This window comes from Mesorhizobium sp. M1396 (assembly GCF_040317725.1).
In the GTDB taxonomy this organism is placed as follows: Bacteria; Pseudomonadota; Alphaproteobacteria; order Rhizobiales; family Rhizobiaceae; genus Mesorhizobium.
Genome location: NZ_JAMYLA010000007.1, coordinates 110,393 through 162,503, shown reverse-complemented (window position 1 = coordinate 162,503; position 52,111 = coordinate 110,393). Strand labels below are relative to the sequence as shown.

The window sequence follows — 52,111 nt, the reverse complement described above, 5'->3', positions numbered from 1 at the left end:
CACGAACAGGATGGAAACGAATCTCCATCCTGCTCGATAGGTCTTACCAGATCCTCATCCAGCCCAACTTAAGTGAACTGCATTACCCAACGCGGGGCCGTTTCGCATTCCCTCGCCGAACAGATCAGGTAAGCGGCGACAACTGGATTTCGACGCGGCGGTTCTGGGCACGGCCTTCGGCCGTCGCGTTGGATGCGACCGGACGCGTCTTGCCGAAGCCGGTGACCGCGAAGCGGCGCTGATCGACGCCCTGGCCAGACAGATAGTTGGCGACCGCCAGGGCGCGCCGCTGGGACAGGTCGAAATTGTGCTGATCCCCACCAGTCGAATCGGTGTGGCCGAACACATCGACCGTGGTCTGCTTGAACTTCTTCAGCACCAGAGCGACCGAGTTCAGCACCTGGTAGAAGCCGGGCTTCACAGCGTCCTGATCTGAGTTGAAGGTAATATCGGAGGGCATGTTGAGGATGATCTGGTCACCGCTACGGGTGACACTGACGCCGGTACCCTCGAGTTGCCGGCGCAGTTCGGCTTCGTTCTGGTCCATGGTGGCGCCGATGGCACCGCCGGCGAGCGCACCGATGCCCGCGCCGATCAGCGCGTTGCGGCGGTCATTGCCGCCGGCAAGCAGGCCAAGGCTGGCACCAGCCAAGGCGCCAAGGCCAGCGCCGGCAGCGGTGTTGGAAATCTTCTGGTCGCCTGTATACGGATCAGTGGTGGTGCAGGCACTCACGAGCACAGCCGTCGCCACGACGACGAGCACAGTCTTTTTCATAGGATGGTCCCTCTCCAAGTCACGCCTTGCGGTGGCGCCAAATCAGCCCTTGCGGCGACTTGTACCATGAATTGCGGCGAAAAGCGGAACGGCAAAAACGCCGCCCACGGCTTTTCCGGGGACCAATACCCCGGCGAAGGCGCCGCATCGCCGCACTGGGATCGCCTGAAGGCTACCAGAGATTCTTGCCATCGATGACCACCACTTCGACTTTGTCCAGATCGAAATCATCGAACAGCCGCGAATTGACGCTGATCTTGGGATTATCGAAATCCGGCTCGCCCTTCGACCAGTCCGGCGTTTCCGTGAAGGTGCCGCAGCCGCAGGTGGCGCAAAACCCATGCTTTACGGTCTTCGACCCCCATCGGTAGAAAGAAACGTTCTCCATAGGGCTGGTGAGCTTGAATTGCGATGGAATGTAGTATGCCCAGAGCGAGCCACGCTTCGAGCAGAACGAACAGGTGCATTGCGTCACGGTCCGCGGTGCCTGCGAAACCTCGAACGTCGTCGCCCTGCAATGACAGCTTGCCTTGATGGTCATCAACGAGTTCCTCTCCATTGCCCGCCACCTAAGCGGCAAAGGCAGCATAAAGAGGTGCTCCTGACAACTGCCTGCCATCATGCATCCACCGAACCGCGAATGCCCGGCCTGCGGGCATAGACAGGCTCCGGCAAGTCGCCAACCTGCCCCGTTACACGCGACCGCGGATGTCTTCGTCAATAAGAGCGCGGCGGCACGAACAGGCAGATTGTCTTGCCGGCGTCGAGACCGGCCTGATGCGCGCACCAGTGGAACTCACCGTCCGGGCTGTCCTTGACGCGCTTGTCGCTCATGGGAACAACCTCACCCGTGCCGGCGATGACATAACCCTCGGGTTTTTCCAACACTTCGCCAGTATGGGTCGTACGACAATCATAGTTGGCGCAGCATGCGAATGGGTAACTCCAGCCTAGTGGCTTTGCCGCTGTCGGTGTGGCGTCATGCGCAAAGGCGGGTGCCGTCAGCATTGCGATTGCGCCGATTGCGAACAGGGAAAACAAAAGTCGGCCAGCCGGTTGAACGGCATGGGCCGATCTGGATGTGGCAGCAGACATGGAAGCGTTCCTTTCAAACGAGCATCAAGCATTTCGCTTGCCCGTTCCCAGAACGTGTCTTCCCAGCGGCCAGATCGTCAGCTTGCAGATATGCCGCGCCCGGCCATAAATGCTTTTTGTCTCCCCTCAATGCCGTGATGGTGAGCGCAAATGTGAGTCGGCGCAAGAAATTGCTGCGTTCACGAGTACCGCGGCGCATGCCAACCAATCATCCGCTATCGACCGCTGAAATCAACTCCCGGCAAACAGGTATCGACTAAACGGGATTGGTGCGCTGTGGTTCCGGCCTATGGCCGATCGGCAATCACATGCTCTTGATATTGCGGCAGGCCGTCGGCGATGGTGAACCAGCCGGCCTTCGAGCCAACGAAGATGTGCGCGGTCGGTCGGATGGCCGGATCGTCGACAAGGGTACCCATGGCGACATGGACGAAAGCGCCCTCGCGGACGAGCGAATAGAGCAATGAACCGCACCGGCCGCAATGCGCGTCATGGCCGCTTTGGTCACCGAAGATCAGGAGCTTGTTGTGCCCCGCGGTGAGAGCAAACTTGTCACGTTCGATGCCGGCGAAAGGCTTGAAGGCCGAACCGGTGGTGCGGCGGCAGTTCGAACAATGGCAATTCGCGGCATAGATGAATTCGTCCGCGACTTCGTAGTGAACCGCGCCGCAAAAGCACTTTCCAGTGAGCTTGCGAGTCATTCTCTCCTCCGTCGCTAAGGTGCGAAGGGTATGTTCAGATTCAGGTCAGGCCGAGTCGAAAATGGTGGGTTCCGAGAACCGGAGCGGAGCGGACATTCGGGTCCGTGAGCACCGGAAGCGCAGGAAGCCGCCGTTTGCAGGCCGGCCTCACCTGAATATGAGCATAGCCTTAGTCCAGGTCCGCCACGGCTTCACCCGCACCACCTTCGATGCGCTGCGACAACGAGGCTTCCATGAAATCATCGAGGTCGCCATCCAGCACGCTCGACGGGTTGGTGCTCTCGACGCCGGTGCGAAGATCCTTCACCAGCTGATAGGGCTGCAGCACATAGGAGCGGATCTGGTGACCCCAGCCGATATCGCTCTTCGACGCTTCGGTGGCGTTTGCAACCGCCTCGCGCTTCTTCAGCTCTTCCTCGTAGAGGCGCGAGCGCAGCATTTCCCAGGCCTTGGCCTTGTTCTTGTGCTGCGAACGTTCGGCCTGGCAGGCGACAGCGATGCCGGTCGCAAGATGGGTGATACGAACAGCCGAATCGGTGGTGTTGACGTGCTGGCCGCCGGAGCCGGACGAGCGATAGGTATCGATGCGGACATCGGATTCGGAAACGTCGATCTCGATCGTGTCGTCGATGACCGGATAGACCCAGACGCTGGCGAAGGACGTATGGCGGCGCGCATTGCTGTCATAGGGCGAAATACGCACCAGGCGATGAACGCCCGATTCCGTCTTCATCCAGCCATAGGCATTGTGGCCCTTGATCATCAACGTGGCGGACTTGATGCCGGCCTCTTCACCGTCATGCACTTCCAGCACCTCGACCTTGAAGCGGCGCCGCTCGGCCCAGCGCGTGTACATGCGCAGCAGCATCGAGGCCCAATCCTGGCTTTCGGTGCCGCCGGCGCCGGCATGGATTTCGAGATAAGTGTCGTTGGCGTCGGCTTCACCCGACAGCAGCGTCTCGACCTGGCGGGCCTTCGCTTCGCCCTGCATCGAACGGAGCGCGGCTTCGGCTTCGGCGATCACGCCCTCGTCGCGCTCTTCCTCGCCGAGCTCGATCAGGCCGATATTGTCTTCCAGCGCCTGCGTCAGGCCTCTCACCGAGGCGATGCCCTCCTCGAGGCCCTGGCGTTCGCGCATCAGCTTCTGCGCTTCCAGCGGTTCGTTCCAGAGGCTGGCGTCCTCGGCGCGCACATTGAGGTATTCAAGCCGCTTTATGGCCTGATCCCAGTCAAAGATGCCTCCTCAGCAGGGTGATCGCCTGCCTGATCTCGTCGACAATGTTCTGCGTTTCCGCGCGCATGGCTGGCTGTTCTGTCCTGTTTGCTGAAATTGGTCGGCGATACATAGGGAGGCCGCCGCCGGCTGTAAAGCAAAATGGGCCGGCGCAAGGCCAGCCCATCCGCTCCTGAAAATCGTCAGTAGAGGCCGCCGCCGCCGGACTGGATGGCTTGATTGGCCTGCGGCGACAGCGCGCCACCCGTGGCATTGGAGCCATCGGCGCCCATGCCGATCACCCAATAGCTGTCGGCGGGACCGGTACCCGGCTTGAAGGCTTCGATGATGGTGCCGGGATCACCCGATGCGGCGCGCATGCCGGTCTTGCGATTGATGGCGACCAGACTCATGCCGTCCGGGACCTTGAAGTCGACATTGGGCGTGCCGTCCAGCGCCACCCGCATGAAGTCCTTGAAGATAGGTGCCGCGAGACCACCGCCGGTGGCGCCATGGCCAAGGCCGCGCGGCGTGTCGTAGCCCATGTAGAGACCGACGACGAGGTTAGGCGTGTAACCGATGAACCAGGCGTCCTTTTCGTCGTTGGTCGTTCCGGTCTTGCCAGCGATGTGGCGGCCGAGTTCGCCGATGGTGGCGCCGGTGCCGCGCTGCACGACGCCTTCCATCATCGAGGTGATCTGGTAGGCGGTCATCGGATCGAGCACCTGCTCGGAGTTGTCGACCAGTTCCGGCTCAGGCTGGTTCTGCCATTCGGTCGCGTTGCAGCCCTGGCAGCCACGTTCGTCCTGCTTGAACACCGTCTTGCCGTAGCGGTCCTGGATACGGTCGATGAGCGATGGTTTGATCGACTTGCCGCCATTGGCCATGATCGAATAGGCCGACACCATACGCATCACCGTCGTTTCACCGGAGCCCAGCGCCATCGGCAGATACGGCGCCAGATGGTCGTAGACGCCAAAGCGCTCGGCATATTCGACGACAAGCTTCATGCCCATGTCGTTGGCAAGCCGCACCGTCATCAGGTTGCGCGACTTCTCGATGCCGGAGCGCAGGGTCGCCGGACCAGCGACGGTGCCGTCGTAATTCTTCGGCGTCCAGGTCGTGTTGCCGCTCTGGATGGTGATCGGCCCATCCATGATCACCGAGGCCGGCGTATAGCCATTGTCGAGAGCCGCCGAATAGACGATCGGCTTGAACGAGGAGCCTGGCTGGCGCATGGCTTGCGTCGCGCGGTTGAATTCGGACTGCGCGTAGGAGAAGCCGCCGACCATGGCCAGCACACGGCCGGTATGCGGATCCATTGCGATCAGGCCGCCCTCCACCTCGGGAACCTGGCGCAGGCTGTAGGCGCCATCGGAGCCGTCGTTCTTCTGCACGAAGATGACGTCGCCCGGCTTCAACACCTCCGCCGGCGACTTGGCCTTGACGGTCTTGCCGTCGACCACATGGCGCATGGCAAAACCCATGTCTTCCTTGCTGACGGTGCCTTCGACGCGTTCCTTGGCGATCTCGCCCGACGCCTGGCGCGCGGGCTGCAGGCCGATCGACAGGCCGGTCGCGGAACTGTCGAGCACGACGGCGAGCGACCATTCGGGAACATCCTCCAGCCCCTTGACGCTGCCCAGCGGCACGCCCCAGTCTCCGGACACGTCGATTGACGTCACCGGCCCGCGATAACCGCGCAGGGTGTCGTATTTCATCAACCCGTTCTGCATCGACTTGCGGGCTATGAGCTGGATCTTCGGATCGAGTGTGGTGCGGACGGAAAGGCCGCCTTCGTAAAGCGCATTCTCGCCATAACGGGCGATGATCTGGCGGCGCACCTCTTCGGTGAAGTACTCGCCGGCGAACAGATAGCTGCCGTTGCGGCGCGGCGTCACGCCCAGCGGCTCGGCCTTGGCGTTGGCACCTTCCTCACGCGTGACGTAGCCGTTCTCGACCATCTGGTCGATGACCCAGTTGCGGCGCTCCAGCGCGCGATCGGCATGCTTGAAGGGGTGGTAGTTGTTCGGGCCCTTCGGCAGGGAAGCCAGATAGGCGGCCTCGGCCACGCTCAGCTCGTTGACCGACTTGTCGAAATAGGTCAGCGCGGCGCCGGCGACGCCATAGGCGCCGAAGCCGAAGAAGATTTCGTTGAGGTAGAGCTCGAGAATACGATCCTTGGGATAGGCCTGCTCGATGCGGAAGGCGAGGATCATCTCCTTGATCTTGCGCTCGTAGGTCTGGTCCGAGGACAACAGGAAGTTCTTCGCCACCTGCTGGGTGATCGTCGAGGCGCCGACCTGACGCCTGCCCGAGCCGAGATTCTGCAGGTTGACGATGATGGCGCGGCCGAGGCCGGTCACGTCGATGCCGGGGTGGTTGTAGAAGTTCTTGTCTTCCGCCGACAGGAAGGCCGCCTTGACGCGATCCGGTATGGCCTGGATCGGCAGATACAGGCGCCGTTCGCGGGCATATTCGGCCATCAGCGCGCCATCCGACGAATGGATGCGGGTGGTCACCGGGGGCTCGTATTTGGCCAGCACCTCGTAGTCGGGCAGATCCTTCGACAAATGGCCGATGTAGATGGCAACGCCCGCCGCGACCAGAAGGGCCAGCGTCGTGCCGATGCCGAAAAAATAGCCAATGAGACGAATCATACCCGCTCCAGTCCTTGGTTCGGGAATTTCCTAAACGAAGCCGCCTTTCGCGCAAGCTTTCGAGCCGGTCCCAATCCGTAATCGAAAACCCTTGTCGCCACCATGTGGACAAAATACGGCAATGCCGGATTTCGCGGCCGCGTGCCGGAAATAAAAGCACCGGGTGTTGTCGCCGAGCAACGCCGCCTCCGGTTGCAGGCGCCGCCGGGCATGTCAGCCTCCGGTTCCCGATCCGGCCCTGGCCGAAGCGAAAAGCGCGACGGCATTGGTTATGCTCTGGGCCGCCTTGCCGCGCCAGTCGGCGTTGAGCAGTTGCGCCTCGTCCTTGGCATTTGAGAGGTAACCGAGTTCGACCAGCACGGACGGCACATCGGGTGCTTTCAGCACCTTGAAGCCCGCCGAACGCTGCGGATTGTTGATAAGGCCGACGCTGGTCGACAACTGGCCGACCAGCGTGTGGGCGAAACTCATCGAGAAATTGTGCGTTTCGCGGCGGATCAGGTCGATCAGGATGTCGGTGACTTCCTTGCTGTCGTTCTTGATTTCCATGCCGGCGAACTGGTCGGAGAGGTTTTCCCGGTCGGCAAGCGCCTGCGCCTCGGGATCCGAAGCCTTGTCGGAAACGGTGTAGACGGTGGCGCCGCGAATGCCCTTGACGCTGATTGTGTCGGCATGGATGGAAATGAGCAGGTCGGCCTCGTGCTGTCGGGCAATGCGCACGCGGTCGTCCAGACGCAGGAATTCGTCCGTGTCGCGCGTCATGTACACATCGTAATTGCCGACGGCGGCGAGTTTGTCGCGCAGCTCCGTGGCGAAGGCCAGCGTGACGTTCTTCTCAATGGTGCCGTTCAATCCCTCGGCGCCGCCGTCGATGCCACCATGGCCTGGGTCGATGACGACGGTGAAGCGATGGCCCGGATTGGAGACCGGTCCGGTGCCGACCCGCTCTCCCTTGTCGGTCGAAACCGTCGATCCGGTGGTCAGCGCCTGATTGGCCAGTGCGGCATCGAACTCGCGTGCGGAGGCCGCCGATATGTCGATGGCAATGCGGTATCCGGTTCCGTCCTCATTCTTGAGCACATCGAGCTTGTCGACGGCGAAAGGGCCCTTGCCGGTGAGGATCAGCCGCGAAACGCCTTCGCCGAGCTCGCCCAGGCGCACGCCCTTGACCAGGCCGCGTGCCTTCAAATCCTTGGCGTCAATGGCGAATCTCGTATTCGCGAGGTCGAGGACGAGCCGGTTGGGACCGCGCAGCAGGAACCATTTGATATCGGGTTCGCGATCGAAATCCATGACGATGCGCATCTTGGTGGCGTCGCCCGCCATCTTGTAGCCTTTTGCCACGAGCGGAGCGTCGGCGGCTTGGGCAATCGAGGAAAAGGCGGAGGAGATCGTCAGCAGCAGCAAGAGACGGAAAAAGGCCAGGATCCGGCCGCCAACACGACATCCCTTGTCTGTGAAGTCCGCCGGTCCCATTTCTCTTCCAGTCGCTCCCGGTTTGGCGCCAGGCGCCCGGTCGTTTTTGTCGAAGTGCCGGTTAGGCCGCGAACTCGATTAACGATTGGTATCCAGAGAAGGTTAACCAAGCCTTTTCATACAAGGGTCGAAACCCATACTTACGTTACGGAACTGCTTTTTGCCGGCATCGGAAATCGGGGTTGCCTTCCACCCCGCCAAATCATAAAAGCGATGGTGGATCACTGCAATCCTGGAACCGCCCTCCTCCGCAGCTTCCTGCTACAGGGTCAGATGAAAAAGGCGGCTCCTTTCGCTTCACGCGAAAAGGGTCCAGGTGATCGCGACGAATTTCGCAGGTGTGCGCCCGTGGCGGGGGAATCGCCTGCGTGAGGAAAACGGCCGGGTTTGTTCCCGCGCCGGCTCTGTATGAGCAAACAAGCTGGTCCGGTTCGTCCGGGCTTTGGTTCAAAAGGTTCTGCTGGTGACGATGGCTTCAAGCGCAATCATGGAAAGGTCCGCAACAAACCGCGCCAATATGGCTGCGGGCGGCACCGCCATGGCGCTCAAGTGGCGGCCGGCGGACGTTAAGATATCCGGCACCCACACTCCAGACACGCAGCAGCAGGCATTGCCTCGCAAGCTGCGGCTGACGGCTGCCGGGGGGAAACGAAATAATGCCCAACAAAATGCTGATAGACGCCTCCCACCCGGAGGAAACACGCGTTGTCGTCGTTCGCGGTAACCGTATTGAAGAATTCGACTTTGAATCCCAGGACAAGAAACAGCTCAAAGGAAACATCTACCTAGCCCGTGTAACGCGCGTAGAGCCCTCGCTTCAGGCGGCCTTTGTCGAATATGGCGGAAACCGTCACGGTTTTCTGGCCTTCAGTGAAATTCACCCCGACTACTACCAGATTCCGGTCGCCGATCGTCAGGCACTGCTGCGCGCGGAAGCGCAGGAGGCCGAGGACGAGGAGAACGAGGACGGCGACGGCGATGATCGCCAGAGCCGCGATCGTGGACGGCGCGGCCGCCGGCGCGGCGGCAAGACCCGCGACCGCGGTGAGCACAAGCGCGATGCGGGCGAGGCAGGCGAAGGCTCCGGCGAGCCAGGCGAAGGCAGTGACAATGGCGACATCGTTGTCGAGGAAATTTCCCACACCTCCGAGATCATCGAACACGCTGCCGATACGTCCGAACATGGCGATACGCCTGAACATGCCGGCACGTCCGAGCATGACGAAGCTTCAGCCGAGCAGGACGAAACCGAAACCCGCGAGGGTGGCCCGACATCGATCGCGGCCGCGGTCGAAGGCGATGTGATTTCCGAACCCGTCTCGCAGGCCGAACAGGGCAGCGAAGCGACGTCCGGCGACAATGACCGTGGCATGCTGGAAGAAGTACAGTCCTCGCATCCGGATGATCACGAGGTCGAATCGGTCGGTGCCGAGGATGCGCTGGAAGAGGTGCGCAACCGCCGCAAGCCGGTGCGCCGCCAGTACAAGATCCAGGAAGTGATCAAGCGCCGGCAGATCCTGCTGGTGCAGGTCGTCAAGGAAGAACGCGGCAACAAGGGCGCGGCGCTGACCACCTATCTGTCGCTTGCCGGCCGCTATTCGGTGCTGATGCCGAACACGGCGCGCGGCGGCGGCATTTCGCGCAAGATCACCAGCGCGGTCGACCGCAAGCGCCTCAAGGAGGTCGTTGCCGATCTCGAAGTGCCGCAGGGCATGGGCGTCATCCTGCGCACCGCCGGCGAGAGCCGCACCAAGGCCGAGATCAAGCGCGATTACGAATACCTGATGCGGCTTTGGGAAAATGTCCGCAATCTCACCTTGCAGTCCACGGCCCCTGCCCTGGTCTACGAGGAAGGCAGCCTGATCAAGCGCTCGGTGCGCGACCTCTACAACAAGGATATCGACGAGATTCTGGTCTCCGGCGAGGAAGGCTACCGCGAAGCCAAGGACTTCATGCGCATGCTGATGCCGAGCCACGCCAAGGTGGTTCAGCCGTTCCGCGACACGACGCCGATCTTCGTGCGCAATGGCATCGAAGCGCAGCTCGACCGTATGCTGCAGCCGCAGGTGACGCTGAAAAGCGGCGGCTACATCATCATCAACCAGACCGAGGCGCTGGTTGCCATCGACGTCAATTCGGGCCGCTCCACCAAGGAGCACTCGATCGAGGACACCGCGCTCCACACCAATCTGGAAGCGGCCGAGGAAGTCGCCCGCCAGCTCAGGCTGCGCGATCTCGCCGGCCTGATCGTCATCGACTTCATCGACATGGAGGAGAACCGCAACAACCGCTCCGTCGAGAAGCGGCTGAAGGATCACCTCAAGAACGATCGTGCGCGCATCCAGGTCGGCCGTATCTCGCATTTCGGCCTGATGGAGATGTCACGCCAGCGCATCCGCGCCAGCGTGCTGGAATCGACCATGAAGCCCTGCCCGCATTGCGGCGGCACCGGCCATGTGCGGTCCGATTCCTCGGTCGCATTGTTGGTGGTGCGGGCAATCGAGGAATTCCTGCTCAAGGATTCGCGCAGCCACATCACGGTGCGGACGCCGGCGGCGACCGCGCTCTACGTGCTCAACCACAAGCGCGGCACGCTCGTGGAACTCGAAAGCCGGTTTGGGCTGACGATCACCATCGAGGCCGACGATTCCGTCGGCGCGCAGCATTATGCGATCTTCCGCGGCGCGTTGGCTGAAAAGCCGGAAGGCTTTGTCGAGGCACGCAGCTTCCCGGCCTATGTCGAACCGGAAGAGCCCGAGGAAGAGATTGTCGTCGTCGAGGAAGACGATGAGGCGCCGGTGCAGGCCGAACAGCCACGCCAGCAGCCGCAGCAACAACCCCGACCTGCTGCCGCCAGTGAGGAAGGCGAAGGCCGTGACCGCAAGCGTCGCAAGCGTCGGCGTCGTCGCGGCGGCAAGGATCGCGACCGCGAACATGGCGCGCCAACGGACGGTGCTTCCGTCTCGATGCCGGCCATTGAGTTCTCCGACTCGGCGAGCGATAGCGATGCGGAAGCCGACGATGACGCCCAAGTTGGCGTCGCCGAAACGTCCGAGACGGTTGAGGCTTCGGACGAAGGCCAGGGCAAGAAGCGCCGGCGCGGCAAGCGCGGCGGCAAACGCAATCGCCGTGAAGATGGCGAAGGCGAAGCCGAGGTGAGCGCCGGCGAAACAGCCGACGCGTCCGAAGGCGAAGTCTCCGCACCCGAGGTGATCGCCAGCGAGCCGGCAATTGTCGCACCAGCCGAAGAGCCGGCGGCGCTTGCTCCGGCCAATGACGACACGCCAAGCACCGAGAAGCCGAAGAAGCCGCGCCGTGCCGCCAAGCCGAAGAAGGCCGCGGCCGAGGTCGTCGCCGAGGAGCCGGCCGCCGAGACGGAAGCACCGGTCGAGACACCGGCCACTGCGTCCGACGAGGCAGCGGCTGTCGAGAAGGCACCGAAGGCCCGCCCGTCGCGGCGCAAGCCGGCGGCAGCGGAGGCGCCAGTCGCCCCGGTGGTGTCTTCGACCGTTGCGGAAGAGTCCGCAGCCAAGACCGAGGACAAGCCGAAGCGCGCCGGTTGGTGGCAGCGGAAAGGCTTTTTCTAAGCCTTTCAGTTACTTGAAGTGATTTTCTGACAAAATGAATCCCGCGCTGTTTCGAAAGGCGGCGCGGGATTTTTTGGCAGTGGGTCAGTTTGAAATTTGAAGGGATGCAATATGCATTTCACATATCGGCCTGGCCTCCCATATGCTGAACGGAAGCATGGAGGTTGCTATGGGAGATTGCCGATATCGTTGCGCTGATCGAAGCCAAGGAAGTCGAGCACCCGCTAAAGCCGGGTTCCCATAAGAAACGCGACGCCTAATCGTGACGTTGCTTCGTAGCGCTGATTGCGATCTGAAACAGAGAGGGGCGGGTTTCCCCGCCCCTGGTTCCTCGTTGGCCTATCTGTTCTTGCCCGGCAGGTCCGACGTGGTCGTCGTCGAGCAGTTATTGCAGTCGGTCTCGCCTTGCTTCACCTGACCATGTGGTCCTGAAGTCGTGGTGGTCGTTGTCGTCGTGCCACTGTTATCCGGGTTGGCGCTGTCATTTGTTTTTCCGCCATTTCCCTGTCCGGACGTGCTTGACGTATCGCTGTCAAATCCATTCTTCACGGCAGACGCGGGAGCGGACGCTGCGAGTGCGAGTGCCAAAGCCGCCGCGAACGTAAGGAGCGTTTTCATCTATTCCTCCACTGAGAAGCCTAAAAGCGACGCATCTTTTTTGAGAGGCCGCATCTTTTTTGAGAGGCAGGGGCACGTGAGAGGCAGAGGCACGGCCGATGCCGCAAAGAACCATGAGACGCTTCCAGCGAGGACGGGTCCATTCTCTATTCGATAGTATTATGGTTAATGGCCCGGAACTGATCGAACGATATATGTCGTTCGGGTTAGGCGCTGCCGCGCATGTCGTTGTCCCAAACCACTGCGCACTTTTGGGCGACATGCATCAAGGCGCGAAGATCGACCAGTTCATCATCCTGGCCAGCTTTTCCAGCGCGATCGACCCCAGCTTGGAATTGCCGTTGGCATTGAGGCCCGGCGACCAGACGGCGAGCGACGCCACGCCTGGCACGATACCCAATATGCCGCCGCCGACGCCGCTCTTGCCGGGGATGCCGACGCGGAAGGCGAAATCGCCGGAGCCGTCATAGTGGCCGCAGGTCAGCATCATGGCGCCGATGCGCCGCGCCCGCTCGGCCGACACCACGGAATGCCCGGTCGCCGGGTTCTTGCCGCCATTGGCAAGGAAGCGGCCGGCGAGCGCCAGCTGCCGGCAACTCATGGCGATGGCGCAGTGATGGAAATAGACGCCCAGCGCCAGCTCCGGCGCATGGTGGAGATTGCCGAAGGATTTCATGTAGTTGGCAAGCGCGAAGTTGCGGTAGCCGGTGGCCCGCTCGGACGCGGCTACCTCGCGGTCGATGACGATCGTTTCGTCATCGGCGAGGAACTGGACGAAGCGGAGGATTTCGCCGATCGCCTCGCGCGGCTCGTGGCCGGCAAGCAGGATGTCGGAAATGACGATGGCGCCGGCATTGATGAACGGATTGCGCGGAATGCCGTTCTCATGCTCGAGCTGCACGATCGAGTTGAACGGATTGCCCGAAGGTTCGCGCCCGACCCGCTGCCACAGCGCGTCGCCGACATTGCCGAGCGCCAATGTCAGGGTGAACACTTTCGAGATGCTCTGGATCGAAAAGGCCTGTTCGGCATCGCCCGCCATCAGCACGCGGCCGTCATTGGTGACGGCGGCGATGCCGAACTTCTTCGGATCGACCTTGCCCAGCTGCGGGATGTAGGTGGCGACGTCGCCGCGATCGGTGCGTTCGGCCATTTCAGCGGCGACTTCGGCCAATGCCTGGTCAAGTTTGGGGGCCTGCTCGAGCTCCGGCATGGCGCTACCTCAACCAGCGTTCGATGCGCGTCATCGCCTCGACCATGTCATCGTGGCTGCCGGCATAGGAAAACCGCATCATCCGGTGCCCCGCCTGGGTGTCGAAGTCGCGCCCGGGCGTTGCCGCGACATGCGCTTCAGCCAGCATCTTTCGCGCAAAGGCCATGCTGTCGTTGGCATGCCGGGTGACATCGCAAAAGGCGTAGAAGGCGCCGTCCATCGGTGCCGCCAGCGGAAAGCCGAGTTCCGGCAGGCGTTTCATCAGGAGCTCGCGGTTCCAGGCGTAACGGGCTTTCACCGCTTCCAGCTCCTCGGTCGCCTTGAACGCCTCGATCGCGGCGATCTGCGACAGTTCCGGTGGCGAGATGTAGAGGCTCTGGGCGACGCGCTCGACCGGCCGCACCAGCTCTTCGGGCAGCACCATCCAGCCGATGCGCCAGCCGGTCATGCAGTAGTATTTGGAGAAGGAATTGACCACCGTCACGCTGTCCCCATAAGCGAGCGCCGTGGTGTCCGGGGCCGCATAGGCCAGCCGGTGGTAGATCTCGTCGGAGATGACGGCGATGCCGAGTTCTTGTGCCGTCCTCACCAAGGCCGCGAGCTCATCGGCCGGTATGACCGCGCCGGCTGGATTGGCTGGACTGGCGAACAGAACGCCCTTCAGCGGTTTCTCGCGATGCGCCGTCTCCAGGTGGCCGGCATGCAGGTAGGCGGCGTCGCCGAGTTCGATCTCGACCACCTCGATGCCGAGCGCGGCCATGATGTTGCGATAGGCAGGATAGCCGGGTGCCGCGATGGCGACGCGGTCGCCTGGATCGAACATCGCCAGAAAAGCGAGGTTGAAAGCGGCCGACGATCCGGTGGTCACCGCGATCCGGTCGGGCTCGATATCGAGCCCATAGTGATCGGCGTAATGTTCGGCGATCGCCTTGCGCAAACCTGCCAGTCCCAGCGCGTCGGTGTAGCCGATGCGTCCGTCCTGCAAGGCCTTGGCGGCGGCCGCGCGAACCAGAACCGGCGCGGGATCGGAGGGCTGGCCGACGGCCATGGAAATGACCGGCACCCCTCCTGCCTTCAGCCGGTTTGCCTCGGCCAGAATGTCCATGGCATGGAAGGGCTCGACATTGCCACGGCGTGAGAGCGAAACGACCATTTTATCCCTATTCCCGACGATCAAGCGCCCCAAGCCGCTGACGCATACGCCGCACAAATGCCCGATTGATGTGAGGATCACAAGTTGAGGAAGTTTCCCGCGCCGACTTTTCATCTTTCGCCCGCTCGTCTACCAGTGGAGCCATCATGTTGAGCCGACCTAGATCGACGATTGCCCAGGCAGCGCGCGTTTTCGCGACGCTTTCCCTTGGCGTCGCGGTCGCAGTGGCAAGTTCGGTCAGCGCTTTCGCCCAGAACGTGCCGGTGGTGCGCGACGCCGAGATCGAGGCGCTGGTGCGCGATTATGCGCGGCCGATCTTCAGGGCGGCGGGCCTGGCGAATGACGGCATCGACATCGTGCTGGTCAACGACCAGAGCTTCAACGCCTTCGTCACCGGGCGCCGGCTGTTCATCAACACCGGCGCACTGATGACGGCCGAGACGCCGAACGAGATCATCGGCGTCATTGCCCATGAAGCCGGCCACATCGCCGGCGGCCACCAGCAGAAGCTGCGCGACCAGCTCGAACGCGCCAAGACGATGGCCATCATCGCGACATTGCTTGGCGCCGGCGCCATGGTTGCCGGCGCGACCACCAACAGCCGCGGCCTTGCCGGCGCCGGCATGGGCGTGGCGGCCGGCGGCGGCGAGATGGCACAGCGCAGCATCCTCGCTTATCAGCGCACCGAGGAGATGACGGCCGACCGCTCGGCGATCACCTATCTCAATGCCACCGGCCAGTCCGGCATGGGCATGCTCAAGACCTTCCGACGCTTCCAGACGGCGCTGTCGCTTTCGGGCGCCCAGGTCGATCCCTACCGGATCAGCCATCCGATGCCGCAGGACCGCATCGCCAATCTCGAAGTGCTGGTGAAACAGAGCCCCAATGTCGACAGACTGGACCCGCCCGCGCTGCAGCAGCGTCACGACATGATGCGAGTGAAGATCGCCGTCTATATGGATGGCCAAGCCGCCGCGTCGCGGCTGATGCGAAAGATGCAGGGAACGCTGGCCGCACGGTATGGCGATGCCCAGTCGACCTACCTGTTCGGCAACATCGCCGCCGCGCTCGCCAAGACCAATGCATTGATCAAGGCGCAGCCGAAGAACGCCTATTTCCAGGAACTGCGCGGCGATATCCTGATGAAGGCGAACAAGCCCAAGGATGCGGCCGAGGCCTACGCGAAGGCGGTCAGCCTCGATCCGGCGCGGTCCGGATTGCTGCCTGTCTCCCTTGGCCAGGCGCTGATGGCCGTCGGCACGCCCGACTCGCTGAAAAAGGCCGTGGTGCAGATCAACAATGGCCTCGAGCGCGACAAGGAAAATTCGGCCGGGTACCGCTATCTGGCGCAAGCCTATGGCGAGCTGGGTGATATACCGGGCGCCGAACTCGCCACCGCCGAAGGCCATTTCTATTCCGGTAACTACAAGGATGCGAAGATTTTCGCCATGCGGGCGCAGCAAGAGATGAAGCGCGGCGAGCCGCGCTGGCTTCGCGCCCAGGATATCATAAACTACAGGCCATCAACCAAGATCAAGTGAACCTTCCGGCCGCGCGCCACGACATAGCCAGACCGGAAACAGGTAGAAGGAACGGAACGATGAAAAAGGCACTGCTGCTGGGCACCACGGGGGTTGCGGTCGCGTTGGCCATGCTGGCTTTCGGATTCGTGGCCGGAAACCCGCAGATTGCCAAGGCCGGTACGACGCAGCCCGTCGAGACGGCAGCGGCCGACACCAAGATCGACCGCGGCGAGGTGGAAGGCATCATCCGCGACTATCTGCTCAAGAACCCGGAAGTCCTTCTGGAGGTCCAGGACGCGCTCGAGGCCAAGCAGAAGGAAGAGCAGCGCATCGCTCATCTCGGCGTGATCAAGAACGCCAAGGACCAGATATTCAACTCCGCCTTCGATGGCGTCGTCGGCAATCCGAACGGCAAGGTCACCATCGTTGAGTTCTACGATTACAATTGCGGCTTCTGCAAACGCGCAATCGAAGACATGAGGGCACTGACCAAGACCGATCCGGACCTGCGCTTCGTGCTCAAGGAATTCCCGATCCTCGGACCGGATTCGCAGAAGGCGAGCGTCGTCTCGATGGCCTTTCACCTGATGCACCCGGAAAAATACGGCGAATTCCACAATGCGCTGCTCGGCGGCCAGGGACGTGCCACCGAGGCGGCCGCCATCAAGGTCGCGCTGTCGCTCGGTGCCGACGAAGCAACGCTGCGCGAGAAAATGAAGGACCCAAAAATCACCGAGGCCTTTTCCAAGACCTACGATCTTGCCAACAAGCTGGCGATCACCGGAACGCCGTCCTATGTCGTCGGCAACGAGGTGGTATTCGGGGCGCTTGGGCAGGAAGTGCTGGCCGAAAAGATCGAGGCGGCGAAAGCCGCACTCTGATCTTGCCCGCGCGCCTATTTCTCACGGGCACATTTCCGCCTGTTGTGGACAGTGAAAGAACGCACTTGCGCTCTTTCCGCGGGCGGGTATGCCCATTATAGAGGGCCCAGCGCGTCGACTTGATGTCAGCGCCGGAAAAGGTCGGCTTTTTTGAAAACGGTTTTCGTCTTGAACGGTCCCAATCTCAACGCGCTCGGAAAGCGCGAGCCGGGCATCTATGGCGGCAAGACGCTTGCCGACATCGCCGACGACTGCAAGCAGGCCGGCACGGCCCTTGGACTCGAAATCGATTTCCGCCAGTCCAACCACGAGGGCGACCTTGTCGACTGGATTCAGGAAGCCGGCGACAAGGCTGTCGGCATCGTCATCAATCCTGGCGCCTACAGCCACACCTCGATCGCCATCCACGACGCCATCCGCGCTGTCGCGCCGTTGCCGGTGGCCGAAGTCCATCTTTCCAACATCCATGCGCGGGAACCATTCCGCCACGTCTCCATGGTCGCGCCGGTCGCCGTCGGCATGATTTGTGGCTTTGGGCCGCTCGGCTATACGCTGGCGCTGCAGGCGCTGGCCGCACGCCTATGACCGGCCAACAAACAGAAGGCTCGAAAATGTCGATAAAGAAGACCGGTGTTGACCAGCAGCTGATCCGTGATCTGGCGGGCATACTGAATGACACCAATCTCACCGAGATCGAGGTCGAACTGGGCGACCTGAAGGTGCGCGTCTCACGCCAGGCGCCCGCCGTTCACGCGATCGCGGCACCGCAGCCGGCCTATGCGCCGGCAACAGCTCAGCCGGCCGCTATGGCCGCCGCCCCGGTGGTGGCCGACGTGTCGAAGAACGCGGTCACCTCGCCCATGGTCGGCACCGCCTATCTGGCACCGTCGCCCGATGCCAAGGCGTTCATCGAAATCGGCCAGAAGGTCAAGGAAGGCCAGACGCTGCTGATCATCGAGGCGATGAAGACGATGAACCAGATCCCCTCGCCGCGCGCCGGCACGGTGACGGCGATCCTTTTCGAGGATGCGACGCCGGTCGAATACGGTATGCCGCTCGTCGTGATCGAGTAGAGCGGACCTGATGTTCCAGAAGATCCTCATCGCCAATCGCGGCGAAATCGCCCTTCGGGTCCTGCGCGCCTGCAAGGAACTCGGCATCCAGACGGTGGTGGTGCATTCGACCGCCGATGCCGACGCCATGCATGTGCGGCTCGCCGACGAGAGCGTCTGCATTGGCCCGCCGCCATCGCGCGACAGCTATCTCAACATCCATCAGATCGTAGCGGCTTGCGAAATCACTGGTGCCGACGCCGTGCATCCGGGTTACGGCTTCCTATCTGAGAACGCCAAGTTCGCCGACATCCTGGCCGCGCACAACATCACCTTCATCGGCCCGACCGGCGACCATATCCGTATCATGGGCGACAAGATCGAGGCCAAGCGCACGGCAAAGCGCCTCGGCATTCCGGTGGTGCCCGGTTCGGACGGCGCTGTTACCGATCAAAAGGAAGCCAGGCGCATTGCCGCCGAGATCGGCTATCCCGTGATCATCAAGGCATCCGCGGGCGGTGGCGGGCGCGGAATGAAGGTCGCCCTTACCGAAGCCGACCTTGAGGTCGCCTTGCAGACAGCGAGCAGCGAAGCTGGTGCGGCCTTCGGCGACGATGCCGTCTACATCGAAAAGTACCTGGAAAAGCCGCGCCACATCGAAGTGCAGGTGTTTGGCGACGGCTTTGGTCGCGGCGTCCATTTCGGCGAGCGCGACTGTTCCTTGCAGCGTCGCCACCAGAAGGTCTGGGAAGAAGCCCCCTCGCCGGCCCTCAATGCCGAAGAGCGCGCCCGTATTGGCGGCATCTGCGCCAAGGCCATCGCCGATCTCGGCTATTCCGGCGCCGGCACCATCGAATTCCTCTACGAGAATGGCGAGTTCTATTTCATCGAGATGAACACGCGCCTGCAGGTCGAGCATCCGGTGACGGAAGCGATCACCGGCATCGATCTCGTGCACGAGCAGATCCGCGTCGCCTCCGGCGGCGGCCTCTCGGTGAAGCAGGAGGACATCAAGTTCAACGGCCACGCCATCGAATGCCGCATCAACGCCGAGGACCCGCGCACCTTCACGCCCTCGCCCGGCACGATCACCCACTTCCACACGCCAGGCGGCCTGGGCATCCGCGTCGATTCCGGTGTCTATTCCGGCTACAAGATCCCGCCCTATTACGACAGCCTGATCGGCAAGCTGATCGTGCATGGGCGCAACCGCGTCGAGTGCATGATGCGGCTGCGCCGCGCCCTGGACGAATTCGTCGTCGACGGTATCAAGACGACGTTGCCGCTGTTTCGCGATCTCGTCGGCAATGCCGACATCGCCAATGGCGATTATGATATCCATTGGCTGGAAAAATATCTGGCCCAGGAAGAGTAACGCGGAGACGCGATGACCCGTCCCTACGCGCCCGGCTATCGCATTCCCACCGACCTTCTGCTCAAGGCCTATGCTTCGGGCGTCTTCCCTATGGCCGAAAGTGCCGGCGACCCAGAAGTGTTCTGGGTACGGCCGGAGACACGTGGCATCATACCTCTCGACGATTTCCACACGCCGAAAAGCCTCAGGAAAACGATCAAGAAGAGCCCTTTCGACATCCGTTTCGATTTCGACTTCGAAGCGACGATCGACGGTTGCGCCGAGAAGCGCGTCGAGCGCCGGTCGACCTGGATCAATGCGCCGATCCGCGAAGCCTATGTCGAACTGCATCGGATAGGGCATTGTCATTCGGTCGAGGCGTGGCGCGAGGACCGGCTGGTCGGCGGCCTCTATGGTGTGTCGCTCGGCCGGGTGTTCTTTGGCGAGAGCATGTTCGCCAGGGAGACCGACGCTTCCAAGATCTGCCTTTATTACCTCGTCGAGCGCTTGAAGGTGCGGCGCTTCGCACTGCTTGATACGCAGTTCACAACCGAGCACCTCAAGCGCTTCGGCGCGGTCGACGTGCCGCGCGGCAAATACGAGAAAATGCTGGCCGACGCACTCAAGGGCGATGCCATATTCTACCCCTGACGATTAGTCTCGGCCACGGCTTCCAACGGCGTCTGCGCGTGGAACATCATCTTCCAGCCATTGACGCGATGGACGTAACCGGTGCTGACCAGGGCCGCGTAGGGTTCGCCGTTCTCGCGCGTGGCATGCGCTTCGTAGGTCAGCATGACGATGTCGCTGCCCGGCTCGATAATACCCTTGAGGTCGATCTTCAGATCCCGCCAGCGGTTGGGTTTGGTTGCTGTCTTGGCGAGATCGGCATTATCCATCGCCTTGGCCATCCGCGGAAATGCCACCAGGCATTCCGTGTCGGCATTGGCGGCGTAATAGGCCGCGTCGCCCGTCCAGAACCCCTTTTCGAGTTCAAGCAATTCTGCCTCACTGGCCGTGATGCGCTTGCTGTCTGACATCGGAAGATCCTCCTTACGCATGGATGCGCGGTCTTCCGTGGCCCAACGCTTGGTGACCGGGAGGGTTCCGGAGGATCAGTTGGCGTCGGTCGAATCGGGATCCGAAGCGTCCGGCTCAGTCACATCAGGCTCAGTCACATCAGGCTCTGTCACGTCCGGAGTGGCCGCGGGCTTCGGTTTGGCCGCGGCCGGCTTGGGAGCGTCGGGTTTGGTTGAGTCAGCTTTGGCGCCGTCAGGCGCCGGTACATCCGACTTCTGCTTGCATTCCTTCAGCCAGACGTCATAGACGGCATGCTCGACAGCGTTGAGGCCGGGGCTTTCGGCGAACATCCAGCCGGTGAAGATGCGGCGGATCTTGCGGTCGAGTGTGATCTCGTCGACCTCGACGAAGGAATCTGTCTTCGGTTCTTCGGTCTGCGGCCGCGAATAGCAGACGCGCGGCGTCACCTGCAAAGCACCGAACTGCACCGTCTCATCGATATAGACATCGAAGCTGATGATACGGCCGGTGATCTTGTCGATACCGGCAAACTCGGCGACGGGATTGGTGACCCGCTCCGATGCCGTGGACGGTGCCGGCGCGGGTGCGGCGGGTTCAGGCGAAGCGGCAAACGCCGCGGTGCTGACAGCAAGACCGGCGGCTAGCGTCAGACTGGCCGTTGATATTGGATTGAAAAAGCTCATGCAAAGATACCGGTGGTTCGCGCCCGGGTGATTCTGTCGATCGCCAAGGCTAGTCGCCGTTTTCTGATCAGCAAGCAGCTAAACACCAATTGTGGCGATAAAGGACCGGCCTGCACCCTGTCGCTACGACCCGGGCGTCCAGGCGTCGTAGTCGCCGGTGACCTGCGGACGATGCTGATTGGTCAGCACCGAGCCCTTCGGGCGATAGGCCGCCGGGCTGCCGGTCAGGTTGGGCTGATGCGGCTTCTGCCAGTCGCGCGGCTTGTAGTCCTCGCTCGCCGGTGCGACGTCGACCCGATGATGGATCCAGCCGTGCCAACCAGGCGGTATGGCGGACGCTTCCGAATAGTTGCGGTAGATGACCCAGCGGCGTGTGCGGCCTTCCGAATCGATGCCGCCCTCGTAGTAGACATTGCCCGTTTCGTCCTGACCGACCTTCTTGCCATACCGCCAGGTGTGCAGCCGCGTTCCCAGCGTCTGGCTGTTCCACCAGGTGAAAAACTGCGTCAGGAAAGTCTTCATCTTCAGAACCCTCGCGCCGGCAGCGCCCGTTTCCTGCTTATGGCGTCAGGCCTTGCCGAAGGCAAGGCTTTTGCCACGGGGTGCTTGCAAATGGCTTGCCGGAAACCCGGCACCAGCCCCTGATCCTCTCCGTCGCGGGATGCGCGCTTGCCAAGCCTTTGCGGTCTTTCTAAAGCTCTGCGCGCGCCGTGCGGGTATCCAACCCGGCAGCAGGCCGAAGGAGGTGACGATTGGCCACGAAATTGCCGACCACCGACATCCGCATCAGCACCGAGCTGATTCGCCGCCGCAAGGGTGGCACGCCTATCGTCTGCCTGACCGCCTATACCTACCCCGTGGCCCGTTTGCTCGACGAGCATGTCGACCTGCTTCTGGTCGGCGACAGCGTCGCCATGGTGCTGCACGGCCATAAGACGACGCTGGGAGCCTCGCTGGAGATGATGATAGCGCACGGGCAAGCGGTGATGCGCGGCTCGGCCAGGGCCTGCGTCGTCGTCGACCTGCCGGCCGGCACCTATGAGGATTCGACGGCGCAAGCCGTCGCTTCGGCGCGACGCGTTGCCGACGAAACCGGCTGCCAGGCGGTGAAACTCGAAGGCGGCGTCGGCATGGTCGGACAAATCGCGGCCATCGTCGCCGCCGGCATTCCGGTCATGGGACATATCGGCCTGCAGCCGCAATCGGTCGAAAAGGACGGCGGCTACAAGATCAAAGGCCGCACCGAGGAGGCTGTTGCGGCATTGCTTCGCGATGCGCTTGCCGTCGAAGGCGCCGGCGCATTCTCGGTGGTCATCGAGGGCACGGTCGAGACCGTCGCCGCCGACATAACCCGCCGCATCGCCATTCCAACCATCGGCATCGGCGCCAGCGGCGACTGCGACGGCCAGATCCTGGTCATCGACGACATGGTCGGGCTCACCGTCGACCGGGTGCCGAAATTCGTCAAGGAATACGCCGATCTGCGCAGCGTGATCTCGCATGCCGCCGAAAGCTACGCAGCGGAGGTGCGAAGCAGGGCATTTCCCGGCCCTGGCCATGTCTTTTCGGCGACAGACAGCAGGAATGATGCATGAGCCTTCCCGTTGTCGTCGACAGCGTTGCCGCACTTCGCGCGCAAATCCGTGACTGGCGGCGCGACGGCCTTCGTGTCGCCATGGTGCCGACCATGGGCGCTTTGCATGACGGGCACGTCTCGCTGGTCAGAATCGCGCTCGAAAAAGCCGATCGCTGCGTCGTGTCGATCTTCGTCAACCCGACACAGTTCGCGCCGACCGAAGACCTCGACAAATACCCGCGTCAGCTCGCCAGCGACCTCGACCGGCTGGGATCGGCAAAGGCCGACCTTGCCTTCACACCGACGGTTGGCGAGATGTACCCCGCCGGTTTCGCCACGAAAATCTCGGTCGGCGGCCCCTCCGCCGGGCTCGAATCGGACTTTCGGCCGACCTTTTTCGATGGCGTCGCCACCGTGGTGGCAAAGCTCTTGCTGCAGGCAACGCCCGACTGCGCAATCTTCGGCGAGAAGGACTACCAGCAGCTTTGCGTCGTCAGGCAGCTCTGCCGCGACCTCGACCTGCCCGTCGAAATCATCGGCGCACCGACGATCCGCGATGCGCATGGTCTCGCCATGTCGTCACGCAATGCCTATCTCGACGAGACCGAACTGAAGATCGCCCGCCAGCTCAACGTGATATTGCGCGACACGGCAGTGGCCCTGGCGGCGGGCGCCGACCAGAGCAACTCAACCGAAGAGGCCAGCCGCGCCCTCATCGCCGCCGGCTTCCAAAAAGTCGACTATGTCGAGGCACGCGAAAGCCTGACGCTCGCGCCATGGCGTCGAGACCGTGAAGGCCGCCTGCTCGCGGCCGCGTGGCTCGGCAAGACCAGGCTGATCGACAATGTGGACGTTTCCTCTGCGTAGCCAAGCTCGAGGCGAAGCCTGCCCCGTCGGCGCGGCGGTTTTCTGCCCGCGCCTACCGCTCCCCCATTCGTCCGCTGCTCCTGACGAACAATTGCCCCACGAGGATCCCGACAATGCCTGCGCAGGCTTTCACGAACGCATCGGAAAGCTGCGCGTGGCGACCGGGATCGATGATCTGAAGCAGTTCCAACATGCCGGCGGTCGCAGCTACAAAGATCACTGCTTGATACAGACGGTTGGGGAAGCCGAGCGCCAAGGCGAAGCCCAACAGGACATAGGCCAGGGCGCGCTCAATGTTCGCTTCGGCCATGTGCGGCCGCATCTGGATCGGCGACAAGGTTGCGAAAATAATGATGGCGAGCAGCGCCAACGCTACAGTGCGGGACAGTTTGGTCATGTCCCTGCATATCCGTCGTGAGCCGGCACGGCAAATGCCGGGATGACGCATGGCCGGATCGCTGCCGACATGCCTCGAACTATTCCTCGGTTGGCATATGCAGATACATCGACTGGATGCGGCCCGGTCCGGTGAATCGGTTGACGATGAAATTCATGTTGGCGCCGAAGCCCGGCGGCAGCCTATCCGAGCGGCTTCTCGAAACTCAGCGTCATCGGCCTTGAGCTGTCGTGAGGTTCCGCAGCGGTGCCGGCGGGAAAAAACCCCTTCGATCGATAGAAGGCGATGGCGCCGGCATTGGCCTCCTCGACCTCGACGCGCAGCGTTCGCGCTTCCGGGATACTGGCCTCGACCTCGTCGAGCAGTGCTTGCCCGATCCCTCGCCTTTGGCAGTCCGGATGGACGTAGAGCTGGTTCAACAGGATGACCTTCGCATCGGCGGTGGCAGCGGCGAAAGCCATGCCGCCGATCCGCTTGCCGTCATCGGCCACCAGGAATTCCGAATTCGGCCGTGTCAGCCGCGAACGGAGCGAGGCAATCGAGTGCCATTCATCGGTGATCTCGGTCACCTTGGCAGCGCCATAAAGGGCATCGTAGGTCGCATGCCAGGTCTCGACCAGCAGCGTCCGCACTGCGGCAAGGTCGCGCTCCCCGGCGGTGCGGATGAACACGGCCCTACTCGATGCCCAGCTTGGCCTTCACGAGGTCGTTGACCGCTTGCGGATTGGCCTTGCCGCCGGTCGCCTTCATCACCTGGCCAACGAACCAGCCTGCCATGCTCGGCTTGGCGCGCGCCTGTTCGACCTTGTCCGGGTTGGCGGCGATCACCTCGTCGACCGCCTTCTCGATTGCGCCGGTGTCGGTGACCTGCTTCATGCCACGGCTTTCGACCAGCTGGCGCGGATCGCCGCCCTCGTTCCAGACGATCTCGAACAGGTCCTTGGCGATCTTCCCGGAGATGGTGCCGTCCTTGATCAGATCGATGACGGCGCCGAGCTGATCGGGCGAAACCGGAGCGTTTTCAATGTCCTTGCCGGCCTTGTTCAATTGGCCGAGCAGATCGTTGATGACCCAGTTGGCGGCGAGCTTGCCGTCGCGGCCGGCGGCGACCTTCTCGAAATAGTCGGCGATCGGCTTTTCCGACACCAGGATCGAGGCGTCATAGGTCGACAGGCCGAGCGACGAGATCAGCCGCGCCTTCTTGTCGTCGGGCAGTTCCGGCAATTCCTTCGCAAGCGCGTCGACATAGGCCTGGTCGAATTCCAGCGGCAGAAGATCCGGATCGGGGAAGTAGCGGTAGTCGTGCGCCTCTTCCTTCGAGCGCATCGAGCGCGTCTCGCCCTTGACGGCGTCGAACAGCCGCGTTTCCTGGTCGATCTTGCCGCCATTCTCAAGGATGGCGATCTGCCGGCGCGCCTCATAATCGATGGCCTGGCCGATGAAGCGGATCGAGTTGACGTTCTTGATCTCGCAGCGCGTGCCGAACTCACCGCCCGGCTTGCGCACCGAGACGTTGACGTCGGCACGCATCGAGCCTTCGTCCATGTTGCCGTCGCAGGTGCCGAGGTAGCGCACGATCGTGCGCAGCTTGGTGACATAGGCCTTGGCTTCGTCGGCCGAGCGCATGTCCGGCTTGGAGACGATCTCCATCAGCGCCACGCCGGAGCGGTTGAGGTCGACATAGGACATGGTCGGATGCTGGTCGTGCATCGACTTGCCGGCATCCTGCTCCAGATGCAGCCGCTCGATGCCGACCTCGATGTCCTCGAATTCGCCCTGGCGGTCGGGACCGACCGAGACGATCACCGTGCCCTCGCCGACGATAGGCTGCTTGAACTGCGAGATCTGGTAGCCCTGCGGCAGATCGGGATAAAAGTAGTTTTTCCGGTCGAAGACCGACTTGTGGTTTATCTGCGCCTTCAGCCCAAGGCCGGTGCGGATCGCCTGCTTGACGCATTCCTCGTTGATGACGGGCAGCATGCCCGGCATCGCCGCGTCGACCAGGCTGACATTGGCGTTGGGTGCCGCCCCAAAGGCTGTCGAAGCGCCGGAAAACAGCTTTGCTTCCGAGGTGACCTGCGCGTGGACCTCGAGGCCGATGATGATCTCCCAGTCGCCGGTGGCGCCGGAAACAAGGCGCTTGGCGTCGGGCGTGCGGGTGTCGATGAGGGACATTGTGGCCTGCGTATTGGAACTACGGATTATGCGTTTACGCATATTTTGGTGTGCAACTTCGCTAGTGCAAACCGTTCAATGAGACAAGCGCAAAGCCGCAAGCTGGCGTTTTCAGCCGCTTTCGCCTATAGGACGCCCATTCCAATGGAGAGTGGATGTCCACTCACGCTCAGTCCCGGTAAAGCCCTGACCTCCTGGCGAGGCAGGGCAGAAAACCTGTAACCCCGTGCCGTGAAGCTTCGCGGCGGCGGCATTTTCTGTTTTCCGGGAAAACTCTCACATGGATATTTCGCGCAGCGCATGACCCCGAAAATCGGAATCGATTTTCGGGGTCATGCGCCAACTTATAACTGCCACAGCGTCGACAACAGGTAGACCATGGCTCCGCCGGTTGGGTCTCCGGCCGGCGGTTCCTTGTCGGCGCTCAGGCGGTGGCGATATAGGCCCTGATCTCTTCGGCCTCGCGCTCGACATCCTCTATGCGGCGCTTGACCACGTCGCCGATGGACACGATGCCATCGAGCGTGCCGTCCTTTTCCACCGGCAGATGGCGGAAACGGCCTCGGGTCATGATTTCCATCACCTCGTTGACGGTGTGGTTTTCGTTGCAGATCTTCACCTTCGGCGTCATCGCCGAACGCACGGCGATATCGAGCGCGGCACCGCCTTCCTTGGCCAGAACCCGCACAATGTCGCGCTCGGAAAGAATGCCGACGATCTTGTGATCGCCATTGGTGATGACCAGTGCGCCGATCTTGTGTTCTGCCAGGATGCGGATGGCTTCGCTAAGCTTTTCGTTCGGCCCGAGCGTCAACACGTCGTGGCCTTTCTTCTCGAGAATTGCCTTCACCGTCATGGCGTCCTCCTCTGCTTTTTGCCTGCCGGTTCCTGCCTGACCGGCTTTCACATAAGATTGAACATCGTGCGCCGTGATCGGTTGCATTTCAAGTGCGGTGGTCGGTCGTCTCCCATTCGGGCGCCTGCCATCGCCGGTCGAACCAGCGCAGCCCGAAGAAGCCGGCGACGAAGCCGCCAATATGGGCCTCCCAGGCGATCTGGCCGTCTACTCCCGGGGCAAGGCCGAGAAGACCGGTGGCAAGGTTGATGATCATCCACACGGCGAGGAAGATCACGACACCGCGCAAGCGCAACACGAATGCGATCGGCAGCACCGGGCCGGCGAAGGCAGCCGAACGGTCGGTGCGGAAACCGAAACGCGCCGCGGCTCCCATCATGCCCGATATGGCTCCCGAGGCACCGACCAGCGGCGCGTCTCCATAAGGATGCATAGCCCAGAAAAGCGCGACCGAAGCCAGCCCGGTTACGGCAAAGAACAGCGCGAACCAGAGCGTGCCCAGACGATTTGCCAACGGCGAGCCAAAGGCCGCGAGCCAGACCATGTTGATGGCGATATGGGCAAAACCGCCATGCATGAAGGCATAGGTGAACGGCCGGGAAAACAGGAACCAGTCGAAGCCGTATTGCCCGGTGTAGAGAACAGGAATGAAGGCCCCGTCGTACAGCAATGTCATCTGCTGTGCGTCGTCCAGCACATATTGCTGCAGCAGATAGACGGCGACGCAGATGCCGATCACCGCCAGCACCACTGGCGGCAGGTTGAACACCGGCTCGCGCCGGGGCTCAGGCGAACCCTCGACCAGGTCGTCTTCCGGGGGAGTTACCGGTTCACTCATTTGAAATTGCACTCACTGTGGGATCGGGGTCCGAGCATCTAGATCACCGCGGACCGAACCGCAAACCGCGAATCGCCGCGGCGCGAATCAAAAAAGAAGCCGTTCAAGGTTTCCCTTGAACGGCCGGTCGAGCCCCACGCTCCCCTAAAACTCTTGACTGAAGTGCTGCCGATCGTTGCGAAACGACCGCTTCTGGAGTGGTTTTTGTGTGTCACGGGGCTCGCTTCGATGCAACGTAAACCACTTGTTAACCTTAACGGCCCCGACCCGTGAACAAGTGTTAACGACGCTGGCACGCTTCCTGCTCCGCAACGCATGTAGGTCATCGGAGGGCGCCCTTCTGTTCACCGATGGGACATCAGACGACAGATTGCGCGGAGCAGCATAGCATGAACCAGAATGGATCGATCACGCTGTTCCACTATTGGAATCGCCTGCGTGACGGACGCCCTGCCCCGAAGCGTTCGGAGGTCGAGCCGGCCGACATCAAGTCGCTGCTGGCCGACACCTTTATCCTGGAACGGGACACGCGCGGGCAAGCCGTGTTCCGGCTCGCCGGCACCAGGCTTTGCGCCTGCTATGGCCGTGAGCTCAAGGGGTTTTCCTTTCCGTCGCTGTGGCGTGAGAAGGATCAGCGGCTCGTCTCGCGGCTGATCCATGGCGTCTTCGACCAGAAGTCGGTCGTGCTCATCACCTATGAGGGCTTCAGCCGCAACGGGCGCTCCAACAAGTTCGAACTGCTCGCCTTGCCGCTTGACGGCGGCATCGAAAATCCGCGCTGCCTCGGCGTCGTCAGCGCCGTGGAGAAGCCCTTCTGGCTGGGCGCCGACCCGATCACCGACGCGCTGATCGATTCGATCCGCGTCATCGACCCGGAGAAAGAACTGCTGAGCAACCGTCCGGCGATCGATGTTCCCTCGCTCGTTCCCGATGACCTCGGGATACCCGAGACGATCTCGGCGCTCGGCCGGGCGCGCCGCATCCGTCATCTTGTCGTCTTCGATGGCGGGCGCGAGGAATAGTCCGCGGTATCGCGGCTCGATGCATGTCGCCAAAAAATGCGGAGCGGTTTTGGAACAGCGACATGCATAAAAAGGAAAACGCTAAAAGCGCCCGTTTTTCCCCTTTGTTAACCCGCTTTGCTGTACTTCTCGGATGAAGTTCCTCGCATCGACGCGTGGGACGCCAAACGGGGTGTAGGCAGTCATGAGGTCAGCGGCGATCGACTATGCGCCGTCCCAAGCTGAAAGGCGCAACTTTCAGCGCGTCCGGGTCAAGATTTACGGGCGCTTCATGCTGGAAGACCGCACCGAGCACCCTTGCCAGGTCATCGACATGTCACCGGGCAATGTCGCGTTTCGCACCGACCGCATCGGCATGCCGGGCGAAAAAGTCATCGCCTACATCGATCATATCGGCCGCATCGAAGGCGTCGTTACGCGCACCTTGCAAGACGGTTTCGCGATGACCGTCATCGCGTCGGATCGCAAGAAGGACAAGCTTGCCGCGCAATTGACCTGGCTTGCCAACAAGCATGAGCTCGACCTGCCGGAAGACCGTCGCCACGAGCGCGTCGCGCCGCGCAATCCGACCAGCGTGCTGCAGCTCACCGACGGCCGCCAGTACCAGTGCCGTATCATCGACCTGTCACTTTCCGGCGCCGCGGTCGAGATCGACGTCAAGCCGGCGATCGGCATCCAGGTCATGCTCGGCACCATGCGCGGGCAGATCGTCCGCCATTTCGAGGATGGCGTCGCCATTGAATTCGCCGTCATCCAGCGCCCCGAAACGCTCGATTCCGAATTCAACACGCCGCGCGCCTGACAAGGCAGCAACGCTTTCATGAAACCGGCCCTTTGCGGCCGGTTTTTGCGTTCAAGACATCGCTGATCGAGATGCTCCAGCCAAGCTCGAGGCCGTTGCCTGCCAGGCCTGCATGACATCGAGCCTGGAGGGCCAGCTTCGGAAAACTCCAAATAATTTAATACTCAAATGATTCAAATTTTATGTTTATTCTACTGGAGTTTTACTCAATATCTACTTCGCGCTTTTGCCTCAAATAAATCCACACGTGGCAATGTCTTCCTCGAACGGGGAGACTGCAGCAATGAAGAAAACGAGGGGCAAGCTGTTGCTGGTGGCAATGGCGATGCAGCTTTCCGCTTGGGGATCAGCATATGCCGCGGGACCGGCCTATATGCACACGGGCGGACGTACCACGCAGCCTGTTGGCCATTATGAATTCTGCCAGCGCATAGCCGGCGAATGCAGCGAAAAGACCCCCAAGGGCCCGCCGGTCGAACTGACCCGCAAACTGTGGGCGACGATCGTCAACATCAACAATTCGGTCAACACCCGCGTCAAGCCGCGCACCGACATGGAAAACTACGGTGTCGAGGAATACTGGGCCTATCCCGATAATGGCTATGGCGATTGCGAGGATTACGCGCTGGAAAAGCGCCGTGAATTGATGGATGCGGGCGTGCCCGCCGGCAATCTGCTGATGACCGTCGCGCGCCAGCCGAATGGCGACGGTCACGCGGTGCTGACCGTGCGCACCAGCCTGGGCGAATTCATCCTCGACAATCTGGAAACCAAGGTCCTGTCCTGGACGGACACCGAGTACACCTATCTCAAGCGCCAGTCAGATCAGAATTCCGGCGTTTGGGTGACGATCAACGACGGCCGCTCCGACGCTGTCGCCAGCGTCCGCTAAATCAGAGGTCAAGCGCGTCGCATGAATGTGACCGCTTAAGGAGAAACCCGGTCGAGTCCCCACCCTCCCCGTCCCCAACGACCGGGTGAAAGGAGCCGGCACCGTCCCCGGGCCGGCTCCGCCATTTCTGGGACAACCCTTTGAAATCCCGATTGAAATCTACGATTTCAACAGCTTAGATTTCTGTTTGCGGCTCACCTCTGCTACACAAACAGGATGAAAGACGTGGCTGATCGAAAACACCTCCAGCACCGGGGCACCGTGCGGCGCTACGGGCTGCGCGTTCTCGTTTTAGGCCATCCGGCTGCCCCTTTAATCACAAAGCGTTTAGTTCACCAATAAATAAGGACGCGAGACATTTGCGATAAGCATCCGTCCCACTTCGTCAACCAACAACACGAGATAAGCCAGGAGACGCGCTAAAGCTGATGCTCAGCTAGCGCCTGGAAGGAGAAGGGCCGCAGGGATGTCAGTTCGCATGTATGCGCAGTACCGCAGGGCGCTGAAAACAGTGCCACTTAGCGCGAATTACACCGACTTTGGATGGTACAGGCTGCCGTCGCGAATGGATATGTCGTTGATGGCATATGGAACCATGCTTCGGGAGTTCTCTACCGAAATCGCGAATGAGATCAATGCTCTGATCAATTACACGCATGACCTTGCGGCATGGGATGAGGTGATGAAGCCGCTTAATGAACAAAGAAGGTTTGACGTACTGGTGGAGTTCGTGCGCCCCATTGCTTCTCTCGCGTTAGGGATGCCGTACGCAATTCGTGCACGTTTCCTTTTCGCGGCGGTTCATCTCTGTCATCAAGTAAACCAACTGAAGCACGGGAAAAAATGGGTCGATCAGCTGCCGCCTGACAGGGGCATCAAATCGGCTCATCTGGATCAGTTAGGGGTCGGATGGCAGAGCTACGCCGGCTTTAAACAGGCAATGGAAGGCATATTCGACAAGGGCTACCGGCAAGCAACGAGAGACTATCGACATAGGTACAACCATCAGATTCCCCCCGGTCTTGTTCTCGGGATCACAGGGATGGTCACTCGTAAGCTAGAGCCAAAGACCGGACTGGTGAGCTATGTCTTTGGCGCGACACCACCATTGCCCATGAACACAATTGTGCAGTTGATGTCGGATCAGTGCAGGCTATGCTGTAAAACTTTTGAGGAGTTCAAGAAATTGATCGAAGAGCACCAGGCCATCATTACTACGGCCTCTCCCTAGAATGCAAATCGAAATGAACCCGAACTCTGAAATCCACGCTGATCTGCATTGGTCATCTAAGAAAAATATTCCTGACGACGGAGAATTTTATGCACGTCCGGCCAGTACATCCCAGTCCTAGAGGCTATTATCTTTAAGCTGGCCGCGAGGATCATCTCGGGCGTCGGGCACCAGTTCATAACTCTCCAGATTTGCCATATCTAGAAAATACTTTGACTTTCTTTTTGGCGCTCCCCGAAGCCAATCAGCTAGTTCTGATTGCGTAACCGTTAGCCAATCTGGAAATTCGTCGAGGCCGCCGAACTCTCCTTCGATCAAACCGACCAAAGCGCTAATGTAGATGACACGACCAACACCGGGAAACTCGTAAATCTCAATCCCCCGCCTGCCTTGGAGGCGATCTTCAATCAACTTGTTCGCGATATCCAAAACGATCTTGTCGGCCGGGTATCGGTCATCCACGAGAAGCCAATTTACAATCTCCTGCCTTCGCTCGTTGTCGGTGGAACCGTAAAATGCACCAAGCCCCATGTTGCAGATGGTGCAGCACGGGACCAGTTTGCACTGACCAAACCTCTCCCGTATCGCCTTCTTGGTTACCAATCCGCCGTCCGCGAACCGATGAAGGATATATACTGGAGGTTGATGGTCAGATTTACCATCATTCGGCATCCCGCAATAGATACACTGGTCGCCCGCGACGACTTCATAAACGCGCTCGAAACGCATTTCGGCTTCACGTCGGTTGTACTTTTGCTTTACCCGACCCATGGGATTTTCCGTAACTCCTAGACCGCTCCGGCAACGGCGCGCCATTCGCCGGGGCATCCAAGATCGACTTGATCTTCACCAAATTCCCAAATAGCATAAGTATGTGGAGACGTTCTAAAGTTCGTCTGGGTAGCCGTTGTGGGTGACCTGATGGGCGCTATTCTTACGCTTGGCACCTACCACTAAATACTGCGGAGTGGCACTCTACAGGGTGTCGTCTCGTGCGAGGGTTATCCCTTCCGAATAAGGGGCAATCGCTTACCGGTTGCTGCACATCCGCTTCATGTTGATGAAGCAAAAGGATGTGCGAAATGTGCAAATCAAACACGCTGGCAAAACTCAAGATTGCGCAAGCCAACAAGCAGAATAGGCTATGCTTCCACTGCGACTTTCCGATGTGGGACGGAGATCCGGCGCCGTTTTCTGAGCGTTATCATCACTTTAGCGGATTGCTCGACCGTTTCCTCTGCACCGCTGAACATCTGACGCCCCGGATGGACGGCGGCAAAGACACGCAGGAGAACGTCGTTGCTGCTTGCAAGTTTTGCAATCAGACCCGCCATAAGATGCGAAATGTGTTGTCGCCTACTGCCTACCGACGGCACGTCCGAAGGCGAATAGTGGCCGGGAAATGGCATCCGTCTGAATGCCATCATTTGTTAAAATGGCGCTCAGGCGGTCCGTCGGAAGTTTCGCGGCCGCTGCGAACGTCGGACAAGGCTCCCTTGTCCGCGATCCAGCTTTCAAATGGCAACTGATCGCTGCAGTATGAGCGATCAAAAGCCACCTCTGGATCTCGGCGATGTTGGAAATCCCGGAAGATCGATGCGAGCGCCATCGCCTGTTCAAGGCCATCGATGATGCCTTCAAGGCCGGCGATCTCGAGGGCCTCGGCGTAGCCCTGGGTGACTCGCCCCGCTGGTTCGACGAGCGCATGCCGTTTGAACTCGGCCTCGGGCATCCGCTGGAATATGCGATCTATTGGAGCCCCGTCGGTTTCATCTCGACCTTGCTGGATGCTGGCTCGGATCCGAACTATCAGGATCACGGCGGGTTTCCGTCCATCATCGCGGCGCTGTCCACCGACCGGGCCGACAGGCTGGACATCGTGCGGATATTGATCGACGGCGGAGCCGATCCCAACATGCGGGGTGTGAACGATTGGACGCCGCTTCACTATTCGGTGGCAATCCGCAGTGTCGATGCGATCCGCCTGCTTTTGGCGGCGGGCGCCGACCCGGCACTCGAAACCCGCATCGATGACTACAGGACGGCCGTGGAAGAGGCCCAGATTGCCGGTTTTGAAGCAGGTGCTTCATTGCTGCACGATGCGATGACCGGGCGTGGTTCCAACGGTGAGTTGGGCCGCGATTAAGACGGTCGGCGACAGATATAGGCCAAACTGGCCTCAGGCCTTCTTCAACCCAGCCTTGAAGCGCTTGCCGTTGGTAACGTAGTGCGCGGCCGAGCCGCGCAGTCTGGCAATTGCGGCGTCGTCCAGCACCCTGATTGCCTTGGCTGGCGAGCCGACGATCAGCGAATTGTCCGGGAATTCCTTGCCTTCGGTGACCAGTGCACCGGCGCCGACCAGCGAATTCCTGCCGATTTTCGCGCCGTTCAGCACGATGGCGCCCATACCGATCAGGCTGTTGTCGCCAATCGTGCAACCATGCAGCAAGGCGCGGTGGCCGATGGTGCAGCCCTCCCCGATGGTCAGCGGGAAGCCGGGATCGGTGTGCATCACCGTGTGCTCCTGCACATTGGTGTCGGCGCCGATGACGATGGGCTCATTGTCGCCGCGAATGACGGTACCGAACCAGAAGCCGGCGTTGCGGCCGACGCGCACGTCGCCGATCAGCGTCGCATCGGGCGCGATCCAGTTGGTCTCGGCATCCACGAAGCTGGGCTCCGTTCCATCGATCGCATAAAGCGGCATGTCTTGGTCTCCGAATCGTCTCAGGCTGGCAACCCTAGGAGACGGATCGTCCATGAGGCAATGGCAAGCACGACCACGCCCAGCGCCAAGGCCCAGGCAATCGCCGTGCAGCCGCAGGACATCGGCGCTATCATCGAAATGCGGCGCTCGCGCCGGGCATCGATGGCATCGTTGACCAGCATGAAGGGCCCGGCACACGCGGTGGCGAGCAGCGAGCGCAAGATATGGGACGGCGACACGAAGGGTTCGGTGAAGGCGACCTTGCGGCCCGAAACCAGTTCCATGGCCGATCCAGCCAGCCCGCAGGCGGTCAAACCGACGACAAAAGCGAAGAGCGCGAGTTCCAGCGGTCCCATCTTAACTTTCCATTTACCATGAAATTGCACAGTCGTTCCATGAAGGCTGCAAGAGCCATGCCGTACGATGTGTGCCGCCCAGGGACACGGGAGGCGGACAGGCGGCGGCCGGAGATCCGGGGACTGAGATGAAGCAGGCAGCGCTCGCCAACGGCCCCGAATTCACGGTGGTCGATTCCAGGCTGATGAAGCGGGTGCTCTACGGGTTCGCGGCGCTGGCCCTGCTGTCGGCAGCGATCAGCCTTGGCGGCAAATGGTTCGGCCATTCGATCGCCATGGCCGGATACACCGACGACACAACGGTCCACCAGGTGGTGATCGGCAACAATGTCCTCGCCGTGCCAGCCAACGCCATCCGCTTCGCCCAGGCCCGGCGCGACGGCATCGCCTCGCGGCTCGACCTCTATCTGCGCTATCCCCAGATGGACGGCTACAGCGAGGCCGCGCGCGACGACTTCAACCACACGGGGACAGCCAAGAACATCATCTTCCTGTCCTTCGAACAGCAGATGATGTCGCGTGACATGAGTGGCCGCTTCGCGCCGATCTACAACGCGTTGATCACCAAACCCGGCATTGCGGGGCCTGGCGGCACGACGGTGTACGGTTTCAACGAGAAATCAGGCTATTTGAACGAGGTGCTGGTTGTCGGCAAGCGCCCCGGCAAGGACCCGTTCGTGGCCCGTTGCCTGAGCGGGCCGAGTGCCGAGGAATCGCTGGCGCCCTGCGAGCGCGACATCCAGGTCGGCGACGAGCTCAGCCTCACCTATCGCTTCCCCAGGGAATTTCTGGGCGATTGGCAGGCGCTTGACGCATCGATCGCCACCGAAGCCGGGCGGATATTGAAGGCAGAGCATTAGCATAGGAAAGCGTCGGGAGATCCGGCTGGCCGGCCGCATTCGAGGCGCAGCCGGCAAGCGCAAGATGCTGGCTCAGGCCAGGTCGATGTCGAGGATCGCCATCGAAAAATTGTAGTCGCCGTCGTCCTCGTCCTTGAAGACGATGCCGAGGAATTCGTCGCCGACATAGACCTCGGCCGAATCTTCCTTGCGCGGCCGTGCCTTGACCTCGAGCTTGGGGTTCTGGAAGACGCGCTTGAAATAGGCGTCCAGCTTTCTGATTTCGTCCGGCTTCAACAGTCTTCTCCGATCATCGGGCTTGCTCGTTCGAACGCGCTTCTGGCACGTCGACAATGGCGATGTAAAGGCAAGCGGCCTGATATGAGGAGACAACCACCACTCATGCCCGCGCCGGAATCCGGCAAGCAGGCGGCGGGCCTCGTAAAAATCAGATGTCGAAGCTGACGACCTGATCCATCGACTGCGACGGCAGAAGCTGATCCATCTGGCGCGACGGCTGATCGCAGCCGGTCTCGCCGACGACGCGGGCCGGCACGCCGGCTACCGTCTTGTTGTGCGGCACTGGCGACAGCACCACCGAGCCTGCCGCGATCTTCGAGCAATGGCCGACTTCGATGTTACCGAGGATCTTGGCGCCGGCGCCAATCAGCACGCCGTAGCGGATCTTGGGATGACGGTCGCCGCCGGCCTTGCCGGTACCGCCCAGTGTTACGCCATGCAGGATCGACACATCGTCCTCGATGACCGCGGTCTCGCCGACCACAAGGCCGGTGGCGTGGTCGATGAAGATGCCCTTGCCGATGCGCGCGGCCGGGTTGATGTCGGTCTGGAAGACCGAGGATGAGCGGCTCTGCAGATAAAGGGCGAAATCCTTGCGGCCCTGGTTCCACAGCCAATGCGCCAGCCGATGGGTCTGGATGGCGTGAAAACCCTTGAAATAGAGCACCGGCATGATGAACCGGTCGCACGCCGGATCGCGGTCGTAATAGGCCTGGATGTCGACACGCACGGTCGTCGGCCAGTCCTTGTCATCTGCCAGCATCGACTTGAAGGTCTGGCGGATGAGATCGGAGCCGATGTCCTGGTGCGCCAGCCGCTCGGCCAGCCGATGGATGACCGCTTCCTCCAGGCTGTCCTGGTTGAGGATGGTCGAATAGAGGAACGCGGCGAGCAATGGGTCGCGGTTGACAGCCTCCATTGCCTCGTCGCGGATCGAACGCCAGATCGGGTCGACCGGCTGCAATGCGCTGTGTCGGGAAATGCTGATGCTGTTCATCGCCGTCTCGTCCTGCGCCCTGCCGGGCTTGCCTGTTGTGCTTGCCTGTTGTCCGGCCGCACATATAAGCCAGATCATAGCACGATTGAACTCAATTTTCCTTAGTGCATTGTCAAATGGATTTGGTTCGCGGGAATTCAAGCAGCGATGGAAAACGAACCCTTGATAGACGACGCTCTGAAGAGCGAGCTCTCAGCACTCTACCGGGGACCAGGCCGCTACTACCACAACCTTGCCCATATCGAGGCGATGTTGGCTCTGGCGGGTGATTATCGAGCGGCGCTCGGCGACCCCGGAGCCGTCGAAGCTGCGATCTGGTTCCACGATGCCATCTATGACAGCAAGGCCAAGGACAACGAGGCGCGAAGTGCCGACCTCGCCGAAAAGAAGCTGGCGGGCCGCGCGGATCCTTCACGCCTGAACCGCATCTCGGCGATGATCGTCGCCACAGCCACACACCAGGTGCCGCCGTTTGACGTCGCGACGAGCACACGGGACGCAAGTCTCTTCCTCGATATGGATCTGGCGATCCTGGGTGCCGCGCCGGACGCCTTCGACGCCTATGAGCGCGCCGTGCGGCGCGAGTATCAATGGGTGGAGGAGCCGATGTGGCGGGCCGGGCGCAGTGCGGTGCTGAAGAATTTCCTCGCCCGCCCACACATTTTCCACACGGAGGAGTTCCGGCAACGCTTTGAACAGCAGGCCCGGGAAAACATGACGCGGTCGCTGGCGGCTCTCACCACAGGCTGAGGGCAGTCACGTCCCGCTCCCCTCGCTGTCCGCTCAGAGCGGATTTTCGGCATAGAACTCCAGCACGCGCTGCTTGAAGGTCTTGTCCCCGACGGCCAGCATATGGTCGCGGCCCTCGATGTGAAAGGCCCTGGCGTTCGGCATCAACGCCGCGAGTTCATCGGGCGAGCCGCCAATGTCATCGGTCGTGCCGACAGCGACCAGCGTCGGCTGGGCGATGCGGGCAATATCCTGCTCGCTCAGCAGTTCGCGCGATTTGGCAATGCAAGCGGCCAATGCACGGCGATCGCTGCGGGTCTGGTCGGCGAAGGCGCGAAACGATCGCCCGCGCGGATGGCTTGTCGCAGCCGGATCATCGGCAAGCAGGGCCGCGGCGATCGGATCCCAATCGCCGACACCATCGATCATGCCGATGCCAAGACCCCCGAAAACCAGCGTCGCCACCTTGTCCGGATCCGACAGTGCCATGAACGCCGCGATGCGCGCGCCCATCGAATAGCCCATGACATGGGCGCGTTGGATGCCGAGATGGCCGAGCAGGGCGGCGGCATCCGAAGCCATCTTGACCGGCGTATAGTCGGCCTCCTCATAACTCTTCGACGACGAACCGTGGCCGCGATTGTCGAAGGCGATAGCGCGGTAGCCGGCATCGTTCAGCGTCTTGAACCAGCCGGGCGACACCCAGTTGACGTGGTGGTTCGAGGCGAAGCCGTGGATCATGAGCACCGGGTCGCCCTCGCCCGATGCCGGCTGGCGGTCGAGGAAGGCAAGGTCGAAGCCGTCATGGGTGAAAAGCCGCATCAGCGATCCCGCCTGACCACTCAGCCGCCGCCGCCATTGGGCGAATCGCCATTGTCGGCGGGCGGCATGCCGGGGCCGGATACCGTGCCCACGGCCGGATGGCGCAACAGGTCGCCATATTCGATGCCATTCCTGGCAGCCGTGCCGGCCTTGAGCTCGAGCACGAAGCGCACGGGGACACCGGGCGAAACAACGGCGTCGGATTGCGGCTCGCCGTGCTTGATTGCCCGGATCTTGCCGTCCTGGCCGACAAAGATCAGATCGAGCGGCATCGGCGTGTTGTGCATCCAGAAATTGACCTGCTGCGGCATTTCAAAGACGAACAGCATGCCATGGTCGTCCGCCATGTCCTGGCGATACATCAAACCGGCCTCGCGCTCTCGATCGGTGTCGGCGACTTCAATGGAAAAAGAGCGGTCGCCGCCTTTCGTCACCACGACCAGCGGCGCCGGATCGACCGGAAGGATCATCGCCCGGCTGTCCGCCGAGGTCGGCCGGCCGGAATAGAAGAAGGCGCCTGCGGCGACGATGACGGCAATCACGGCGCATACCACGCCCGCCGTCAGCCAGTTTCTGTGAGCCATTTGAGATCCTCGGCCGGGAATCGTCCTAGACTATGATCCCGAAAAATGGAACCGGTTTTCTCGGACAAACGGAAACCGTTTGTCCAGAGATCATGGTCAAACAAAGAGGGAATAGAGCCCCATCCCGACGCTATCGGGATGGATCAGGCTCTAGTGCGAGACCGGCAAGGTCCCCATATCGGGGTGAATTTCGGCGGCCATAAGGCCTTTGTCGCCGCGTCCGAAACGAACCAGCACGACCTGGCCGGGCCGAAGCTCGGTGATGCCGTAACGGCGCAAGGTCTCCATGTGGACGAAGATGTCCTCGGTGCCCTCGCCGCGGGTTAGAAAACCAAAACCCTTGGTGCGGTTGAACCACTTCACCAAGGCGCGTTCGAGACCACTTTCCGGCGTCACCACGATATGGGTGCGCTGCTCCTGCATCTCGGCCGGGTGAACTGCGGTGGTGAGATCCATGGAGAGCACCCGGAAGGCCTGCAACCCGCGGTCGCCATGCTTGACGAGGCAGACCACGCGCGCGCCCTCCAGGGCCGTCTGAAAGCCGTCCTTTCGAAGACATGTCACGTGGAGGAGGATGTCGCCCGAAATGCCGTCATCCGGAAGGATGAAACCGTAGCCCTTGGCCACATCGAACCACTTGATGGCGCCGGCAATTTCGAGCAGGTCGGCGGCGTCGCCGCCTTCGTCACGCTGCCGGGCGTCGCCAAGGGGGCCGTCCCGCCCCATGAAAGAGGCCTTTTCCCCCATAAGAATGCCCCCCTCTTTTCAAGAACACCGCAACTGATTCTTGGCACCAGATTAACACCGCCACTTCCGGTGTGTGCAAGACCTGCCGTGCCTTTTTTCACGGTTCAATGGGGGGAATACCGGATTTGTTCTTTGCCGGCATTGCGCGCTGCCGCACGATTGCCCTTTTACAGGGCCGACCCTATGTTGCACCGCAACGCAATTTGTCGAGGAAATCACATGCGCTATCTGCACACCATGGTCCGCGTCGCCGACGTGGACGCCTCGCTTGACTTCTACTGCAACAAGCTCGGCCTCAAGGAGGTGCGCCGCTACGAAAACGAGCAGGGCCGCTTCACGCTGATCTTCCTCGCCGCGTCGGAAGACGAGCAAAGCGGCATCGCCGACAAGGCGCCGCTGATCGAACTGACCTACAATTGGGATCCGGAAGACTACAAGGGCGGGCGCAATTTCGGCCACCTCGCCTATGAGGTCGACGACATCTACGCCACCTGCCAGCATTTGATGGACAACGGCGTCGTCATCAACCGGCCGCCGCGCGACGGCAATATGGCCTTCGTCAAGTCGCCGGACGGCATCTCGATCGAGCTGCTGCAGAAGGGACCGGCGAAGCCCAAGGCCGAGCCCTGGGCCTCGATGCCGAACACCGGCACCTGGTAGCGATCACGCCATCTTGAGTGGAGCGGCCAGGCGGACAAGCCGTCCGCCTTTGCCGTCTTGATCGACGGCACCTATCTACCTGCCTATAGCGCCTGCCCGGCAAGGGGCCGGCGCTCACCAGGAGAATTCATTCATGCCGACCAGCCGTGCCGATGTCGCCACCGAACATGCCAGCCGCTACCTGCAGCAGTTGTGCAAGCACTGGGCGCATAAATTCCCGGTCGAGTTCGATCCCGCCCATGGCACCATCGATCTCTCGCTCGGCCGCACCGTCATGGATGCCGACGCGACCGCGCTGCATATAACGGTATCAACTGACGAAGCCGGATCGATCGAACGCCTGGAAAGCGTCGTCGCCGATCACATCAAGCGCTTTGCTTTCCGTGAAGAACTGACCTTCGCCTGGAAGCCCGCGCCGGCGGCATAAGGACCCTATTTTCCACCGGCCTGAGCGGCCATCTCCAGCAGCGCCCGCACCGAGCGCCAGTTGCGCGCCGTGCCCGGCACTTTCAACGTGCGCGGGATCAGCCCGGCAAACACCGATTTGCCCAATCCATCCGGCGCGTGCAGGTAGAGCACATCGCCCTTGATCTCGAAGCGTTCGGGCCCTGTGCACTTTTCGGCCAGCCGCGCCACCTCGTCGGCGGTCGGCTCGCGCTCCAGCACATAGGCGTGCAACTTCGTGTGGTCCGCGGCCACGTCCGGATAGGGATTTTCGTCCACCAACCGCTCGAACCATGAGAGATCGCGCACCATGATGCGTGAATGGAAACCCCATTTCTTCTCGAAGGCTGCTTCGAGCTGTTTCGTCAGCGTGACCGCATCGCCCTTCTCCGCCTTGAACACGGCATTGCCGCTCTGCACATAGGTGGCGACATCGGAGAAGCCGAGACCCTCGAAGAACGACCGCAACTCCGCCATCTTGACGATGCGGTTGCCGCCGACATTGATGCCGGAAAACAGCGCGACGAAGATTTTTCCAGCACCGCTCATATGATGAACCCGGCCAATGTCTCGTTGTCGGTGATGTCCTGGTACTGGACGCCCTCGGCCTCGAAATTCGCCTTGAGCAGGTCGAAATTGCGACGGTCCTTGGTTTCGATGCCGATCAGCACCGAACCGAAATTACGCGCCGATTTCTTCAGATATTCGAAGCGGGCGATGTCGTCGTCGGGACCGAGCAGTTCGAGGAAGTCGCGCAGCGCGCCCGGCCGCTGGGGGAAGCGGATGATGAAGTATTTCTTCAAGCCCTCGAAGCGCAGCGCCCGCTCCTTGACGTCCGGTAGCCGCTCGAAATCGAAATTGCCGCCCGAAACCACGGCGACGATGGTCTTGCCCCTGATTTCCTTCCTGGAGAAATCCTTCAGCGCATCGATCGCCAGGGCGCCGGCCGGCTCCAGAACGACGCCTTCGACGTTGAGCATCTCGATCATGGTGGCGCAGAGCCGGTTTTCCGGGATCAGCCGCACCGTGTCGGCCGGAAAATCCTTGAGATGCCGTAACGGCTCGCGGCCGATCTCGGCCACTGCCGCGCCATCGACGAAATTGTCGACTTTGGTGAGTTTGAGCCGTTTTCCCGCGGCGAGGCTCTCGCGCAGGCTCGGCGCGCCGGCCGGTTCACAGAAGACGAAGCGCGCTTCCCGGCCCTGATCGGCGAAATAATGGGTGACACCGGCGGCGAGCCCGCCACCGCCGACCGGCAGCATGATGATATCAGGCATGCGGGCGCCCGGCATCTGGTCCGCGATCTCATAGGCGACGGTCGCCTGGCCCTCGATGATGTCCTTGTGGTCGAAGGGCGGCACCATATGGGCGCCGGAACTTTCGGTGAAATCGAAGGCGGCGCGGTAGCAATCGTCGAAAAAGTCGCCAACCAGCCTGATCTCGACGAAATCGCCGCCGAACAGCCTGGTCTTGTCGATCTTCTGCTGCGGTGTCGTCACCGGCATGAACACCACGCCCTTCTTGCCGAAATGGCGGCAGACGAAAGCAAAGCCCTGCGCATGGTTGCCGGCGGACGCGCACACGAACAGTTCGGCCTCGTTGCCCGCCGCCAGCGTCTTGCGGAAGAAGTTGAAGGCGCCGCGGATCTTGTAGGAACGCACCGGCGACAGATCCTCACGCTTCAACAGCACCCGCGCACCTGTCTTTTTCGACAAATAGTCGTTTTCCTGCAGTGGCGTTTCCGGAAAGATCTGGCGGATCGCCGCGGCAGCGGCAGCGACGCGGGAAGAAAAACTGTTCATTGGAAAACACCTCGCGCCGGTTGTCGCCCGCGGACCCTCAATCATCGATCGGACCGCGCAGCCGGCCCCGCCTATTGCATATCCAGCCTCGCGACGCCATTGTCCGGCCATTCATGCCCTTCCGCAACGGGCATTCGTAGAATCCTTGCAAGCACTTGGAGGCGTTTGTTCATGCCGTGTCATCGGTTGGCCTGAATCCATGTCCTTGCCGGAATTCGGCGAGCCGACGGTGATGCCGCTCATTGCGCGCACCACGCATGCGTTCCTCCCGCCATTTTGGCTTTCGCGCAACACTGCGATGGCTGTAGCCGGGCGCTGATCACATTTCGACTGGACACGACTTAGTTCCGCCGCACTCTGCCTGTCCGGGAGGTGGCGGGGGTAGACAGGCCTTTCGGCCGGAGTTGGAATTTCAAGCGTGCCTTTGAACAAGATCTTTGCCGTTGTCCTTGCCTTGCTCGTCGCCGGCTGCGCGGGCTCGCAAACACAGGAACTGCTGGGTAGCGCCATGGTGTCCGCTCCGGTGACGGAGATCGCCGGCAACCACAGCATCTTCATCGCCACGACGCGCAAGAAATCCGACGATCCAAACAAGGTTTTCGACGGCGAGCGCTCGGCGACGCTTAACTACGCCCGCGTCAACGTCACCGTTCCGGGGACCCATGAGACCGGCCAGATCGAGCGGCGCTCGCGCGGCAAGTCGGATGACCCGGCCAAATATTTCATGGCCTCCGAGGTCGTCGGCTACGACACACAGCCGAAATTCTCCAGCGCCCTCAACGCCGACATCGCAGCGCGCGGCGGCCGCGTCATGGTCTTCGTGCATGGCTACAACACAGGCTTCGACGCCGCCGTCTATCGCCTCACCCAGCTTGTCCACGATTCCGGCTATCCCGGCACGCCCGTGCTGTTTTCCTGGGCATCCGGCGCCAGGACCACCGACTATGTCTACGACAAGGAAAGCGCCAGTGCCGCCCGCGACCAGCTGGAAGTGACGCTCAGGATGCTGCAGCAGTCGGGCGCCCGTCGCATCGACATCGTCGCCCATTCAATGGGAACCTGGGTGACCATGGAAACGCTGCGCCAGATGGCCATCAGCGGCGACCGCGATCTCGGCGGCAAACTCGGCGACGTGGTGCTGGCCTCGCCCGACATCGATGTCGACGTGTTCAAGAGCCAGATGCGGCGCTACGGCAAGCCCGACAAGCCGTTCATCCTGCTGCTGTCCGACGACGATCGGGCGCTGAGGCTCTCCGGCCTGATCGCCGGTTCGCGGCCGCGCGTCGGCGACTACAAGGATGCCGCCGATCTTGCTTCCTACGGCGTGACCGTCGTCGACCTCTCCAAGGTCAAGGGAAGCGACAGCTTCAACCATACGAAATTCGCCGACAATCCAACGCTGGTGAAGATGATCGGCCAGCGGCTGCGCGAGGATGACGGCTTTGCCAGCGACCGTGACGTGACCGACCGCATCGGCCTGCTCGGGCAATAGATGCGGTCCCGCGGTTTTCGCCGTTCCTGTTCAGCATCGCGGACGCATGGACTCACTTTGAACTGGACCGCGCCGGTCTCTGGCTTTATCGGAATAGCCAGCGACGTCATGCGTTTGACGTCCCCCTTCGCGGGAGCCGGCGCGTGACCGTGCGTTCGAAGAGTTACCTCGTCGTTGCGATCGCGCTCGCTGTCACCGGCTGCGCCGGCCGGAACACGCATGACCTGCTCAACAGAACTGCTGTCTCAGTGCCCGCTTCCGACATCGCGGCCACGCATGAGATCTTCGTTGCCACGACCCGCCAGAAGGCAATCAAGGATCCGCGACAGGTGTTCGACGGCGATCGCTCGCTGACCACCAGCTTTGCCCGCGTCGACGTCACCGTTCCGAAAAGCCATCAAGTCGGCGCCATCGAGCGGGCCAAGGGATCGGCAAACAGCGCTCCAGCCAAGGACTTCACCGCCAAGGACGTCGCCTTCTACGAAGGCGCGCCGCAATTCGCCAAGGCGGTCGGCGCCGACATTGCCATGCGCGGAGACCGTGCGCTGGTTTTCGTGCACGGCTTCAACAATGGCTTCGATGACGGCATCTATCGGCTGACGCAGATCGCTCACGACACGAAATATCCAGGTACGCCCGTTCTGTTTTCATGGGCGTCGAGTGCCAAGACGACGGGCTATCTCTACGACAGGGATAGTGCAAACGCGGCGCGCGACGATCTTGAAGCAACGCTGAGAATGCTTGCCAAGACCAAGGTGAGAAGCATCGACATTATCGCCCATTCGATGGGGACGTGGTTGACCATGGAGGCGCTGCGGCAACTCGCCATCACCGGCGACCGCGATCTCGGCGGGAAGCTCGGCTATGTCATTCTGGCCTCGCCGGATATCGACGTCGATGTGTTCAAGAAACAGATGATCCGCTACGGCAAGCCGGACAAGCCGTTCGCCATCCTGCTTTCGGGCGACGACCGCGCCTTGAGACTGTCAGGCCTTCTGTCCGGCGACAAACCGCGAGTCGGCGACTATGGCAATGCAGCCGACCTTGCCAGCTACGGCGTATCGGTTGTGGACTTGAGCAAACTGAAGTCCGGCGATCGCCTCAACCACGCCAAATTCGCCGATAACCCGATCCTGGTGCAACTGCTCGGCGACCGGCTGCGAGCACCGGCTGGCCTGGCTTCGGAGGAACCCGACCCGACACAGTTCAACAATATCGGTCAAGGCCTCGGCAAGGCTGTCGGCTCGGTCGCCGAGATCGTCATCACCACACCATTCAAGGTGCTGACCATAGCCACCGGCGGCTGAGTACCATCAACAAGCGCCGGGGTATGTTGAGATTCGGGTCAGGCCGAGTCGAGAATGGCGGCTTTCGAGAACCGGAGCGGAGCGTACTTTAAGTACGTGAGCACCGGAAGCGCAGAAAGCCACCATTCGCAGGCCGGCCTCACCCGAATATCGATATACCCTAGACGAAGAGATCGACCTTCTGGAAAGTCGTCACGTCGATCAGTCCGACATCGGAAATCCTGAGCTCCGGAATGACAACCAGCGCCAGCAGCGAGTGCTGCATATAGGCGTTGTTTAGCGAACAGCCCATCTTGCGCATCGCCTCGGTGAGCTTGTCCGCCTTGGCCGCGACGATTTCAGCCCGCTCGTCCGACATCAGCCCGGCGATCGGCATTTCGACCAGGGCCAGTTCCTTGCCCTTGGAGAACAGCACGACGCCGCCGCCGACCTCGCCCAGACGATTCACGGCCAGCGCCATGTCCTGCTTGTTGGTGCCGACGCAGATGATGTGGTGAGCGTCATGCGCCACGCTGGACGCCATGGCGCAGTCGCCCATGTAGCCGAAGCCGGAGACGAAGGCGTTGGTGACGCCGCCCGTGCCTCTGTGGCGCTCGACCAGCGCGATCTGGCAGACATCGTTGCGGCGATCCATGGCGACCAGCCCGTCCTCTACCGGCAGATCGGCCTCCAGTGCCCGCGTCGGCGCCTGGTTCTCGATGACGCCGATGACGCGCACCCGCACCTCGTTGGCGCCCTTGGGAGCGGCGATGTCGAAGTCGTGGGCCTTCAGCTTCTTGCCGAGCTTGACGGTGTTCTTCGCCGTCTTCGGATAATCATAGGCCGGAATGTCGATTTCGAGCTTGCCGCCCTTGGCCAGCCTGACGCCGCGTGCATAGACCTCATCGATTGCCATTGCGGCGAGATCCGAGACGATCAGCAGGTCGGCCAGCCGCCCCGGCGCGATCGAGCCGATCTCGCGCTCCAGTTTGAAATGCTGGGCTGTGTTGAGCGTCGCCATCTGGATCGCCGTCACCGGCTTCAACCCCTGTTGGATGGCGTGGCGCACCACGCGGTCCATATGGCCTTCATGAACCAGCGTGCCGGAATGGCTGTCGTCGGTGCACAGGATGAAGTTGCGCGGGTCGATCCCGCTCTCCGTCACCGCCTTGATCTGCGAGGCGACGTCGTACCAGGCCGAGCCCAGCCGCAGCATCGCCTTCATGCCCTGGCGCACACGGGCAATGGCGTCCTCGGCGCGCGTGCCCTCGTGGTCGTCTTCCGGGCCGCCGGCGACATAGCCATGGAACGGCAGGCCGAGGTCGCGCGAGGCATAGTGGCCACCGACCGTCTTGCCTGCCTTGACCGTCGCGGCGATCTCGCCCGACATCACCGGATCGTTGGCGGCGACGCCGGGGAAATTCATCACTTCGCCAAGCCCGATGATGTTTTCCCAGGTCATCGCTTCCGCCACATCGGCGACCGTCAGTTCGGCGCCGGCATGTTCCAGCCCCGGCGCCGAAGGCACGCAGGACGGCATCTGCACATGCACGTTGATGGGCATGGCAACGGCCTCGTCATGCATCAGCCGCACGCCTGGCAGCCCCAGCACATTGGCGATCTCGTGCGGGTCGATGAACATCGACGTGGTCCCGTGCGGGATGACCGCCCGGCAGAACTCGGTCACCGTCACCATGCCGCTCTCGACATGCATGTGCGCGTCGCAGAGGCCGGGCACCAGATAGCGCCCGCCGGCGTCGACCACCTTGGTGCCCTGGCCGATGGCATGGCTGGCGTTCGGCCCACAATAGGCGAAGCGCCCGCCGGCAATGGCGATGTCGGTGCCGGCGATGATCTCGCCTGAATGGACATTCACCCAGCGGCCGTTGCGGACGACCAGGTCGGCGGGCTTTCGCCCCATGGCGACATCGACCAGATGTGTCGCCATCTCGGTCCAGGGTTTGGGTTTTGCGGGCCTTGCGGGCTTGGCTTTCGTCATTGGCGATTCCTCGGTTGCGCCCAGTCTCGCAAATGTGGGCGGGCGCCGCCAGAGCCGTCGGTCCAACATCCGACGGCGGCCAGGCTTGTTGACTAATCTGGCCAAAACGCAATGCTGTCCGCGAGCCGAGCCGTAAGAGGGAAACATGACCCGTTTTTGGAAAGCGTTCGCCATCGTCATCCTGTTCGCCGCGCCAACCACTTTTGCCGCCGCCGAGGAACGTTGGCAGACCTTGCCGGAGCCCGCGGCCATGCCCGAGCCTGATCAGAGCGGATATGCGCCGGTGAACGGCATCCAGATGTACTACGCCGTTTTCGGCGCGGGTGACCCGGTGCTGCTCATCCATGGCGGCTTCGGCCACGCCGACATCTGGGCCAGCCAGGTGGCGACGCTTTCCAAAACGCACAAGGTGATCGTCGCCGACAGCCGTGGCCACGGCCGCTCCACCCGCACCGAGCAGCCTTACGGCTACGACTTGATGGCGTCGGATTATCTGGCGCTGCTCGACTACCTGAAGATCGACAAGACCGCGCTTGTCGGCTGGAGCGATGGCGGCATTATCGGCATCGACATCGCGCTGCATCATCCAGAGCGGCTGACCAGACTCTTTGCGCAAGCGGCCAACGTAACCACCGACGGTGTCGATCCGGGCGTGATGACCAACAAGACCTTTGCCGCCTACATCGACCGCTCCGGCCGCGACTACAAGAAGATGTCGAAAACGCCGGACCAGTATGACGCCTTCGTGGCGCAAATCAGCCATATGTGGGAGAGCGAGCCGGCGTGGACCAAGGAACAGCTCGCCAAGATCACCACGACGACGGCGATCGTTGCCGGCGACCATGATGAGGCGATCAAGCGCGAACACACCGAATACATAGCCTCCGCCATCCCAGGCGCGAAGCTGATCATCCTGCCCAACGCCAGTCATTTCGCCATGCTGCAAGCGCCGGATGAATATAGCCAGGCGGTGCTGGACTTCATCGACGCCAAATAGAGAGTTCTGTGCAGCAACAGGTGAATCACAACTGTTGAACAATGGGATTCCGTTTTGCGGCGAAAACGGTTATCGTCCCGGCAGGATTTTCTGAACCGTCATTTCGGAGAACTCGATGCGTCGTTTGACGTTTGCCAGTACCGGCTTTCTTGTCCTCACGTGCGGGTCGGCGTTCGCGGCGGACATCGGTGCCGACGTGCCGATGACCGCGCCCGGCTTCGACTGGACGGGCTATTATGCCGGCCTGCAGGCTGGCTATGGCTGGGGCCAATCCGACATATCAGGAACAGAAGGCGCGCCGTTTTCCATCACGCCCGACATTGACGGCGGGTTCGTCGGCGGCCATGTCGCCGGCCTGTGGCAGTTCGACCAGGCGGTGCTCGGCGCCGAGGCCGAACTCAACTATTCCTCGATCGACGGCACGACGGAATCGGGCCTGGGAAGCACATTCGGCACCGACATCAAATGGTTCGGATCGATCAACGCCAAGGCCGGCTACGCCGTGGATCGCCTGCTGGTCTACGGCATTGGCGGCGTCGCCTTTGCCGGCATCGAGACGTCGCAAGTCGCTGGTCCGGCTTTCGCCAGCACGCGCACGAATATCGGCTGGACCCTGGGCGCCGGCGTCGATTACGCGCTGACCGACAAGTTCGTCGTCGGCGCGCAATACCGCTACTATGATTTCGGCTCCGAGCACTACGACGTGGCGGAACCCTTCAACGATCGCGATCAGGACGTGAAGCTCAACACGGTCGGCATCAATTTGAGCTACAAGTTCTGAACCAGCCCACTGTTGTAGCCTGTTGTGACGCTGCCAGCCACGACGGAGCTTGCGGAGCTATTTCAAAAGGAATTGGGGCGGCCGACGCTCCCAGTGGGCGGGGGAATGGGTTGGGCCTGAAAGACGCCGGCCTTGGCGGATCAAATCCGCCGCACAAACATCGTACCAGTGCCCGCGGCGCCGATAATTCCGTGATCGCGGCAGTATCACCAAGCCGCCCGGTCTGTTCGCACGTTCGGCCAAGGCCCAAGAACACGACTTGACGGCCTGTGTCTGGCGTCTGAAAAGGGCTGGCCTGCGGACGTGGCGGAATTGGTAGACGCAAGGGACTTAAAATCCCTCGATCTCTGATCGTACGGGTTCGATTCCCGTCGTCCGCACCAGCGACAATTTTTCAGATCGCCGGATAGCCGGCACTCAAGCCGGCATCGGGTTCAGCTTCAAATGCTGAATCAGGATAATGGTCTTGGCATCGATGATGCTGCCGTCGGCAATGCCGGCCAGCGCCTCGTCGAGCGGCATTTCCAGAACCTCGATGTCCTCGCCTTCGTCCGCCGCGCCGCCGCCGGCCGAGATGCGATCGGCGGGCGAATAGCGGGCGATGAAGAACCAGAGCCGTTCGGTGACGCTGCCCGGGCTCATATAGGGCGAAAACAACCGCTCCACGTTCCGCAGCCGGTAGCCGAGTTCTTCCTCCGCTTCCTTGCGGATACAGGTTTCCGGATCGTTCTCGTCGAGCAGCCCGGCACAGGCCTCGATCAGCGGCTCGCGGTGGCCGGTGACGTAGGCGGGATAGCGGAACTGGCGCACCAGGAGCACGGTCGAGCGCGAGGGATCGTAAGGCAGGATCACCGCGCCGTCGCCGCGATCATAGGTCTGGCGCACCTGCGTCTCCCACTGTCCGTCACGCCGGCGGTAGTCGAGGACGGTCTTCTTCAGGACAGCCCAGTCATCGGAGAGGATTTCCTCCGAACGGATGCGAACGCGATCTTCCATCATGGTCTCCATGCTATCGGCCGAGGCGTAGCCGCGAACCGGTGGTTCGGCAATGCCCTCAGTGATTGGTCCAGAAGCTGGTTCACCGCCTCGTGTCTGGCGTAGACTCGATCGGTTGCCTAAATAGCGGCTAACCCCTCCCCGGAGCCCCTTTCATGACAACATCGCTTTTCCAGCCGATCACCCTCGACGGCCTTACCTTTCCCAATCGCATCGCTGTCGCGCCGATGTGCCAGTATTCGGCCGAAGACGGCTCGGCCAGCGACTGGCATCTCTACCATTGGATGAACCTTGCCATGTCCGGCGCCGGCATGGTCACGGTCGAGATGACCGATGTCGAACGGCGCGGACGCATCACGCATGGTTGCCTCGGCCTCTATTCCGAAGACAATGAGGCTGCCGCCCGTCGGGCGCTGGATGCGGCAAGACGCGTCGCCGCTCCCGGCACGAAGTTCGGCTCCCAGCTTGCCCATGCCGGCCGCAAAGCCTCCAATCGCAAGCCGTGGGAGGGCGGCGGACCGCTGCAGCCAGACGAGGATCCTTGGCAGACCGTGTCGGCGTCGGCGATCGCCTACGACACCGGCTGGAACGTGCCGCGCGCGCTGGAGGAGGAGGAAATCCTGCACCTCATCGAACGCTTCGCAGACGCGGCAAGGCGGGCCGAACGCGCTGGCTTCGACTTCCTCGAGCTGCATGCCGCCCATGGCTATCTGATCTTCCAGTTCCTGTCGCCATTGTCCAACCAGCGCACCGACCGTTGGGGCGGCTCGCTGGAAAACCGCATGCGCCTTGTCGTCGAGATTGCCAAGGCGGTGCGCAAGGCAACGCCAAGACTGATGCTCGGCGCGCGGCTGTCGGTGAAGGATTGGGTCGATGGCGGCTTCGACGTCGAGGACGCGATCGAAGTGGCGAAAGCACTCAAGGACGCGGGCGTCGCCTATCTCTGCTGCTCGAGCGGCGGCAATTCGCCATTGCAGAAATTGCCAACCGGCCCTGGCTACCAGGTGCATCTGGCGGAGGCCGTGCGCAAGGGTGCCGGTATTCCGACCCGCGCGGTCGGCCTGATCGATGATCCGAAGCAGGCCGAAGCGATCCTTACCGAGGGCCGCGCCGACATGGTGGCGCTGGCGCGCGCCTTCCTGGCCGATCCGCGCTGGGGATGGCGCGCGGCGGCGACGTTCAGCGAGACAATCCACCCGGCGCCGCAGCTTGCGCGATCGGTGACCACCATGCAGCACTGGATGAAGGCGGCGGGCTGATCGGCCCGTTCTCCCGATACCGGCGCCCCCTGGCTTTGGACAGTTGCCCCGCTTCAATTCTCGCCGCAAACTGTTACGTTGGGTGAGGCTGCGGCGGGCGCGGCCGGGCTTGGGAGGAAATCATGTCGTTCAAGGCATTCTTGCCGGTTGCGGCGCTGACCGTTGTGGCCGGACTTTGGATCGGCATGTCGACGCCGGCCGGCGCACAATATTGCGAGGGCACGGTGCACGGCCTGTCCGGCCGCTACAATCTATCGACCGGCAGCGGCTTTCTTGCCGTGCGGACACGGCCGAACTCGTCGTCGCGCATGATCGGCCAGTTGTTCAATGGCGATCATACCGAGATCTTCGACCGACGCGGCAACTGGTATCAGGTCGAAATCGGCGGCCGGACCGGCTGGGCAAACGCACGCTGGCTGCGCAACGACTGCGGCTACTGAGCGGCTGTTTTCGAAGTCGCTCCCGGTCGGATGGCAGCCTCCAAACAGGCTCTGAGACGTTTGGGCGCACGCTGAAGGCCACGTTTGCAACCAAATTGGCTGCTTTGCGTTGCGGCCATGATGGACAACAAACCTTTTGAAGTGCCGGTCGTCGTCGAACTTGGGCACGTCGGCAAATATCGCCATATCCGCA

56 protein-coding genes and 1 tRNA gene (1 of these 57 only partly in view) are annotated in these 52,111 nt (G+C 61.7%); 27 read left to right on the top strand and 30 right to left on the bottom strand.

The genetic code is table 11. The features are described 5' to 3' along the window. Positions 1-124: 124 nt before the first annotated feature. The 7 genes from NKH02_RS06830 to NKH02_RS06800 all read right to left on the bottom strand — a co-directional run bounded on the left by NKH02_RS06830 (position 125) and on the right by NKH02_RS06800 (position 7,920). The gene (locus NKH02_RS06830; RefSeq protein ID WP_013531371.1) at positions 125-775 is read right to left on the bottom strand and encodes a YiaD family glycine zipper/OmpA-like lipoprotein; all 651 of its coding nucleotides are present in this window, start codon (positions 773-775) and stop codon (positions 125-127) included. A gap of 172 nt (positions 776-947) precedes the next feature. After that, positions 948-1,316 carry a GFA family protein gene (locus NKH02_RS06825; protein ID WP_352877366.1) on the bottom strand — a complete coding sequence of 123 codons (369 nt, stop codon included), beginning with the start codon at positions 1,314-1,316 and terminating at the stop codon, positions 948-950. 176 nt (positions 1,317-1,492) lie between these two features. Beyond that, complete coding sequence (locus NKH02_RS06820) at positions 1,493-1,870, bottom strand: hypothetical protein (protein ID WP_352877364.1); 378 nt, start codon at positions 1,868-1,870, stop codon at positions 1,493-1,495. 287 nt (positions 1,871-2,157) lie between these two features. Continuing rightward, entirely contained in the window at positions 2,158-2,571 is a 414-nt protein-coding gene (locus NKH02_RS06815; RefSeq protein ID WP_352877362.1) for a GFA family protein, read from the bottom strand. Positions 2,572-2,740: 169 nt separating this feature from the next. Beyond that, positions 2,741-3,872 (bottom strand): peptide chain release factor 2 gene (gene prfB, locus NKH02_RS06810; protein ID WP_352877359.1). Its coding sequence is split into 2 segments (ribosomal slippage): positions 2,741-3,805 and positions 3,807-3,872, totalling 1,131 coding nucleotides; the frame shifts between segments, so codons are not numbered across the junction. Between the two features lie 115 nt (positions 3,873-3,987). Next, on the bottom strand, positions 3,988-6,444 hold the full coding sequence (locus NKH02_RS06805; RefSeq protein ID WP_352877358.1) for a penicillin-binding protein 1A: 2,457 nt from the start codon (positions 6,442-6,444) through the stop codon (positions 3,988-3,990). A 213-nt stretch (positions 6,445-6,657) separates the two neighbouring features. Then, positions 6,658-7,920 carry an N-acetylmuramoyl-L-alanine amidase gene (locus NKH02_RS06800; RefSeq protein ID WP_352877356.1) on the bottom strand — a complete coding sequence of 421 codons (1,263 nt, stop codon included), beginning with the start codon at positions 7,918-7,920 and terminating at the stop codon, positions 6,658-6,660. A gap of 656 nt (positions 7,921-8,576) precedes the next feature. On the opposite strand from NKH02_RS06800, the gene NKH02_RS06795 reads away from it, so the two are divergent. Further along, positions 8,577-11,507, top strand: a complete 2,931-nt coding sequence (locus NKH02_RS06795) for an Rne/Rng family ribonuclease (RefSeq protein WP_352877353.1) — start codon at positions 8,577-8,579, stop codon at positions 11,505-11,507. Between the two features lie 339 nt (positions 11,508-11,846). On the opposite strand, the gene NKH02_RS06790 is transcribed toward NKH02_RS06795, so the two are convergent. The 3 genes from NKH02_RS06790 to NKH02_RS06780 all read right to left on the bottom strand — a co-directional run bounded on the left by NKH02_RS06790 (position 11,847) and on the right by NKH02_RS06780 (position 14,491). Continuing rightward, positions 11,847-12,125 (bottom strand): hypothetical protein, encoded by a 279-nt coding sequence (locus NKH02_RS06790; RefSeq protein WP_352864230.1) that lies wholly within the window; start codon positions 12,123-12,125, stop codon positions 11,847-11,849. Positions 12,126-12,390: 265 nt separating this feature from the next. Beyond that, on the bottom strand, positions 12,391-13,338 hold the full coding sequence (locus NKH02_RS06785) for a glutaminase (protein WP_352864228.1): 948 nt from the start codon (positions 13,336-13,338) through the stop codon (positions 12,391-12,393). A 4-nt stretch (positions 13,339-13,342) separates the two neighbouring features. Then, positions 13,343-14,491, bottom strand: coding sequence for a pyridoxal phosphate-dependent aminotransferase (locus NKH02_RS06780; protein WP_352877351.1), 1,149 nt, complete (start codon positions 14,489-14,491; stop codon positions 13,343-13,345). A 146-nt stretch (positions 14,492-14,637) separates the two neighbouring features. Between NKH02_RS06780 and NKH02_RS06775 the strand changes: the two genes are divergently transcribed. From NKH02_RS06775 to aat, 6 genes are all read left to right on the top strand, one after another. Further along, positions 14,638-16,032 carry a M48 family metalloprotease gene (locus NKH02_RS06775; RefSeq protein WP_352877349.1) on the top strand — a complete coding sequence of 465 codons (1,395 nt, stop codon included), beginning with the start codon at positions 14,638-14,640 and terminating at the stop codon, positions 16,030-16,032. Positions 16,033-16,091: 59 nt separating this feature from the next. Further along, positions 16,092-16,895 (top strand): DsbA family protein, encoded by an 804-nt coding sequence (locus NKH02_RS06770; protein WP_352877346.1) that lies wholly within the window; start codon positions 16,092-16,094, stop codon positions 16,893-16,895. 150 nt (positions 16,896-17,045) lie between these two features. Then, positions 17,046-17,480, top strand: coding sequence for a type II 3-dehydroquinate dehydratase (gene aroQ, locus NKH02_RS06765; protein WP_352864220.1), 435 nt, complete (start codon positions 17,046-17,048; stop codon positions 17,478-17,480). Between the two features lie 26 nt (positions 17,481-17,506). Continuing rightward, a complete protein-coding gene (gene accB, locus NKH02_RS06760; RefSeq protein ID WP_352864217.1) occupies positions 17,507-17,968 on the top strand; it encodes an acetyl-CoA carboxylase biotin carboxyl carrier protein in 462 nt (153 codons plus the stop codon). Positions 17,969-17,978: 10 nt separating this feature from the next. Then, positions 17,979-19,322 (top strand): acetyl-CoA carboxylase biotin carboxylase subunit, encoded by a 1,344-nt coding sequence (gene accC / locus NKH02_RS06755; RefSeq protein ID WP_352877344.1) that lies wholly within the window; start codon positions 17,979-17,981, stop codon positions 19,320-19,322. A gap of 12 nt (positions 19,323-19,334) precedes the next feature. Next, positions 19,335-19,952, top strand: coding sequence for a leucyl/phenylalanyl-tRNA--protein transferase (gene aat / locus NKH02_RS06750; RefSeq protein ID WP_352877342.1), 618 nt, complete (start codon positions 19,335-19,337; stop codon positions 19,950-19,952). On the opposite strand, the gene NKH02_RS06745 is transcribed toward aat, so the two are convergent. The 3 genes from NKH02_RS06745 to NKH02_RS06735 all read right to left on the bottom strand — a co-directional run bounded on the left by NKH02_RS06745 (position 19,943) and on the right by NKH02_RS06735 (position 21,547). Then, entirely contained in the window at positions 19,943-20,341 is a 399-nt protein-coding gene (locus tag NKH02_RS06745; protein WP_352877340.1) for a hypothetical protein, read from the bottom strand. The genes aat and NKH02_RS06745 overlap by 10 nt on opposite strands. 75 nt (positions 20,342-20,416) lie before the next feature. Then, entirely contained in the window at positions 20,417-21,025 is a 609-nt protein-coding gene (locus tag NKH02_RS06740; RefSeq protein ID WP_352864208.1) for a DUF2155 domain-containing protein, read from the bottom strand. Positions 21,026-21,148: 123 nt separating this feature from the next. Further along, entirely contained in the window at positions 21,149-21,547 is a 399-nt protein-coding gene (locus NKH02_RS06735) for an NADH:ubiquinone oxidoreductase subunit NDUFA12 (RefSeq protein WP_352864206.1), read from the bottom strand. A 230-nt stretch (positions 21,548-21,777) separates the two neighbouring features. Between NKH02_RS06735 and panB the strand changes: the two genes are divergently transcribed. Both panB and panC read left to right on the top strand, forming a co-directional pair. Beyond that, positions 21,778-22,620 (top strand): 3-methyl-2-oxobutanoate hydroxymethyltransferase, encoded by an 843-nt coding sequence (gene panB, locus NKH02_RS06730; RefSeq protein WP_352877339.1) that lies wholly within the window; start codon positions 21,778-21,780, stop codon positions 22,618-22,620. Continuing rightward, positions 22,617-23,468, top strand: a complete 852-nt coding sequence (gene panC, locus NKH02_RS06725; RefSeq protein ID WP_352877338.1) for a pantoate--beta-alanine ligase — start codon at positions 22,617-22,619, stop codon at positions 23,466-23,468. Before panB ends, panC begins: the two co-directional genes overlap by 4 nt. A 52-nt stretch (positions 23,469-23,520) precedes the next feature. Here panC and NKH02_RS06720 read toward each other — a convergent pair whose 3' ends face one another. The 5 genes from NKH02_RS06720 to NKH02_RS06700 all read right to left on the bottom strand — a co-directional run bounded on the left by NKH02_RS06720 (position 23,521) and on the right by NKH02_RS06700 (position 27,734). Further along, positions 23,521-23,865, bottom strand: a complete 345-nt coding sequence (locus tag NKH02_RS06720; RefSeq protein ID WP_352877336.1) for a VanZ family protein — start codon at positions 23,863-23,865, stop codon at positions 23,521-23,523. A 182-nt stretch (positions 23,866-24,047) separates the two neighbouring features. Continuing rightward, positions 24,048-24,536, bottom strand: coding sequence for a GNAT family N-acetyltransferase (locus NKH02_RS06715; protein WP_352877333.1), 489 nt, complete (start codon positions 24,534-24,536; stop codon positions 24,048-24,050). Between the two features lie 4 nt (positions 24,537-24,540). Further along, positions 24,541-26,040 (bottom strand): Asp-tRNA(Asn)/Glu-tRNA(Gln) amidotransferase subunit GatB, encoded by a 1,500-nt coding sequence (gene gatB, locus NKH02_RS06710; protein ID WP_352877331.1) that lies wholly within the window; start codon positions 26,038-26,040, stop codon positions 24,541-24,543. A gap of 424 nt (positions 26,041-26,464) precedes the next feature. After that, a complete protein-coding gene (locus NKH02_RS06705; RefSeq protein ID WP_352864193.1) occupies positions 26,465-26,896 on the bottom strand; it encodes a CBS domain-containing protein in 432 nt (143 codons plus the stop codon). Between the two features lie 88 nt (positions 26,897-26,984). Next, the gene (locus NKH02_RS06700; RefSeq protein WP_352864191.1) at positions 26,985-27,734 is read right to left on the bottom strand and encodes a rhomboid family intramembrane serine protease; all 750 of its coding nucleotides are present in this window, start codon (positions 27,732-27,734) and stop codon (positions 26,985-26,987) included. A gap of 389 nt (positions 27,735-28,123) precedes the next feature. On the opposite strand from NKH02_RS06700, the gene NKH02_RS06695 reads away from it, so the two are divergent. From NKH02_RS06695 to NKH02_RS06680, 4 genes are all read left to right on the top strand, one after another. Beyond that, on the top strand, positions 28,124-28,756 hold the full coding sequence (locus tag NKH02_RS06695; protein WP_352864186.1) for a PAS domain-containing protein: 633 nt from the start codon (positions 28,124-28,126) through the stop codon (positions 28,754-28,756). A 184-nt stretch (positions 28,757-28,940) separates the two neighbouring features. Then, a complete protein-coding gene (locus NKH02_RS06690) occupies positions 28,941-29,558 on the top strand; it encodes a PilZ domain-containing protein (RefSeq protein ID WP_352864184.1) in 618 nt (205 codons plus the stop codon). A 283-nt stretch (positions 29,559-29,841) separates the two neighbouring features. Further along, positions 29,842-30,450, top strand: a complete 609-nt coding sequence (locus NKH02_RS06685) for a transglutaminase-like cysteine peptidase (RefSeq protein WP_352864182.1) — start codon at positions 29,842-29,844, stop codon at positions 30,448-30,450. 478 nt (positions 30,451-30,928) lie between these two features. Continuing rightward, on the top strand, positions 30,929-31,681 hold the full coding sequence (locus tag NKH02_RS06680; protein WP_352877329.1) for a hypothetical protein: 753 nt from the start codon (positions 30,929-30,931) through the stop codon (positions 31,679-31,681). A gap of 117 nt (positions 31,682-31,798) precedes the next feature. Here the strand turns inward: NKH02_RS06680 and NKH02_RS06675 are convergent, their stop codons facing one another. Continuing rightward, a complete protein-coding gene (locus NKH02_RS06675; RefSeq protein WP_352864177.1) occupies positions 31,799-32,452 on the bottom strand; it encodes a hypothetical protein in 654 nt (217 codons plus the stop codon). 311 nt (positions 32,453-32,763) lie between these two features. On the opposite strand from NKH02_RS06675, the gene NKH02_RS06670 reads away from it, so the two are divergent. Then, positions 32,764-33,210 carry an HNH endonuclease gene (locus NKH02_RS06670; protein WP_352877327.1) on the top strand — a complete coding sequence of 149 codons (447 nt, stop codon included), beginning with the start codon at positions 32,764-32,766 and terminating at the stop codon, positions 33,208-33,210. 44 nt (positions 33,211-33,254) lie between these two features. Further along, entirely contained in the window at positions 33,255-33,827 is a 573-nt protein-coding gene (locus tag NKH02_RS06665) for an ankyrin repeat domain-containing protein (protein ID WP_352877325.1), read from the top strand. Positions 33,828-33,860: 33 nt separating this feature from the next. Here the strand turns inward: NKH02_RS06665 and NKH02_RS06660 are convergent, their stop codons facing one another. Next, positions 33,861-34,388: a gamma carbonic anhydrase family protein gene (locus NKH02_RS06660; protein ID WP_352877324.1), complete on the bottom strand. Its 528-nt coding sequence runs from the start codon at positions 34,386-34,388 to the stop codon at positions 33,861-33,863. 20 nt (positions 34,389-34,408) lie between these two features. Further along, on the bottom strand, positions 34,409-34,744 hold the full coding sequence (locus NKH02_RS06655) for a DUF6949 family protein (protein WP_352877322.1): 336 nt from the start codon (positions 34,742-34,744) through the stop codon (positions 34,409-34,411). A 128-nt stretch (positions 34,745-34,872) separates the two neighbouring features. On the opposite strand from NKH02_RS06655, the gene NKH02_RS06650 reads away from it, so the two are divergent. After that, positions 34,873-35,604 carry a hypothetical protein gene (locus tag NKH02_RS06650; RefSeq protein ID WP_352877320.1) on the top strand — a complete coding sequence of 244 codons (732 nt, stop codon included), beginning with the start codon at positions 34,873-34,875 and terminating at the stop codon, positions 35,602-35,604. Positions 35,605-35,676: 72 nt separating this feature from the next. Here the strand turns inward: NKH02_RS06650 and NKH02_RS06645 are convergent, their stop codons facing one another. Continuing rightward, on the bottom strand, positions 35,677-35,880 hold the full coding sequence (locus NKH02_RS06645; protein ID WP_006200852.1) for a DUF3126 family protein: 204 nt from the start codon (positions 35,878-35,880) through the stop codon (positions 35,677-35,679). A 151-nt stretch (positions 35,881-36,031) separates the two neighbouring features. Then, positions 36,032-36,880: a serine O-acetyltransferase gene (gene cysE / locus NKH02_RS06640; protein ID WP_352864168.1), complete on the bottom strand. Its 849-nt coding sequence runs from the start codon at positions 36,878-36,880 to the stop codon at positions 36,032-36,034. A 147-nt stretch (positions 36,881-37,027) separates the two neighbouring features. Between cysE and NKH02_RS06635 the strand changes: the two genes are divergently transcribed. After that, positions 37,028-37,630 (top strand): HD domain-containing protein, encoded by a 603-nt coding sequence (locus NKH02_RS06635; protein WP_352877319.1) that lies wholly within the window; start codon positions 37,028-37,030, stop codon positions 37,628-37,630. A gap of 33 nt (positions 37,631-37,663) precedes the next feature. Here the strand turns inward: NKH02_RS06635 and NKH02_RS06630 are convergent, their stop codons facing one another. From NKH02_RS06630 to NKH02_RS06620, 3 genes are all read right to left on the bottom strand, one after another. After that, positions 37,664-38,431 carry an alpha/beta fold hydrolase gene (locus NKH02_RS06630; protein ID WP_352877317.1) on the bottom strand — a complete coding sequence of 256 codons (768 nt, stop codon included), beginning with the start codon at positions 38,429-38,431 and terminating at the stop codon, positions 37,664-37,666. Between the two features lie 20 nt (positions 38,432-38,451). Next, positions 38,452-39,015, bottom strand: a complete 564-nt coding sequence (locus NKH02_RS06625; protein ID WP_352864162.1) for a DUF192 domain-containing protein — start codon at positions 39,013-39,015, stop codon at positions 38,452-38,454. A 150-nt stretch (positions 39,016-39,165) separates the two neighbouring features. Further along, positions 39,166-39,762: a cold-shock protein gene (locus NKH02_RS06620; RefSeq protein ID WP_502910899.1), complete on the bottom strand. Its 597-nt coding sequence runs from the start codon at positions 39,760-39,762 to the stop codon at positions 39,166-39,168. Positions 39,763-39,981: 219 nt separating this feature from the next. Here NKH02_RS06620 and gloA point away from each other — a divergent pair, with 219 nt between their 5' ends. Both gloA and NKH02_RS06610 read left to right on the top strand, forming a co-directional pair. Then, positions 39,982-40,422, top strand: a complete 441-nt coding sequence (gene gloA / locus NKH02_RS06615; protein ID WP_352864158.1) for a lactoylglutathione lyase — start codon at positions 39,982-39,984, stop codon at positions 40,420-40,422. Positions 40,423-40,555: 133 nt separating this feature from the next. Then, positions 40,556-40,849 carry a DUF2218 domain-containing protein gene (locus tag NKH02_RS06610; protein WP_352877315.1) on the top strand — a complete coding sequence of 98 codons (294 nt, stop codon included), beginning with the start codon at positions 40,556-40,558 and terminating at the stop codon, positions 40,847-40,849. A gap of 5 nt (positions 40,850-40,854) precedes the next feature. Here the strand turns inward: NKH02_RS06610 and NKH02_RS06605 are convergent, their stop codons facing one another. Then, positions 40,855-41,415, bottom strand: coding sequence for a DUF1697 domain-containing protein (locus tag NKH02_RS06605; protein ID WP_352877313.1), 561 nt, complete (start codon positions 41,413-41,415; stop codon positions 40,855-40,857). After that, positions 41,412-42,668 (bottom strand): threonine ammonia-lyase IlvA, encoded by a 1,257-nt coding sequence (gene ilvA, locus NKH02_RS06600; protein ID WP_352877311.1) that lies wholly within the window; start codon positions 42,666-42,668, stop codon positions 41,412-41,414. The genes NKH02_RS06605 and ilvA overlap by 4 nt, the downstream gene beginning before the upstream one ends. A 418-nt stretch (positions 42,669-43,086) precedes the next feature. Here ilvA and NKH02_RS06595 point away from each other — a divergent pair, with 418 nt between their 5' ends. Both NKH02_RS06595 and NKH02_RS06590 read left to right on the top strand, forming a co-directional pair. After that, positions 43,087-44,160 (top strand): alpha/beta hydrolase, encoded by a 1,074-nt coding sequence (locus NKH02_RS06595; protein WP_352864148.1) that lies wholly within the window; start codon positions 43,087-43,089, stop codon positions 44,158-44,160. A gap of 143 nt (positions 44,161-44,303) precedes the next feature. Beyond that, positions 44,304-45,467: an alpha/beta hydrolase gene (locus tag NKH02_RS06590; RefSeq protein WP_352864146.1), complete on the top strand. Its 1,164-nt coding sequence runs from the start codon at positions 44,304-44,306 to the stop codon at positions 45,465-45,467. A 160-nt stretch (positions 45,468-45,627) separates the two neighbouring features. On the opposite strand, the gene ade is transcribed toward NKH02_RS06590, so the two are convergent. Next, a complete protein-coding gene (gene ade / locus NKH02_RS06585) occupies positions 45,628-47,445 on the bottom strand; it encodes an adenine deaminase (RefSeq protein ID WP_352864143.1) in 1,818 nt (605 codons plus the stop codon). A 145-nt stretch (positions 47,446-47,590) separates the two neighbouring features. Here ade and NKH02_RS06580 point away from each other — a divergent pair, with 145 nt between their 5' ends. The 3 genes from NKH02_RS06580 (at position 47,591) to NKH02_RS06570 (ending at position 49,606) form a co-directional block, all read left to right on the top strand. Next, positions 47,591-48,442 carry an alpha/beta fold hydrolase gene (locus NKH02_RS06580; RefSeq protein WP_352877310.1) on the top strand — a complete coding sequence of 284 codons (852 nt, stop codon included), beginning with the start codon at positions 47,591-47,593 and terminating at the stop codon, positions 48,440-48,442. 115 nt (positions 48,443-48,557) lie between these two features. Continuing rightward, positions 48,558-49,223, top strand: a complete 666-nt coding sequence (locus NKH02_RS06575) for an outer membrane protein (protein WP_352877308.1) — start codon at positions 48,558-48,560, stop codon at positions 49,221-49,223. A 297-nt stretch (positions 49,224-49,520) separates the two neighbouring features. Then, positions 49,521-49,606 (top strand) — tRNA-Leu (locus NKH02_RS06570). A 34-nt stretch (positions 49,607-49,640) separates the two neighbouring features. On the opposite strand, the gene NKH02_RS06565 is transcribed toward NKH02_RS06570, so the two are convergent. Further along, on the bottom strand, positions 49,641-50,219 hold the full coding sequence (locus NKH02_RS06565; RefSeq protein ID WP_352877305.1) for an NUDIX domain-containing protein: 579 nt from the start codon (positions 50,217-50,219) through the stop codon (positions 49,641-49,643). Positions 50,220-50,374: 155 nt separating this feature from the next. Between NKH02_RS06565 and NKH02_RS06560 the strand changes: the two genes are divergently transcribed. From NKH02_RS06560 to NKH02_RS06550, 3 genes are all read left to right on the top strand, one after another. Then, positions 50,375-51,478: an NADH:flavin oxidoreductase/NADH oxidase gene (locus NKH02_RS06560; RefSeq protein WP_352877304.1), complete on the top strand. Its 1,104-nt coding sequence runs from the start codon at positions 50,375-50,377 to the stop codon at positions 51,476-51,478. 122 nt (positions 51,479-51,600) lie between these two features. Continuing rightward, positions 51,601-51,918 carry an SH3 domain-containing protein gene (locus NKH02_RS06555; RefSeq protein ID WP_352877302.1) on the top strand — a complete coding sequence of 106 codons (318 nt, stop codon included), beginning with the start codon at positions 51,601-51,603 and terminating at the stop codon, positions 51,916-51,918. A 117-nt stretch (positions 51,919-52,035) separates the two neighbouring features. Continuing rightward, a protein-coding gene (locus NKH02_RS06550) for a DUF982 domain-containing protein (protein WP_352629032.1) crosses the window boundary here: on the top strand, positions 52,036-52,111 show its start. Its footprint extends 203 nt past the window's final position; the window shows 76 of its 279 coding nt (coding positions 1-76); its start codon is at positions 52,036-52,038; its stop codon lies off the right edge, out of view.

Coding starts and splice junctions, on each gene's coding strand:
- NKH02_RS06655 (WP_352877322.1), bottom strand. CDS start 34,744: ATGGGACCGCTGGAACTCGCGCTCTTCGCTTTTGTCGTCGGTTTGACC.
- NKH02_RS06780 (WP_352877351.1), bottom strand. CDS start 14,491: ATGGTCGTTTCGCTCTCACGCCGTGGCAATGTCGAGCCCTTCCATGCC.
- NKH02_RS06610 (WP_352877315.1), top strand. CDS start 40,556: ATGCCGACCAGCCGTGCCGATGTCGCCACCGAACATGCCAGCCGCTAC.
- NKH02_RS06665 (WP_352877325.1), top strand. CDS start 33,255: ATGTTGGAAATCCCGGAAGATCGATGCGAGCGCCATCGCCTGTTCAAG.
- NKH02_RS06560 (WP_352877304.1), top strand. CDS start 50,375: ATGACAACATCGCTTTTCCAGCCGATCACCCTCGACGGCCTTACCTTT.
- NKH02_RS06720 (WP_352877336.1), bottom strand. CDS start 23,865: ATGACCAAACTGTCCCGCACTGTAGCGTTGGCGCTGCTCGCCATCATT.
- NKH02_RS06770 (WP_352877346.1), top strand. CDS start 16,092: ATGAAAAAGGCACTGCTGCTGGGCACCACGGGGGTTGCGGTCGCGTTG.
- NKH02_RS06580 (WP_352877310.1), top strand. CDS start 47,591: ATGACCCGTTTTTGGAAAGCGTTCGCCATCGTCATCCTGTTCGCCGCG.
- NKH02_RS06700 (WP_352864191.1), bottom strand. CDS start 27,734: ATGAGTGAACCGGTAACTCCCCCGGAAGACGACCTGGTCGAGGGTTCG.
- NKH02_RS06775 (WP_352877349.1), top strand. CDS start 14,638: ATGTTGAGCCGACCTAGATCGACGATTGCCCAGGCAGCGCGCGTTTTC.
- NKH02_RS06605 (WP_352877313.1), bottom strand. CDS start 41,415: ATGAGCGGTGCTGGAAAAATCTTCGTCGCGCTGTTTTCCGGCATCAAT.
- NKH02_RS06735 (WP_352864206.1), bottom strand. CDS start 21,547: ATGAAGACTTTCCTGACGCAGTTTTTCACCTGGTGGAACAGCCAGACG.
- NKH02_RS06690 (WP_352864184.1), top strand. CDS start 28,941: ATGAGGTCAGCGGCGATCGACTATGCGCCGTCCCAAGCTGAAAGGCGC.
- accB (WP_352864217.1), top strand. CDS start 17,507: ATGTCGATAAAGAAGACCGGTGTTGACCAGCAGCTGATCCGTGATCTG.
- NKH02_RS06670 (WP_352877327.1), top strand. CDS start 32,764: ATGTGCAAATCAAACACGCTGGCAAAACTCAAGATTGCGCAAGCCAAC.
- NKH02_RS06680 (WP_352877329.1), top strand. CDS start 30,929: ATGTATGCGCAGTACCGCAGGGCGCTGAAAACAGTGCCACTTAGCGCG.
- NKH02_RS06695 (WP_352864186.1), top strand. CDS start 28,124: ATGAACCAGAATGGATCGATCACGCTGTTCCACTATTGGAATCGCCTG.
- NKH02_RS06740 (WP_352864208.1), bottom strand. CDS start 21,025: ATGAGCTTTTTCAATCCAATATCAACGGCCAGTCTGACGCTAGCCGCC.
- NKH02_RS06625 (WP_352864162.1), bottom strand. CDS start 39,015: ATGGCTCACAGAAACTGGCTGACGGCGGGCGTGGTATGCGCCGTGATT.
- aat (WP_352877342.1), top strand. CDS start 19,335: ATGACCCGTCCCTACGCGCCCGGCTATCGCATTCCCACCGACCTTCTG.
- NKH02_RS06785 (WP_352864228.1), bottom strand. CDS start 13,338: ATGCCGGAGCTCGAGCAGGCCCCCAAACTTGACCAGGCATTGGCCGAA.
- NKH02_RS06685 (WP_352864182.1), top strand. CDS start 29,842: ATGAAGAAAACGAGGGGCAAGCTGTTGCTGGTGGCAATGGCGATGCAG.
- NKH02_RS06790 (WP_352864230.1), bottom strand. CDS start 12,125: ATGAAAACGCTCCTTACGTTCGCGGCGGCTTTGGCACTCGCACTCGCA.
- NKH02_RS06635 (WP_352877319.1), top strand. CDS start 37,028: ATGGAAAACGAACCCTTGATAGACGACGCTCTGAAGAGCGAGCTCTCA.
- gatB (WP_352877331.1), bottom strand. CDS start 26,040: ATGTCCCTCATCGACACCCGCACGCCCGACGCCAAGCGCCTTGTTTCC.
- NKH02_RS06660 (WP_352877324.1), bottom strand. CDS start 34,388: ATGCCGCTTTATGCGATCGATGGAACGGAGCCCAGCTTCGTGGATGCC.
- NKH02_RS06675 (WP_352864177.1), bottom strand. CDS start 32,452: ATGGGTCGGGTAAAGCAAAAGTACAACCGACGTGAAGCCGAAATGCGT.
- NKH02_RS06555 (WP_352877302.1), top strand. CDS start 51,601: ATGTCGTTCAAGGCATTCTTGCCGGTTGCGGCGCTGACCGTTGTGGCC.
- NKH02_RS06800 (WP_352877356.1), bottom strand. CDS start 7,920: ATGGGACCGGCGGACTTCACAGACAAGGGATGTCGTGTTGGCGGCCGG.
- ade (WP_352864143.1), bottom strand. CDS start 47,445: ATGACGAAAGCCAAGCCCGCAAGGCCCGCAAAACCCAAACCCTGGACC.
- NKH02_RS06630 (WP_352877317.1), bottom strand. CDS start 38,431: ATGCGGCTTTTCACCCATGACGGCTTCGACCTTGCCTTCCTCGACCGC.
- NKH02_RS06795 (WP_352877353.1), top strand. CDS start 8,577: ATGCCCAACAAAATGCTGATAGACGCCTCCCACCCGGAGGAAACACGC.
- gloA (WP_352864158.1), top strand. CDS start 39,982: ATGCGCTATCTGCACACCATGGTCCGCGTCGCCGACGTGGACGCCTCG.
- NKH02_RS06815 (WP_352877362.1), bottom strand. CDS start 2,571: ATGACTCGCAAGCTCACTGGAAAGTGCTTTTGCGGCGCGGTTCACTAC.
- NKH02_RS06820 (WP_352877364.1), bottom strand. CDS start 1,870: ATGTCTGCTGCCACATCCAGATCGGCCCATGCCGTTCAACCGGCTGGC.
- NKH02_RS06805 (WP_352877358.1), bottom strand. CDS start 6,444: ATGATTCGTCTCATTGGCTATTTTTTCGGCATCGGCACGACGCTGGCC.
- accC (WP_352877344.1), top strand. CDS start 17,979: ATGTTCCAGAAGATCCTCATCGCCAATCGCGGCGAAATCGCCCTTCGG.
- cysE (WP_352864168.1), bottom strand. CDS start 36,880: ATGAACAGCATCAGCATTTCCCGACACAGCGCATTGCAGCCGGTCGAC.
- NKH02_RS06745 (WP_352877340.1), bottom strand. CDS start 20,341: ATGTCAGACAGCAAGCGCATCACGGCCAGTGAGGCAGAATTGCTTGAA.
- NKH02_RS06705 (WP_352864193.1), bottom strand. CDS start 26,896: ATGACGGTGAAGGCAATTCTCGAGAAGAAAGGCCACGACGTGTTGACG.
- panC (WP_352877338.1), top strand. CDS start 22,617: ATGAGCCTTCCCGTTGTCGTCGACAGCGTTGCCGCACTTCGCGCGCAA.
- NKH02_RS06620 (WP_502910899.1), bottom strand. CDS start 39,762: ATGGGGGAAAAGGCCTCTTTCATGGGGCGGGACGGCCCCCTTGGCGAC.
- NKH02_RS06825 (WP_352877366.1), bottom strand. CDS start 1,316: ATGACCATCAAGGCAAGCTGTCATTGCAGGGCGACGACGTTCGAGGTT.
- NKH02_RS06575 (WP_352877308.1), top strand. CDS start 48,558: ATGCGTCGTTTGACGTTTGCCAGTACCGGCTTTCTTGTCCTCACGTGC.
- NKH02_RS06565 (WP_352877305.1), bottom strand. CDS start 50,219: ATGGAAGATCGCGTTCGCATCCGTTCGGAGGAAATCCTCTCCGATGAC.
- ilvA (WP_352877311.1), bottom strand. CDS start 42,668: ATGAACAGTTTTTCTTCCCGCGTCGCTGCCGCTGCCGCGGCGATCCGC.
- NKH02_RS06830 (WP_013531371.1), bottom strand. CDS start 775: ATGAAAAAGACTGTGCTCGTCGTCGTGGCGACGGCTGTGCTCGTGAGT.
- NKH02_RS06650 (WP_352877320.1), top strand. CDS start 34,873: ATGAAGCAGGCAGCGCTCGCCAACGGCCCCGAATTCACGGTGGTCGAT.